This window comes from Colwellia sp. BRX8-5, from assembly GCF_014077325.1.
Taxonomy (GTDB): domain Bacteria; phylum Pseudomonadota; class Gammaproteobacteria; order Enterobacterales; family Alteromonadaceae; genus Colwellia_A.
The window spans coordinates 1-57,671 of the sequence record NZ_JACGVR010000022.1 but is presented as its reverse complement, the minus strand read 5'-3'; the positions used below and the strand labels follow the sequence as shown (position 1 = coordinate 57,671).

At 37.2% G+C, this 57,671-nt stretch carries 48 protein-coding genes (1 of these 48 running past the window's edge); 15 read left to right on the top strand and 33 right to left on the bottom strand.

Annotation, left to right across the window (positions count from 1 at the left end):
- The 5 genes from carB to H4J62_RS14075 all read right to left on the bottom strand — a co-directional run.
- A protein-coding gene (gene carB / locus H4J62_RS14095) for a carbamoyl-phosphate synthase large subunit (RefSeq protein ID WP_070376487.1) crosses the window boundary here: on the bottom strand, positions 1-1,986 show its 5' portion. It extends 1,233 nt beyond the left edge of the window; only the first 1,986 of its 3,219 coding nucleotides appear in the window; its start codon is at positions 1,984-1,986; its stop codon lies beyond the left edge, outside the window.
- A 31-nt stretch (positions 1,987-2,017) separates the two neighbouring features.
- Entirely contained in the window at positions 2,018-3,157 is a 1,140-nt protein-coding gene (carA, locus tag H4J62_RS14090; protein ID WP_070376486.1) for a glutamine-hydrolyzing carbamoyl-phosphate synthase small subunit, read from the bottom strand.
- Positions 3,158-3,424: 267 nt separating this feature from the next.
- The gene (dapB, locus tag H4J62_RS14085; protein WP_182216282.1) at positions 3,425-4,228 is read right to left on the bottom strand and encodes a 4-hydroxy-tetrahydrodipicolinate reductase; all 804 of its coding nucleotides are present in this window, start codon (positions 4,226-4,228) and stop codon (positions 3,425-3,427) included.
- Between the two features lie 38 nt (positions 4,229-4,266).
- Complete coding sequence (locus H4J62_RS14080; RefSeq protein WP_182216284.1) at positions 4,267-4,689, bottom strand: hypothetical protein; 423 nt, start codon at positions 4,687-4,689, stop codon at positions 4,267-4,269.
- Positions 4,690-4,832: 143 nt separating this feature from the next.
- The gene (locus tag H4J62_RS14075) at positions 4,833-5,456 is read right to left on the bottom strand and encodes an FKBP-type peptidyl-prolyl cis-trans isomerase (RefSeq protein WP_182216286.1); all 624 of its coding nucleotides are present in this window, start codon (positions 5,454-5,456) and stop codon (positions 4,833-4,835) included.
- A 220-nt stretch (positions 5,457-5,676) separates the two neighbouring features.
- On the opposite strand from H4J62_RS14075, the gene H4J62_RS14070 reads away from it, so the two are divergent.
- Positions 5,677-6,996 (top strand): Na+/H+ antiporter NhaC family protein, encoded by a 1,320-nt coding sequence (locus H4J62_RS14070; protein WP_182216288.1) that lies wholly within the window; start codon positions 5,677-5,679, stop codon positions 6,994-6,996.
- 786 nt (positions 6,997-7,782) lie between these two features.
- Entirely contained in the window at positions 7,783-8,793 is a 1,011-nt protein-coding gene (locus tag H4J62_RS14065) for a GGDEF domain-containing protein (protein WP_182216290.1), read from the top strand.
- A gap of 221 nt (positions 8,794-9,014) precedes the next feature.
- Here the strand turns inward: H4J62_RS14065 and H4J62_RS14060 are convergent, their stop codons facing one another.
- Complete coding sequence (locus tag H4J62_RS14060; RefSeq protein WP_182216292.1) at positions 9,015-9,473, bottom strand: Rap1a/Tai family immunity protein; 459 nt, start codon at positions 9,471-9,473, stop codon at positions 9,015-9,017.
- 261 nt (positions 9,474-9,734) lie between these two features.
- Here H4J62_RS14060 and nhaR point away from each other — a divergent pair, with 261 nt between their 5' ends.
- Positions 9,735-10,643 (top strand): transcriptional activator NhaR, encoded by a 909-nt coding sequence (gene nhaR, locus H4J62_RS14055; protein WP_182216294.1) that lies wholly within the window; start codon positions 9,735-9,737, stop codon positions 10,641-10,643.
- A gap of 107 nt (positions 10,644-10,750) precedes the next feature.
- Here the strand turns inward: nhaR and H4J62_RS14050 are convergent, their stop codons facing one another.
- The 6 genes from H4J62_RS14050 to H4J62_RS14025 form a co-directional block, all read right to left on the bottom strand.
- On the bottom strand, positions 10,751-11,947 hold the full coding sequence (locus H4J62_RS14050) for a GAF domain-containing sensor histidine kinase (RefSeq protein WP_182216296.1): 1,197 nt from the start codon (positions 11,945-11,947) through the stop codon (positions 10,751-10,753).
- Positions 11,948-12,201: 254 nt separating this feature from the next.
- Entirely contained in the window at positions 12,202-13,008 is an 807-nt protein-coding gene (locus H4J62_RS14045) for a M48 family metallopeptidase (RefSeq protein WP_310733548.1), read from the bottom strand.
- An 87-nt stretch (positions 13,009-13,095) separates the two neighbouring features.
- Positions 13,096-14,577 carry a HAMP domain-containing sensor histidine kinase gene (locus tag H4J62_RS14040; protein WP_182216297.1) on the bottom strand — a complete coding sequence of 494 codons (1,482 nt, stop codon included), beginning with the start codon at positions 14,575-14,577 and terminating at the stop codon, positions 13,096-13,098.
- Complete coding sequence (locus H4J62_RS14035) at positions 14,574-15,299, bottom strand: response regulator transcription factor (RefSeq protein ID WP_182216299.1); 726 nt, start codon at positions 15,297-15,299, stop codon at positions 14,574-14,576. The genes H4J62_RS14040 and H4J62_RS14035 overlap by 4 nt, the downstream gene beginning before the upstream one ends.
- A 374-nt stretch (positions 15,300-15,673) precedes the next feature.
- Complete coding sequence (locus H4J62_RS14030) at positions 15,674-16,525, bottom strand: spondin domain-containing protein (protein WP_182216301.1); 852 nt, start codon at positions 16,523-16,525, stop codon at positions 15,674-15,676.
- A 17-nt stretch (positions 16,526-16,542) separates the two neighbouring features.
- The gene (locus H4J62_RS14025; RefSeq protein ID WP_182216303.1) at positions 16,543-17,373 is read right to left on the bottom strand and encodes a spondin domain-containing protein; all 831 of its coding nucleotides are present in this window, start codon (positions 17,371-17,373) and stop codon (positions 16,543-16,545) included.
- 221 nt (positions 17,374-17,594) lie between these two features.
- On the opposite strand from H4J62_RS14025, the gene H4J62_RS14020 reads away from it, so the two are divergent.
- Complete coding sequence (locus H4J62_RS14020) at positions 17,595-17,957, top strand: hypothetical protein (RefSeq protein WP_182175749.1); 363 nt, start codon at positions 17,595-17,597, stop codon at positions 17,955-17,957.
- Positions 17,958-18,017: 60 nt separating this feature from the next.
- On the opposite strand, the gene ligA is transcribed toward H4J62_RS14020, so the two are convergent.
- The 3 genes from ligA to smc all read right to left on the bottom strand — a co-directional run bounded on the left by ligA (position 18,018) and on the right by smc (position 24,757).
- Positions 18,018-20,060 carry an NAD-dependent DNA ligase LigA gene (ligA, locus tag H4J62_RS14015; protein ID WP_182216305.1) on the bottom strand — a complete coding sequence of 681 codons (2,043 nt, stop codon included), beginning with the start codon at positions 20,058-20,060 and terminating at the stop codon, positions 18,018-18,020.
- 74 nt (positions 20,061-20,134) lie between these two features.
- Entirely contained in the window at positions 20,135-21,199 is a 1,065-nt protein-coding gene (gene zipA, locus H4J62_RS14010) for a cell division protein ZipA (RefSeq protein ID WP_182216306.1), read from the bottom strand.
- Between the two features lie 57 nt (positions 21,200-21,256).
- Positions 21,257-24,757, bottom strand: a complete 3,501-nt coding sequence (gene smc, locus H4J62_RS14005) for a chromosome segregation protein SMC (RefSeq protein ID WP_182216308.1) — start codon at positions 24,755-24,757, stop codon at positions 21,257-21,259.
- A gap of 156 nt (positions 24,758-24,913) precedes the next feature.
- Between smc and cysZ the strand changes: the two genes are divergently transcribed.
- Entirely contained in the window at positions 24,914-25,666 is a 753-nt protein-coding gene (gene cysZ / locus H4J62_RS14000) for a sulfate transporter CysZ (RefSeq protein ID WP_182216310.1), read from the top strand.
- A gap of 216 nt (positions 25,667-25,882) precedes the next feature.
- The gene (locus H4J62_RS13995; RefSeq protein ID WP_182216312.1) at positions 25,883-26,269 is read left to right on the top strand and encodes a hypothetical protein; all 387 of its coding nucleotides are present in this window, start codon (positions 25,883-25,885) and stop codon (positions 26,267-26,269) included.
- Between the two features lie 84 nt (positions 26,270-26,353).
- Here the strand turns inward: H4J62_RS13995 and H4J62_RS13990 are convergent, their stop codons facing one another.
- Both H4J62_RS13990 and H4J62_RS13985 read right to left on the bottom strand, forming a co-directional pair.
- Positions 26,354-28,204, bottom strand: coding sequence for a M1 family metallopeptidase (locus H4J62_RS13990; protein WP_182216313.1), 1,851 nt, complete (start codon positions 28,202-28,204; stop codon positions 26,354-26,356).
- 101 nt (positions 28,205-28,305) lie between these two features.
- A complete protein-coding gene (locus H4J62_RS13985; RefSeq protein WP_182216315.1) occupies positions 28,306-29,172 on the bottom strand; it encodes an OmpA family protein in 867 nt (288 codons plus the stop codon).
- Positions 29,173-29,355: 183 nt separating this feature from the next.
- On the opposite strand from H4J62_RS13985, the gene rnt reads away from it, so the two are divergent.
- Entirely contained in the window at positions 29,356-30,069 is a 714-nt protein-coding gene (gene rnt / locus H4J62_RS13980) for a ribonuclease T (protein ID WP_182216316.1), read from the top strand.
- Here rnt and H4J62_RS13975 read toward each other — a convergent pair.
- The 3 genes from H4J62_RS13975 to H4J62_RS13965 form a co-directional block, all read right to left on the bottom strand.
- The gene (locus H4J62_RS13975; protein ID WP_070376461.1) at positions 30,066-30,440 is read right to left on the bottom strand and encodes a hypothetical protein; all 375 of its coding nucleotides are present in this window, start codon (positions 30,438-30,440) and stop codon (positions 30,066-30,068) included. The genes rnt and H4J62_RS13975 overlap by 4 nt on opposite strands.
- A gap of 971 nt (positions 30,441-31,411) precedes the next feature.
- Positions 31,412-32,017, bottom strand: a complete 606-nt coding sequence (locus tag H4J62_RS13970; RefSeq protein ID WP_070376460.1) for a peroxiredoxin — start codon at positions 32,015-32,017, stop codon at positions 31,412-31,414.
- Positions 32,018-32,157: 140 nt separating this feature from the next.
- Positions 32,158-32,496, bottom strand: coding sequence for a Grx4 family monothiol glutaredoxin (locus H4J62_RS13965; protein WP_070376459.1), 339 nt, complete (start codon positions 32,494-32,496; stop codon positions 32,158-32,160).
- 311 nt (positions 32,497-32,807) lie between these two features.
- On the opposite strand from H4J62_RS13965, the gene sodB reads away from it, so the two are divergent.
- The 4 genes from sodB (at position 32,808) to H4J62_RS13945 (ending at position 38,528) form a co-directional block, all read left to right on the top strand.
- A complete protein-coding gene (gene sodB / locus H4J62_RS13960; RefSeq protein ID WP_182216319.1) occupies positions 32,808-33,389 on the top strand; it encodes a superoxide dismutase [Fe] in 582 nt (193 codons plus the stop codon).
- A gap of 361 nt (positions 33,390-33,750) precedes the next feature.
- Entirely contained in the window at positions 33,751-35,685 is a 1,935-nt protein-coding gene (locus tag H4J62_RS13955; RefSeq protein ID WP_182216320.1) for a PrkA family serine protein kinase, read from the top strand.
- Between the two features lie 45 nt (positions 35,686-35,730).
- A complete protein-coding gene (locus H4J62_RS13950; RefSeq protein WP_182216322.1) occupies positions 35,731-37,008 on the top strand; it encodes a YeaH/YhbH family protein in 1,278 nt (425 codons plus the stop codon).
- Positions 37,009-37,034: 26 nt separating this feature from the next.
- Complete coding sequence (locus H4J62_RS13945; RefSeq protein WP_182216324.1) at positions 37,035-38,528, top strand: SpoVR family protein; 1,494 nt, start codon at positions 37,035-37,037, stop codon at positions 38,526-38,528.
- Between the two features lie 61 nt (positions 38,529-38,589).
- Here H4J62_RS13945 and fadR read toward each other — a convergent pair whose 3' ends face one another.
- Positions 38,590-39,300, bottom strand: a complete 711-nt coding sequence (gene fadR / locus H4J62_RS13940; RefSeq protein ID WP_182216326.1) for a fatty acid metabolism transcriptional regulator FadR — start codon at positions 39,298-39,300, stop codon at positions 38,590-38,592.
- 817 nt (positions 39,301-40,117) lie between these two features.
- Here fadR and nhaB point away from each other — a divergent pair.
- The 3 genes from nhaB to H4J62_RS13925 all read left to right on the top strand — a co-directional run bounded on the left by nhaB (position 40,118) and on the right by H4J62_RS13925 (position 43,301).
- A complete protein-coding gene (nhaB, locus tag H4J62_RS13935; protein ID WP_182216328.1) occupies positions 40,118-41,692 on the top strand; it encodes a sodium/proton antiporter NhaB in 1,575 nt (524 codons plus the stop codon).
- 225 nt (positions 41,693-41,917) lie between these two features.
- Positions 41,918-42,436: a disulfide bond formation protein DsbB gene (dsbB, locus tag H4J62_RS13930; RefSeq protein ID WP_182216330.1), complete on the top strand. Its 519-nt coding sequence runs from the start codon at positions 41,918-41,920 to the stop codon at positions 42,434-42,436.
- 148 nt (positions 42,437-42,584) lie between these two features.
- Positions 42,585-43,301: a ZIP family metal transporter gene (locus H4J62_RS13925; protein WP_182216331.1), complete on the top strand. Its 717-nt coding sequence runs from the start codon at positions 42,585-42,587 to the stop codon at positions 43,299-43,301.
- A gap of 93 nt (positions 43,302-43,394) precedes the next feature.
- Here H4J62_RS13925 and H4J62_RS13920 read toward each other — a convergent pair whose 3' ends face one another.
- From H4J62_RS13920 to H4J62_RS13910, 3 genes are all read right to left on the bottom strand, one after another.
- Positions 43,395-44,771, bottom strand: coding sequence for a DASS family sodium-coupled anion symporter (locus H4J62_RS13920; protein ID WP_182216333.1), 1,377 nt, complete (start codon positions 44,769-44,771; stop codon positions 43,395-43,397).
- 45 nt (positions 44,772-44,816) lie between these two features.
- A complete protein-coding gene (gene nagZ, locus H4J62_RS13915; protein WP_182216335.1) occupies positions 44,817-45,830 on the bottom strand; it encodes a beta-N-acetylhexosaminidase in 1,014 nt (337 codons plus the stop codon).
- Positions 45,831-45,991: 161 nt separating this feature from the next.
- Positions 45,992-46,612, bottom strand: coding sequence for a TetR/AcrR family transcriptional regulator (locus H4J62_RS13910; protein ID WP_070376448.1), 621 nt, complete (start codon positions 46,610-46,612; stop codon positions 45,992-45,994).
- Positions 46,613-47,353: 741 nt separating this feature from the next.
- Between H4J62_RS13910 and H4J62_RS13905 the strand changes: the two genes are divergently transcribed.
- Positions 47,354-49,195 (top strand): M2 family metallopeptidase, encoded by a 1,842-nt coding sequence (locus tag H4J62_RS13905; protein ID WP_182216336.1) that lies wholly within the window; start codon positions 47,354-47,356, stop codon positions 49,193-49,195.
- A gap of 89 nt (positions 49,196-49,284) precedes the next feature.
- Here the strand turns inward: H4J62_RS13905 and H4J62_RS13900 are convergent, their stop codons facing one another.
- The 9 genes from H4J62_RS13900 to H4J62_RS13860 all read right to left on the bottom strand — a co-directional run bounded on the left by H4J62_RS13900 (position 49,285) and on the right by H4J62_RS13860 (position 57,219).
- On the bottom strand, positions 49,285-50,007 hold the full coding sequence (locus H4J62_RS13900) for a hypothetical protein (RefSeq protein WP_182216338.1): 723 nt from the start codon (positions 50,005-50,007) through the stop codon (positions 49,285-49,287).
- A 311-nt stretch (positions 50,008-50,318) separates the two neighbouring features.
- Positions 50,319-51,239, bottom strand: coding sequence for a hypothetical protein (locus tag H4J62_RS13895; RefSeq protein WP_182216340.1), 921 nt, complete (start codon positions 51,237-51,239; stop codon positions 50,319-50,321).
- Positions 51,240-51,302: 63 nt separating this feature from the next.
- The gene (locus tag H4J62_RS13890) at positions 51,303-51,950 is read right to left on the bottom strand and encodes a hypothetical protein (protein WP_070376444.1); all 648 of its coding nucleotides are present in this window, start codon (positions 51,948-51,950) and stop codon (positions 51,303-51,305) included.
- A gap of 87 nt (positions 51,951-52,037) precedes the next feature.
- Positions 52,038-52,502, bottom strand: a complete 465-nt coding sequence (locus H4J62_RS13885) for a hypothetical protein (RefSeq protein ID WP_182216342.1) — start codon at positions 52,500-52,502, stop codon at positions 52,038-52,040.
- Positions 52,503-52,523: 21 nt separating this feature from the next.
- Positions 52,524-52,796, bottom strand: coding sequence for a DnaJ domain-containing protein (locus H4J62_RS13880; protein WP_070376442.1), 273 nt, complete (start codon positions 52,794-52,796; stop codon positions 52,524-52,526).
- Positions 52,797-53,000: 204 nt separating this feature from the next.
- The gene (locus H4J62_RS13875; protein ID WP_182216343.1) at positions 53,001-53,438 is read right to left on the bottom strand and encodes a group 1 truncated hemoglobin; all 438 of its coding nucleotides are present in this window, start codon (positions 53,436-53,438) and stop codon (positions 53,001-53,003) included.
- On the bottom strand, positions 53,438-54,259 hold the full coding sequence (locus tag H4J62_RS13870; protein ID WP_182216345.1) for a DUF3034 family protein: 822 nt from the start codon (positions 54,257-54,259) through the stop codon (positions 53,438-53,440). The genes H4J62_RS13875 and H4J62_RS13870 overlap by 1 nt, the downstream gene beginning before the upstream one ends.
- The gene (locus H4J62_RS13865; RefSeq protein ID WP_182216347.1) at positions 54,243-56,570 is read right to left on the bottom strand and encodes an EAL domain-containing protein; all 2,328 of its coding nucleotides are present in this window, start codon (positions 56,568-56,570) and stop codon (positions 54,243-54,245) included. The genes H4J62_RS13870 and H4J62_RS13865 overlap by 17 nt, the downstream gene beginning before the upstream one ends.
- Complete coding sequence (locus H4J62_RS13860; RefSeq protein ID WP_182216349.1) at positions 56,560-57,219, bottom strand: methylamine utilization protein; 660 nt, start codon at positions 57,217-57,219, stop codon at positions 56,560-56,562. The genes H4J62_RS13865 and H4J62_RS13860 overlap by 11 nt, the downstream gene beginning before the upstream one ends.
- Positions 57,220-57,671: the final 452 nt, after the last annotated feature.

Below are 57,671 nucleotides of genomic sequence, written 5' to 3'. Positions count from 1 at the left end.
ACCAATAATAGGCACTCCGGCTGCTTCTAAAGCACGCGCTAATTTAAGCGGTGTTTGACCACCGTATTGCACAATAACGCCTTTAGGTTTTTCGATACGAACAATTTCAAGAACATCTTCAAAAGTGATAGATTCAAAATATAAACGGTCTGATGTGTCGTAATCGGTTGAAACAGTTTCAGGGTTACAATTGACCATGATAGTTTCATAACCGTCTTCGCGTAATGCTAATGCCGCATGTACACAACAGTAATCAAATTCAATACCTTGACCGATACGGTTTGGGCCGCCACCTAAGATCATAATTGATTCTTTATCGGTTGGGTTTGCTTCACACTCTTCATCGTAGGTTGAATACATGTAAGCTGTATCTGAACTAAATTCAGCCGCACAGGTATCAACACGTTTGTATACCGGGAAAATATTAGCTTTATGACGTTTTTTACGCACTTCAGCTTCGGCTATACCAATTAAATCGGCAAGGCGAGAATCAGCAAAACCTTTACGTTTAAGTTTACGTAAATAGTCGGCGGTTAATATTTTTAAACCGCCGGCAGCAACTTTAGCTTCTTCTAAAACGATATCTTCGATTTGAATAAGGAACCAACGGTCGACCATAGTTAAGCGATAAATATCATCAACTGATAAACCTAAGCGAAACGCATCAGCGATATACCAAATACGGTCAGCGCCAGCTTCTTGAAGTTCGTGCATAATTTTAGTTTTAGCGCCCGGCTGAGTAACATCAACCATAGAGTCAAAACCATTTACGCCAACTTCTAAGCCACGTAACGCTTTTTGTAATGATTCTTGTTGGTTACGGCCAATGGCCATTACTTCGCCAACAGATTTCATTTGCGTGGTTAGACGGTCTTCACAGCCAGCAAATTTTTCAAAATTAAAACGTGGAATCTTAGTAACAACATAATCAATAGTCGGTTCAAATGACGCTGGAGTTGCGCCGCCGGTAATATCGTTAGTTAATTCGTCAAGCGTATAACCGACCGCTAATTTTGCAGCAATCTTAGCTATTGGGAAACCTGTTGCTTTTGAAGCAAGTGCTGATGAACGTGAAACACGTGGGTTCATCTCGATAATAACCATGCGGCCAGTGTTAGGACAAATACCAAACTGTACGTTAGATCCGCCTGTTTCTACGCCAATTTCACGTAAAACCGCAATCGATGCATTACGCATGATTTGGTATTCTTTATCAGTTAACGTCTGTGCTGGAGCAACCGTAATAGAATCACCGGTATGAATACCCATAGGGTCAAAGTTTTCAATCGAACAAATAATAATACAGTTATCATTTTTGTCGCGAACCACTTCCATCTCATACTCTTTCCAACCAATTAATGATTCATCAATCAATAATTCAGAGGTTGGCGAGAGATCTAATCCACGAGTACAAATTTCATGGAACTCTTCGCGGTTATAAGCGATACCACCACCGGTCCCCCCCATAGTAAATGAAGGTCGAATGATACAAGGAAAGCCTAAGATTTTACTAGCGGCGTGCGCTTCTTCAATCGTATGAACAATTTCAGCATTTGGCGTATCTAAGCCGATTGCTTTCATAGCTTTATCGAAACGAGAACGATCTTCAGCTTTATCAATCGCATCAGCTGTTGCGCCGATCATTTCAACATTAAATTCTTTTAATACGCCTTTTGCTTCAAGTTCTAAAGCACAGTTTAAAGCGGTTTGCCCACCCATAGTCGGTAAAACCGCACAAGGACGTTCTTTTTCAATGATCTTGCGCACAACTTCCCAGTGAATAGGCTCAATGTAAGTTGCATCGGCCATTTCAGGGTCTGTCATGATAGTTGCAGGGTTTGAGTTAACTAAAATAACTCGGTAGCCTTCTTCACGAAGTGCTTTACAGGCTTGTGCGCCTGAATAATCGAATTCACATGCTTGACCAATAACAATTGGGCCAGCGCCTAAGATCAAGATACTTTTTAAATCGGTACGTTTTGGCATTTTTCAGTTCTCTCTATATCTTGTTTAAGGGCTAAGCTTTGGCTTCGTTCATTAAATCGATAAAATGATCAAATAATGGTGCCGCATCTGCAGGACCAGGACTTGCTTCAGGATGACCTTGAAAACTAAATGCAGGCTTATCGGTGCGATGTACACCTTGAATTGATTGGTCAAATAATGACACATGCGTTACTTTCAAATTCGCGGGCATTTTATTTTCATCAATCGCAAAACCATGGTTCTGCGCAGTTATCATCACGACATTACGTTCAAAGTCTTTCACGGGGTGATTGCCACCGTGATGACCAAATTTCATTTTAATGGTACCCGCTCCACTGGCTAAGCCAAGAAGTTGATGACCTAAACAAATACCAAAGATTGGCGTTTGTGTTTCTAAAAATGATTGAATAGCAGAAATCGCATAATCACAAGGCTCTGGATCGCCTGGGCCATTTGATAAGAATATGCCATCTGGATTCATTGCTAAAACATCAGCGGCTGGTGTTTGTGCTGGCACTACTGTTACCTTACAACCACGGTCGACTAACATGCGCAAAATATTGCGTTTGGCACCAAAATCGTAAGCAACTACATGAAACTTCGAGTTTTCAGGGGTAATGTGACCTTTTCCTAATTCCCAGCTACCTTCTGTCCATTGATATTGTTCTTTGGTTGAAACAACTTTGGCTAAATCCATGCCTTTAAGACCTGGAAATGCTTTTGCTTGAGCTAAAGCGTCTGTTTCTGCAGCCTCAGACATTGTGTCTAGGGTCATGATACAACCGTTTTGAGCACCTTTCTCCCGAAGAATACGTGTTAGTTTACGCGTATCAATATCAGCAATACCTAAAACATTACGTGCCTTTAGGTAGTCGCTTAAATTCTGTTCATTTCGAAAATTACTCGCTAATAGCGGTAAGTCACGAATAACTAAACCTTTTGCCCAAATAGTGTTTGATTCTTCATCTTCACTGTTGGTACCTGTATTACCAATATGCGGGTAAGTTAGGGTAATAATTTGCTCTGCATATGATGGGTCGGTAAGAATTTCTTGGTAACCGGTCATTGAAGTATTGAATACTACTTCACCAACAGCCGCTCCGTCTGCACCAATAGCGGTGCCTTTAAATACAGTGCCGTCTTCAAGCACTAAAATGGCAGATTTAGTCAATTTAACCTCCGTAAAGAAGAAAGAAGCTTAACGATGCAACTAAAAAACATCATTAAGTACAAATTACGTGTCGGCTGTTTCCTAATGAAACACCCATAAAAAATGCCAAAAATTTCGTTATTACTAACAGAACCACTAAATTTTTGACAAAATCCACTTATTTTACGCTTGTATCACATGTTCGTCTAGCGATAATTGTAAAAACTAAGCGTTTAATTGAATATTCAGTTAAAACAGCCAAAAGTAACTGTTTTCTCTAAAAATAAATTACTTCAAGCCTAAAACATCTTGCATATCATAAAAGCCATTATCTGCTTCACTTAACCAGAATGCGGCTCTCATAGCACCTAATGCGAAAGTCATTCTTGAACTTGCGCGATGGGTGATTTCTAACCGTTCACCAATATCAGCAAAAAAAGCGGTGTGCTCTCCAACGATATCTCCAGCTCTTACTGTCGCAAAACCTATGGTTTCTTTATCACGTTCTCCTGTGATACCTTCGCGACCATAAACAGCCACTTTATTTAAGTCTCTACCTAAAGTGTCTGCTATAACTTGCCCCATTTTTACTGCTGTACCTGATGGAGCATCTTTCTTAAATCTATGGTGTGCTTCAAATATTTCTATATCAGTATAGTCACCAATTGCTTTTGCGGTAACTTCTAGTAGTTTAAACATTAAATTAACACCGACACTAGTATTTGGCGCTAAAATCACCGGCATAAGTTCGCCTGCTTTTTCAATAATACTCACTTGCTCGTCACTGAAGCCCGTGGTACCAATAACGAGAGCTTTATGATGTTGTTGACACCATTTTAGGTTGTCTAAAGTGGTTTGAATAGCCGTAAAGTCAATAAAAACATCAGCATCGAGTAAGTCGTTTAAGTTAGTTGCTGTTTTTTGGCCAATAGCACCAATACCGGCGAGTTCGCCTAAGTCAAAATTAACAAACGATGAAGACGCTCGAACCGTACCACCAACAAGTTCAATAGACTTATGCTCTACGGCTGCTTGAATTAAGTTACGGCCCATACGGCCGCTGCATCCTAAAATGGCTACTTTTACTTTCATTTTAATCTCTATAAAATTATTTTATCTACTAGATTACTTTAGCGTACTAACGCTAATGGCAATGCTAATTCAATACTATTGGATAAGTCGTGTGAAACCACACTCATTATTTTAAACTGCTCATCTATCTTAACTACATGGAAAAATGCGGAAAAATCAGCAAAAACTTGATCTTTGTCATCAAAGAAAGCCCAATCAACACATATATCGATAGACGAATTATCTGCATAATTATAACTTGCTGTAATTGGTATTATCTTTCGGGTTTTTGCATGCGTTAAAACAGTAAAGATATCTTTAAACTCTTGATTGAAACTTTCACTATTCACTAAATAAGCAATTTTATCTGGGGTATGTAATGTACAAGGTAAATGATAACAAGCGCGGGCTGCCTCTAAATCACAATGTTCAAAGGCAGTAATATAATCTTTAAATAATTTGATCAATGCTTGCTCTAACATACATCCCTACTTGATTGCTTTGTTATGGTTAATCACTATGGGTTTATATTTTATTATTTTAGCGTATTCGTCGTTCTTTGCCATCTATGGCATCACGACATACAGGCATAAAAAAGCCCTCAACGGAGGGCTTTAAAAACTAATTAGCTAACAATTGCTAATAATTCAACGTCAAATACTAACGTTGAATAAGGTGGTATAGCACCTTGTGAGCCTTGCTCACCGTATGCCAAATGGTAAGGAACGTATAAACGCCACTTAGAACCTTCGGTCATCAACTGTAATGCTTCAGTCCAACCTGGGATAACACCACCAATTGGGAATTCAGCAGGTTGACCGCGATCTACAGAACTATCAAAAATGTCGCCATTGATGAAAGTACCATGATAATGAGTACGAACTGTGCTTGCTGCTGTTGGCTTCTCGCCATCGCCTGTTGCTAAAACTTCATATTGAAGGCCAGATTCAGTAACAGTTACTTCATCACGCTTAGCATTTTCAGCTAAGAATTTTTCGCCTTCAGCTGACATTTCTTTAGCTGCGGCTTGCTCTAACTCTTGCATTTTTTTAGAAACAACAGAAAACGCGGCATTTAAATCTTCGTCTGATACTTGGCTTGCTGAATTAGCAATAGCATCGGCCAAACCTGCTTGTACAGCAGATACGTCAAACTCTTTAAAAGGGTTATTACGTAATTGATCACCTAATTGACGACCTACGCCGTAACTTACACGTTGCTCAATTGTTTCAAATGTATTCTCTGACATGATATTCCTTATGTTTTCGCCGACACAGTTATTGTGTAAAAATGGCAATTAGATAAAAATTCGCGATAGGATAACATAAACAGCTACTGGTCTGTAGCTTGAACTTAAGACATTTGGTTATTTTATATAATTTCCGGTTATGGCTATGCTTTCGTTATTATTTTGCTATCGATTTAGTTTACGATAGACTAGCGTTAACTTAATGTTAAAGATAAATTTTATGAATAAAGATATCGTTATTTCTTCTCCAGAGAAGCGTTTACTTAGCCTGTTACCTTTTGGGGTTTTTCTTGGTTTATTTCTGGGCACCGGTATTGTCCTTACCCTACAAGGCGTTGAGTTTGCTTTTTATCAACTCCCCGCCAGCATCGCTATTATTCCAGCCATCTTAGTGGCTATATATTTAGGTAAAGACAGTATTAATGATCAAGTAAGCCAATTTATTTCTGGAGCTGGCCATGCAAACATTATTACTATGTGTGTTATTTATCTACTCGCCGGTGCTTTTGCAACAGTTGCCAAAACAACCGGGAGTGTTGATGCGAGCGTTCAGCTAGGTTTATCTTTTTTCCCTGATTACTTATTACTGCCAGGCTTATTTTTAGTTGCGGCTTTTATTGCTACCGCCATGGGTACTTCAATGGGCACCATCGCTGCGATTGCGCCGGTGGCATTAGGCTTTATAGAGTCTGCCGATTTAGACGCTTCAATTGTTGCTGGCTGTATTATTTCAGGCGCTATTTTTGGCGATAATTTATCAATAATATCTGACACCACCATAGCATCGACGCGCAGTCAGGGTGCGCACATGAAAGATAAATTTAAAGTCAATTTTAAATTTGCCGTACCTGCGGCAATTTTATGTATCATTATTTATGCTTCAATGGGAATTAGTATTCCGCATGAACAAACCCAAGATATTAACGTACTTGGCTTATTACCCTATTTGGTCATACTAACGTTAGCGTTAATGGGTCTTAATGTGTTTGTCGTATTAATTGTTGGTATTATCCTCGCGGCTGCAATAGGCATGTACGACAATGGCTATCAATTATCGGCATGGGTCAGTGATATCAATGCTGGCTTTGCTAGTATGCAAGACATTTTCATTCTTTCGCTGTTTATTGGTGGTTTAAGCGAACTGATCAAACGCCAAGGAGGCTTAGCCGCGCTAACCCATGCAATTGAGCACTTTGCGCGAAAGCTCAACCCCAACAATAAAAAACGTGCCGCCGGTTTAGGTATCGCTTCGTTAGCATTTACTTGTAACTTTTTTACCGCAAATAATACCGTATCAATTATTGTTACTGGTGAAACAGCGAAAGAGTTAGCAGAAGATGGACAAGTCAGCCCAGCACACTCGGCAAGCTTATTAGATATTTACGCTTGTATTAACCAAGGTTTACTGCCTTATGGTGCGCAAGCTTTACTGCTAGGAGCAACCTTGAAAATATCACCTATTGAAGTGGTATCAAGTGCTTTTTATCCGATGATCTTGCTAGTTGTCGCCAGCATAGCTTTTTGGCGCATCACTAAGTAGCTTACCAATATTAGGCTTTCGTTACTCTATTCTAGATTCTTGCGTGATTGACTCGTTTAGGCTATAAATTTAAACGAGTACGAAGTTAATCGTAAAAATAAAATATAATCAGATAAGAAGATAAATTGAATGAAAGGGTCAAACGTTAATTATCAGTGAAGATGCGTTAAACAAATTAGGTTACAGCTTTGCACGCAATGCTCAATTAAATAATGCCATCGCTATTATGAAGCTAAATACCGAACTTTACGCTAACTCTGCTAATACTTATGACAGTTATGCTGAGTTACTGGTGCAGACTAAACAATACAAATAAGCGCTACCGGTTATTCAGCCAGAGCTTAAGTTAGCTAAGATGGATAAAAACACCGAGTTAACTAAACTACTCTTGGATCATTTAACCCCGTAAATGATGACCTATAACAGGGTTTTTTATAGCTGGCTATAAAAGATAAGGTTGGTTTCCCCTCTTCAACCTAGTCGTCATTAACTGGCAAAACATACCATTATTTTTAACTAAGAGGAGTTAAGACTTGTTAAGCTATTTGAAGCATAATAGGTGCAAAAGCCGTAAAAAATTAGCTGCTGAGAGACCTTAATTAAACAATTAGCAGAATAAGTTATGCTCAGGTACAGTCATATACCAAATTAAAAGGACAGTGAGTTTTGTCACCATAACCACGGATAAAGTTAAGCCGGCTACAAAATATTAATATTGTGTACTAAGATTAAGCTATTATTTTTAAGTCCCTAGGTCTACATTTGCACTTTCATTTAAGAACTGGCTTGTCTAAACGTATAATAGTACTTCTGCATTGTGCCGCACTCTTTATTATATTAGTTTATGGTCTTTATCATGTTATAAATGAAATAGAACTACTCGGCTATCTACTTTTAACCTCCTCTTGCTTACTGTCAATTTCTCTTTATTGCGTCTATAAAAATAATTTCTCTACGTTGCTGTTAAAAACATTAACTTTAATGACCACCTTAGTTATTGTTGTTACTTGTTATTTTTTAGGTATGCGCGGCATAATATTTGTCTTTCCTTTGGTAACCGCTTTTTTTTATAGCTTCCCATATAAAGTTGCTGTTATTACAGCCATCATTGTATCAGCCTGCTCACTACTAGCTTCGTTAAATACTGTCGAAATTCAGACGGTGCTGAGGCTGTCAATCGCGTTAGCCATTAATATACTTTTTATTACTTGTATTGCTCATTTAGTTTATAAACAACAAATGGGCTTGGTAAAAGAGGCCCGAGAAGACCAATTAACCGGTATTGCTAATAGAAGATATTTTAATGAGTTATTATCGCTAGCTCTAACAGAGGCTAAAATATCAGATACCCTTGTTGTCTTACTGTACTTAGATTTAGATGACTTTAAAGCGGTCAATGATACTTACGGTCATTGTATTGGCGATGGTGTTTTAAAAGAAGCCAGTACTAGGTTGCAATCTTGTATTCGAGAAGCAGATGCCGTATGTCAGCTTGATCATTTAGAAACTAAAGAGCACGTTGCACGTTTAGGGGGTGATGAATTTGCCATTATATTAAAAGACGTTGTTTGTATTAGTGAAATTAATGAGGTAACCGAGCGTATTTTAGCTAAAATGAACGAACCCTATATTATTGATAAGTTATCTTTATATTGCCACGCAAGTGTTGGAATGGCATGGAATAAAGATAAAACTAGCTCACCGGAATTACTGATGCAACAAGCTGATTCGGCTATGTACCAAGCGAAGGAAAAAGGTAAGCAGAGTTGTCATACTTTTAATTACACAACTCACTAAATATTAGCTAACTGCTAATATAACAGCCCTTTAAGCATTACGGGTTATTGAGCAATAATTCAAGTTTGTTGGCAACAATAAAAATGCCAAGTTAACGACATAGCTCTATCGGCACTAAACAACAGTAAATAAGACGTTATAACGTGATTATCGATAAGTGAAACACTAAAGTAGCGAAGTGCTCTACATGCCGCTAGACAGCGATTTATCTGCCTTGATGATCAACATGGAAATTCTGAAACTAACGCTTCAAATAATACCTCTTTCAAAGATTTCGTCTGTAAGTCATCTATTTTCATCGACTTGGCTACTTTAGAGACCACTTTCCTTCGGTCTTCTTCAAGAGGAATGCAAAACTCATGTTCACCGCCTTTCTCTGTCAATGATGACCTCGCTGTAACACGAGTATTGTAGGCTCTTTTGACAAAATCACTGACTGGCGCTCGAGGATTATCAATTAACGCCTCTGGTTTTACTACCGCACTTTCTGAAAGCAAAGATGAATCGATAAACCCATCGATATAAAGTTTGCATGGATTAATTTCACTACGGTCTATACCCTGTTGGTATGCTTTACACGATTTAATAATATCAGACTTAAAGTCGGCAAATACTGAGCCACTTGCTAATAAAAAACCAACGAAAATAAATTTAGCTATAAAATTTTTAGTGAACTTCATTGTTAAAATCCCTTAATTCAATTAATTTTCCAGATAACCACTCGTATTAATATTCTGCAAGTAATGGCAAAAACTACAATAATAGCCAACTTTAGTGCTTAACCATCCTAACCTAAGCAGTTTTATCTTTCTAGATATTTTACAACCCGAAAGTAAAACAATAAAAGCTGTTTGTTGTTACTTCTTTATTAGAAAAAAGTTGACAAAAAATCTAAGGATTATTATTTTTAATAGCTATAGGTAAATCATTAAGAGAACATTATGGCCAAACTAAACTATCACCACCTACAGTATTTTAATGCGATAGTAAAACATGGCAGTATTGCCCAAGCATCAAAAATTATTCATATAACTCCGCAAACGTTGAGTGCCCAACTCAGTACTTTTGAAGATCAATTAGGCTACCTGTTATTTGAACGAAAAGGGAAACGTTTAGTGCTGAACGAAATGGGACGCTTGACATATAGTTATAGCGAAGAAATCTTTAGTTTAGGAGACGAATTACTTTATTCACTTAAAAATCACTCAGCAGATTTTGCTTCCCGCTTTTCAATAGGTGTTACAGATGTGATAGCAAAAGTATTTTCTTTTCATTTCCTAAAGCAAATTTATACCATGGATAGTTCGATAAAATTAATCTGTAAGGAAACGAGTTTAGAGGTATTACTTGGAGAGTTGGCGATAAATAAATTAGACGCGATATTAACTGATACTCCCCTGCCTACGACTTCCCCGTTAAAGGCATATAGCCATGCTATCGGAAAAAGTGGTTTTAGCTTTTTTGCTCACCATAATTTGGCTGATAAATTACAGGCTAACTTTCCTTACTCACTCGATGGACAATCATTTTTCATTGCTGGTGAAGGTACAAATCAACGTTTAAGTGTACTTTCTTGGTTTAATCAATTGAGTATCTCGCCATTAATTATTGGAGAGTTTGATGATTCGATATTAACTAAGTATTTTGGTCAGGCGGGTTATGGTGTTTTTTGTGCCCCAACAATTATTGAAGATCACGTTATGGAACAGTTTAACGTGAGCATTATCGGAAAAACCAATGATATAACCGAACATTACTACTTGATCTCACCCGAACGTAAAGTCAAACATCCAGCGGTTCAACATTTATTAACCGAAGGCAAAAAACTATTTAAACAACCAATGGCTTAAACTTATTAAATAGTTAGCAAAATAAAGCCCCTAGATGGGGCCTTAGTAAACGTCTTTATTTTTCAATATTTATACGATTCTAAAGCCGTCATTCATTTAGTTAATTATTATTCAGCAGTTTTTGGAAAATTAAGGGTTAATTTAGCACCACCAGTATAGGTTTTATCTAGAGAGAGATAACCTTGCTGCTTGCGGGCAAAATCACCACATAAACTTAATCCTAAGCCATGACCTGATTCACCTTGAGTACCGCACTGACTAGCAACACAATCACTAAATAGTTGGTCTTGTATATTTTGAGGAACACCTTCACCAGTATCTGTTATAACCAGTTTAACCTGGCCATCACTAGATTTAGCTTCAATGTCGATACTGCCATGCTCTGGCGTATATTTAATGGCGTTTGCTAATAAATTACGAATAATAGTTTTTGTTAAATTAACGTCCGCCATCACAGTAGTATTTTCATTGATGTTGTGTTTAATACTGATTTTTTTTAAATTGAAACTTTCTGTCATCAAGTCGAGCGTTTCTATTAACAGTGGCTTTAACGCTATCGTTTTTAATTCCGCATGAACGGCGCCTAATTGATTACGCGACCATTGCAAGATTTCGTCTAGTAGCTGATAAAAAGTCAGTGACGACTCTAAAATCCCATCGGCCATTTCAGCAATAAGCTCAGGCTCAAGAGTGTCTGCATTTTCATGCAAAACTTTTGATAATCCTAAAATACCATTAAAAGGAGAGCGTAAATCATGAGACAAAATGGCAAATATTTTTTCTTGATCTGCTTGCATACGCTCTAACTGACGGTTACGTAGTCTTAGTTCTAATTGGCTAACCACTTGTTTTGCTAAAGTGTTTAATGCTAGCTGTTGTTTTTCATCCAGTTTATGGGGAACTGTATCAATAACACATAAGGTGCCGATAGGCATGCCGTTTGTACTGACCAGTGGTGCTCCCGCATAAAAACGAATATCTGGAGCACCTGTTACCAAAGGATTATCGACAAAACGTTCATCCGTTAAGGTATCAGATACTTCAAAGATGTCATCTTGTAAAATAGCATGTGAACAAAAAGCGATATTCCTTGGCGTTTCCTGAGCATTAAGTCCTACTCGAGATTTAAACCACTGGCGGTCTTTGTCGACAAGAGAGATGAGAGAAATAGAAGTACCACAAATGGCGCTAGCCAACTGAGTAAGTTCATCGAGCACCTTTTCATCTTCAGTGTCTAATACTTCATATCTGAGTAATTCATCAATACGTTGTAATTCTTCGGGGTGCAGCTCAGCACTTATCATAATACGCAAATCCTTAGGGTGCATTAACTACGTTTATAGCAAAAAAAGAAGATTAAATTAAACTATATTCCAATGATTATAGCGTATTTTACAATGTTAAGTTCTGATATGTAACAGTTTAAACAAAAATCAATCACATTTGTAGCTGTGTTACTAAAACCAGCCATCAATATAATTAAAATAACGTCTCTACAATTAGGGAGCAGAAGAATCAATTACTGCTGTATTTGAGCCTAAAGACTCTATACAAGTCTTTAAATATTCTGTGGTTTTTTACAACGGGGTGCGTTACTGGCCCTATAATAAGCTTGGGACTTCGGCAAATGTTCTGTTAACTGATTAATACGGGTTTCATTTGATGGATGTGTTGACATAAATTCTGGTGGTGAACCATTTGAAAGTTTAGCCATGTTCTGCCACAAACTAATAGCTGCCGATGGTTCAAATCCTGATTTTGCCATTAAGTCTTGCCCAACTATATCAGCTTCACTTTCATGGGTGCGTCCGTAGGGCATTAATATACCGTATTGTAACCCTAAGCCTAAACCAGACATCCACAAGTTGCGGTTTTCAACATTTCCAACTGATAGGGCCGTATCGACAACAGCCATACCTGTTTGAGAAATTTTACTAGATGACATCCTCTCATTAGAGTGACTTTCAATAACATGCCCTACTTCGTGACCAATAATTGCCCCAAGTTGATTTTGATTTTCGGCAACTTTTAAAATACCCGTATAAACGCCAATTTTCCCGCCGGGTAAAGCGAATGCATTGACTTGTTCGGAGTCAAAAACAACAACTTCCCACTCTCCTTTATGAGCAGATTTAGGCACGTTTTTAGTGATGGCTTTCGCGACACATTGTACGTAATTATTTACTGCAATATCGGTACTGATTTTTTCTTTTTCTTTCATTTGTTCAAACGAACTGGCACCCATTTTATTGAGATCTGAACTTGAGAAAAGCGTTATTTGATTACGTCCAGTCGAAGATTTTGCACAGCTTGCTAAAACGATAAGCGCAGCAAGTGTTAATAAGAGGGTAGCTTTGTTATTCACGATATTTCCTTAGGTGAAATTTTTAAATGAAATCCTACTAGGTATTCTAAGGAATGTTGCCAAACAATTCGACTGTTAAAATTCAATTTATAACGAAACTTTACTTAAATTAATAGAAAATGTTGTCCCTTCGCCTAACGTACTCGTTACCTTTATATCAGATTTTAATAATTCCAATAGTTTTTTAGTGATAGCAAGCCCAAGTCCAGTATGCTTCTGCTTGTCTTGCACTGCATTACTTGCGCGATAACGCGTATCAAAAATATAGGGGAGCTCATCTTCTTTAATACCGGTGCCCGTATCCGTAATATTTAATTGACAGTGGTTTTTATCCACCTCAGAAATAGATAAGGTAATTTTTCCTAACTCAGCAGTATGACGAATAGCATTTTCTAGTAAATTACTTAATACCCGCTCTAATTTTCCAATATCACTATGAACTTGGGTGTAAGAACACTCAGGTACGATATTAATTTCTATATGCTTTGCTGAGGTTTGCAAACTAAATTTAGCAACAACATCATATAAAAGTTCAGCTAAATTAAACGCTTCAAGATTCAAAGAAACTTGACCACTTTCAAGATGGGCTAACTCAAATATTTGATCAATAAGCCCTTTCAATTGTTGAGCGTTTTTCAATGCTATTTCGATATATTTTTGTCGTTGTTCTTTAGTGACCTGATCATTTTTTAATTCAAGGGTTTCAATATAACCTTGCAGAGACGACAGTGGTGTTCGTAAATCATGAGATATATCAGCCAACAGCTCTCGTCGATGCTCATCATTTTTTTGTAACATGCCAAACTGTTGATTAATTTGTTTAACCATTTGCTCAAACGCTTCGCCCAGTTGGTGTACTTCATTACGACTGTTAGGCATCCATTTAGCGAGATTCACTTTACTTTTGTCAAAACCAACAGCTCTTAGTGCTTTAATATCTCTACTCAAGCGTCTTAATGGGCGAGTAAAATAAGCAAATATTCCTAACATTACTACAAAAAAGAATAGCATAGCACCAAACATTGCCAGAATAGAAAGTTCGGCTTGCCTGCTTGGCTGCAATCGCTTAAAAGCAGATTCATAACGTTCTCCTGTAACAATGACATATAAGTAACCTTGCAAACTACTGCCATTAAAAACAGGCGCGGCAGAAAATATTTTTTTACGAGAAATGTGTTGCGGATCATCGCCATAAATAGGTAACGCAGCTTGATTTTGTGTTAGTTGAATAAGTGGGAGTAAATCAATTTTTGTACGTTTAATTAATGTTGGAGTAATCGAATGGGTTATAATTTTACCTGCGGGGTCAACAAAATAAAATTCAAAGGCGGGGCCTAAAACCATTAAGGTATGAAATAAATTTTTCAACGCTTGGTGATCATAAACACCTTGTTGTAATAATGGGTTGTCTCTGGCTAGATTAGCAGCTAAAGATAAGTGTAAATTTTGCTCTGATTCATATCTTGTTTTTTGCTCAAGCTGTTGCGCCCAAATATAAAAAACACTAATAATTGCAATAAATACCACCAATAAAGAAAGAGACAAACGGTGATATAAAGACAGTTTCATGCGGCAACACCTTTTTTATTAAATTTATAACCCACCCCCCAAACTGTTTGCACAATTTCAGGTTTAGTGGCATTTCTTTCAACTTTGTTACGTAAGCGATTGATATGAGAATTTACAGTATGCTCATAACCGCTATGGTGGTATCCCCAGACATTACTAAGTAGCTGTTCTCGAGAAAACACTTGCTCAGGATGAGAAGCCAAAAATAAGAGTAAGTCAAATTCAGTGGAGGTTAGCTCTAGTTCTTTTCCAGCCAATAGCGTTCGATGAGTGGTATTATTAATTTGCAATTCACCTATTGTTAAATGCTGTTCTGGTTGCTGTTGTTGTGAGTGTTGTTGCTCTCTCTGAGCCGCTAAGTGTAAACGTCGCAGCTGACTTCTTACCCTAGCTTGTAATTCACGCACACTAAAAGGCTTACTCATATAATCGTCTGCGCCCAATTCAAGCCCTAATACACGATCAATTTCACTATCACGAGAGGTTATCATTAAGATCACTTGTTCTGGTTTTTGTTCGCGTAGTTGTCGGCAAACATCTAAACCTGAAATTCCTGGTAGCATCACATCCAGTAAAACGAGAGCATAGTTATTATCAACAAGTTTCTGCAACGCTAGCTCTCCGGTTAAGCAGTGTTCAACCGTTAATGACAGTTCTTGTAAATTTAAAATCATTAAATCTGCAATATCTTGATCATCTTCAACCACTAAAATAGTATCCATGCTTTGCTCCGTTTTATTCTATTTATTATTAAGAATTACAGCACAAAGAAAAAAAGTTCATCAACTATTGATTGAATATACTTTATGGGACAATTTTAATGCTCATCAATATTATTAGGTAGCCAAGCAGGAGTTATAAAGCTCATCGATTCAAGTTAAGCTATTATTAAGCTAACTCTCCATCGATACACCTAAGCCAATACCAACAACATCAATATGTTCTGCATTATTTTTCTTTATGCCTGAGCATAAGAACTTGCTCGGGCATAAATACTTTCGAAACATTTATTATTTTATTTTTTATCAACTCTTTGACTTTATTATCTATCACTAGCAATGTAGAAATAGCGACGCCTGTAAGGACGCCAGCCAATTTATCGAGTTCGAGTTACTATGATACGTGACGTTGGATTATCCCAGCGATCCGCTTCTGTTAATACCGACGTGCTTAAACCTTCCTTACTCTCATCATTAGCATTGGCATTAGTGACAACACCGCGATGGAAATGAACTAAGTCAAAAAGATCATCACGTGCTGCATCAAAACCAGCACTTGCTCCACCGCCACCTGCAGCACCTGCTGCTGGACCAGGCATAGTCGTTGCCGTTTCAGTATTAGCTTCAGTGCCAGAGTCCCATGTAGGAGCCATAAAGCTCATTGATTGTCCGACGGTCATATTACTTATGTCTGCCGCATTAAGACCGGTAAACGCATCATTAGTGTCAACTAACATTGTTGTGAAACTAAGTCTTAAATTATCTACGTCAAGTAATGGAACAACGAGTGTCGACATTGTACCAACAGAGCGAGGTCCCGTTGCACCATCTGTAGTGGTAGCATCTAAATACTGCGTTGCAGCTAAAGCTTCAGCAAGAAGTTCAGTAGGGTCACCACCTTCAGCGAGCTGCTCTAAACCAAGGCTGGCGGCTTCACCATCGATAAAGGCATGGTAGCCAGGTTCATGTAGAATAATCGCCGCAGGTGAAAATGGCTGACTGTAGGTTAAATTAGTTAACTGAACAGTGAAAACAGCTAGATTACCATTAGTACCATTAGTACCATCAGCACCGTTAGTACCATCAGTTCCATCAACACCCGCAGTACCGGCAGTACCGGCAGCACCGGCTTGACCAGCTGTACCATTACTTCCATCATCACCGCCACAACCCGTTGCTAATACAGCAATAAGAGGCAATAACACTAAACTTATTTTATTAATATTCATGTTCTATTCTCCCTAAATTAAGATGCTGGGATAGTAATGGTTACTCGGGCAACAGGGTTCAACCAACGATGCTCTGTCGATTGCAAATCACTTGCTCCATCGGTAAGACTTGTATCGCCTAGAATATTTCTATGAATATGTACGGGACCATCGGTACCATCAACAACTTCATTAGCACCAATTGCACTACCATCTTCAGCAAAACCAACTTTTACTGCAACACCTGTTCCGCCAACACCTAATGGCACTGGAGAAGCACCTGCACCTGCAACACCTGGAACACCGTAACCACCAAGTGCAGCACCACCTTGTTCAACAATATCAGTACGCATACTGTTTAATTCATCATTTAATTCTGTACCTGCATCATATGCGTGCAACATATAAGTATAAGTACCTGGCGTAGTTGGAATTTTAATACTGTCTAAGCCAACAAATGCATCATTCGTTGGGATCAACATAGATAAAATTGAAAGATAAGGCTTATCCATCGTATCAAAGGCATAACTTAAAGACGTTGATGGCGCGACTAAACCACCAAAACGGTGCCATGTATTCGTTGTATTATCGGTATCTGTAGGGCCTAAAAGTGCTTCAAAGTTTTGACCTGCTGATGCAGCATTTTGCGCATCATCAATGACACCCGCTTCTGCAAGCCATGCTAATGCTGATGTAGCTTCAACACCGGGTTCAAAAGCATCAACAGAATTATCATGGGCTATAACTAAGCGTGGCGTAAAATGTTGTGCATGGGTGAGGTTAGTAATTTGAATATCAATGGTTTGTGCCATTAATGCTGAACTTGAACAAGCTAATGCGATAGCTGATGCGACTTTAAAAAATTTCATAACTTTCCTTTGATGACTAAATGATTTCACATTCAGTATGCGCAGCAAATATTACGAAGGTTTCACGAAGTTATCACGAATTCATCACAAGAGTTAATTATAAAAGTAATGAAATTTATTTAGAGAAAGAGGTTCTATGTATTGATAATATTTATTAAATCTTGCAAGTCCCGCAGCAAGCGTGACAAAATTATTAATCATTATCATTTTTTAGAATTTATATGAAATATCGGTTAACACCAGCACTATTCAATAATATCGCCATTACTTGTTCTTCATATCGCTGGAAACTATTAGCGTGGAGCGGTTTCTCGTTTGCACTATTTTTTATGTTAAGTAAGCAAATTGAACAAAGCACCCCTATTGTCTTGGTGTGGTTCGCTATATTTATTTTATTTGCGGCTTTACAGACCTTAGTGGTAGCAAGTTTTATTTTCTTCTTTGTGACTTTACAATCAAATAAACAAGAAAATAAACCGTGGCGAAAGTTTTATTCAACAATCGAATGGTGTGAGGCCATTATTTTTACCGTTATATTACCTTTACCTATGCTTTTGTTTGTTTACGCACTGATCGTTATTTAACCGGTTGTTTATTGTTTAACCGGCTATTTATTATTTAACACCTAGGGATCAGTAATAACCTTATTTATGTTTTGCAAGTAAGGTTACCAGCTCATCTTCGGTCAATATATCTACCCCTAGGTCTTGCGCTTTTGTTAGCTTTGACCCAGCCTTTTCACCAGCGACCAAAAAGTCAGTTTTTACTGAGATACTGCCTGAGACTTTAGCGCCCAGTGCTTGTAATTCTGCTTTAGCTTCGTTGCGCCCCATTTGTGTCAAAGTGCCTGTTAAGACAAATATTTTATCTTTTAAGGGCTGTTGTTCTGCAGATTTCACTTCAATATCTGACCACGACATTATGCTTTCAAGCTCACTGACCACTTCAATGTTATGGTCTTGCTGAAAAAATTGTATAATATTTTTAGCAACAACCGCCCCAACATCAGGCACTTTTTGCAAAGTCTCTTCATTCGCTACTTTGATTGCAGGGAAGTTAAGAAAATAATTGGCTAAATTGGTTGCCGTGGTTTCACCTACTTCGCGAATACCGAGTGCATAAATAAATTTAGGCAATGTAGTAGTTCTTGCTTTTACTAGACCTGAAATTAAATTATCTGCCGATTTTTTACCCATACGAGCCATGGTACTCACGTCTAGTTCTGTTAACTTAAATAAGTCAGCAGGGGTTTTAATCAAGTTTTCGTCGACTAATTGCTCAACTAATTTATCGCCTAAACCATCTATATCGAGGGCTTTTCGTGACGAAAAATGTTTAATCGCTTCTTTACGTTGTGCGCCACAATATAAGCCCCCCGTACAACGTAGCACGGCTTCGCCTTCAGCCTTAACCACAGCAGAATCACATACTGGACAAGTTGTAGGAAAAACGATGTCACGAGAATTTTCAGGACGCTTTTGCAATTGAACACTGACAATTTGTGGAATGACATCACCCGCTCTTCTTATCGTAACAAAATCATTAATTTTGATACCTAAACGCTCAATCTCATCCTGATTATGTAAGGTCGCATTGCTGACGGTTACACCACCAACAAAAATAGGATTTAAACGCGCAACCGGAGTAATAGCCCCTGTTCGGCCAACTTGAAAATCAACATCAAGTAATTGTGTTGTCTCTTCCTGTGCCGGAAATTTATAAGCGGTTGCCCAGCGCGGCGCTCGAGCAACAAAGCCTAATTTTTTTTGCAGGGCTATATCATCAACTTTAAAAACCGTGCCATCTATTTCATAGCTTAAATTGTCACGTTCTTGCATGATATATTGATAAAAACTGGCGACTTCTGACGAATCACTCAGCAACTTAACTTCTGGGCACATAGGTAAACCCAATGTTTTTAACTGACAAAGACGTTGATAGTGTGAATTTTCTAACCACTGTTCGCCTAATGTTTGACTTGATGCTTGTTCAACATAACCAATACCATAGACATAAAAAGCTAAGTTGCGTTTAGCGGCTATTTTTGAGTCTAATTGGCGTAAACTACCTGCAGCTGCATTTCTTGGGTTTGCGAAAATCTTTTCACCTTTTTTTAGCGCACTAGCATTTAACGCATTAAAGCTGGCTTTGGGCATAAAAACTTCGCCGCGAACCTCTAATATGTCAGGGTAATTATCACCGGTTAATTTTAAAGGTATCGATTTGATCGTGCGAACATTTACCGTGATATTTTCACCAACAGCGCCATCCCCGCGCGTAGCTGCTTGCACTAAAACACCATTTTCGTAGCGTAAACTCACCGCTAAACCATCAAGTTTTGGCTCAGCACAGTATTTAATAGTTTCTTTAGAAAGCAAACGGTCTTTTACACGCTTAGCAAAAGCTTGCCATTCATCGCCAGAAAACACGTTATCAAGCGATAACATCGGTACTTGGTGTGTCACTTGACTGAAAGATTTTAACGCTTGCCCACCGACTTTTTGACTCGGTGAATCAAGTAATTTTAATTCTGGCTCTGCTGTTTCAATTGAAATAAGTTCTCGCATTAAGCGATCATATTCTGCATCAGGAACACTGGGTTCATCTAGGTCGTAATATTGATGATTTAATTGATTGATAAGTTGATGAAGCTCTTGTACTCGAGTCGCATTAGCAGGTGATGACATAAGAATGAATTACTTTTGAAAGAGTTTAAATTACAGGTTAATCAATAAATTAACCTGTCAGAGTTTGCTTAGTTTTAAGATGAGGCGATTAAATTTCTTCGCGTAAATTCGCGAATTTTACCCACATAATGTTGTTCTGTTTGTTTGGTCATAACATTACGTTTGTCATCTAATAATTGACCATTAAATTCTAAAGCGAGTTGCTTTGCTGCGTTGAGCATTTGCTCAAAGACAACGGAAGCATCACCCGCATTAGGTAACATCATAAAAAGGCTAATACCTTGTGTAGTAAAGCTTTCCATATTGTCGAGGTCAAATGTTCCTGGTTTCATGATGTTTGCTAAACTAAAAGTAACTTTACCATTTCCAGCATTATCTTGATGGCGATGAAAGATGTTCATCTCTCCGTATTTCATACCCAAGGTTAATAATGTCGGTAAAAGTGCGGCACCTGACATTTGCTGTTTTTCAGGCATAACCACTGAAATAACAAGTACTTCAGGTTCAACTTCCACTTTTTTATGCTGAGGGATTATCGATTCTTTTTTGGCTGCGCTTTTACTTTCCTTGCTTTCGCTGCCAAAATTTATCTCTATTTGGTCTCGCTTAACAGGCGCTTTTTCAGTAAAACGCGCCGACGTTTTCAATGGTTGTTTAGCTGATGTTATCGGTGTTTGATAGACAGGTGTTTCAATTCTCTCAATAACAGCCGCTTCTTTGGCGGTAACCGAGCCAAATAATGATGCATCATGATCACGTAAATCAGCACTGTTATTATCTTTTTTAGCAGAAGTTTCATCAAAAGAAGACATGTCCCCCAAACTTGGTTCATCATCTTCGGCACTAAATTCGCGATATGATGTAGCTTGTTCTTCATATTCAGCTGTCGATGGCATAGGCATCTCTTCATCATATGATTGAGCACCAAGTGAGTTTTCAACAACTCTTGGTTTACTAACACCATCTTGATCAAAGCCTGAGCCATCAAAACCTCGGTTATTAGGCTCAACTTTTTCAGCTTTTGCTTTAAGCTTATAAGGGTTTTTATTTTTTCTTATGGTCCAAAAACCATGAACAAATATTGCCGTGATAACCACAGCACTGATAACAATCAATGCAGTTCTGAAATTATATTCCATCGGATAGCCTTTTATTATTCTATTTTCAGCTTTGTTTAGCTTTACTTAATTTTGTACTTATTCTAATTCAGCCATAGCGATTGCTTCATCAATATCTACAGCTACCATTTTTGATACGCCCGGTTCAAACATAGTAACACCGGTTAACTGACTCGCCATTTCCATCGCTATTTTATTATGGCTGATATAAATAAACTGTACAGTTTGCGACATCTCTCGCACCAAGTTACAAAAACGACTAACGTTAGCATCATCAAGAGGCGCATCGACTTCATCAAGCATACAAAATGGTGCAGGATTTAACCTAAAAATTGCGAACACTAATGATAATGCGGTCAGCGCTTTTTCGCCACCAGATAATAAGTGAATAGTGCTATTTTTTTTACCTGGCGGTCTAGCCATAATAGTAACACCCGTTTCAAGCATATCATCATCTGTTAAGGCTAAATAGGCACTACCACCACCAAACACCTTAGGAAATAATGCTTTAAGATCACTATTAATTTTTTCAAAGGTATTTTTAAATTTGTGACGGCTTTCTTTATCTATCTTAGCAATGGCTAATTCTAACGTATTAATCGCTTGGGTTAAATCTTCATCTTGTTGATCAAGATAGGTCTTTCGCTCAAATTGTATTTGATATTCATTAATAGCTGCAAGATTTATTGCCCCTAAACGATTAATATCTTTACCTAAGTTAACAATATGAGCCTGCCATAAAGGCTCTTTTGCCTGATCTGGCATAGCGGTTTGCACCGCCAATAAATTCTGTTGCATTTCATTAAGTTGCTCGAGTGCCGCATCAGCACGTAAACGATAACTTTCTGCGGTTAAATGAACAGCATTAATTTGCTCTTTCTTACTATTAATATTTCTAGTTAGTTGCTGAACTTTTGATTCTGCATCACTAATCAGTGTTTTAGAGTCTGTTGTATCATGCTGTATCTTTGCTATTTTTCCATCAAGTTCCGCAACGTCTATTAACCATGCTTGTAACTTTTGTTCATCAACTTGCAACGGCGATGCGCACTCTTCAACGATTTCTTGATGCATGCGTTGTTGTTTGGTGAGTTGTTGAATACTTTCTTGCGCACGAACTAATGATAATTGGCCTTGAGTTTGCTCATGATTCAATTTTTCAATCATTAACGCTTGCTGATGTTTTTGTTGATGGAACCTTTGGCTACTTTCTTGACTGTCTTGAATTTTTCTTTGTAAACTCTCTTGTGCACTGCTGATATGCATAAGCTGTTCGGCATCATGCTTTGGTAATTTTGTAAGCGCATCTTCTTGTACTGATAATAATTTTTTGTTTTGGCTCAGTAAACTTTCTAGCGTTGTTAGCTCTTGTTGATAAAGGGTACTTTGTTTATCGCGTTGCTCTGCCGCTTGTTTAGCCAAAGCAATTTTTTGCTGTAAAGCCTGAACTTGATAAGTAGATTGTTCGATTGCCGTTTTAAGTGCCTTAGCGTCACTCACAAATTGTTCTTTGCTTTTTATCAGCTGACTTTCTTTATCTTGGCATTCTTGAATACTGAGTGTTAATCCAGTCACTTTTTCTGAGGTCTGGCTGATATTATCCGTTAACTGTAGCAAGGCATCAAAATTTTCAGCGCTTCCTTTTCGCAGAAAATACCGACTTAACCAAGTACCATCTTTACAAATAACTGACTGATGATCAGCAAGCGTTAACATTATCTGTTGCGCTTGTTGGTAATCTCGGGCAATAAAAATATTATTTAGCAAGGCCGTTATTGCCGGTAAGCCTTTAACTTGTTCGGCCAATGTGCCGCTTGTTACTTTCACTGAACGAGTCGCGCTAGTCTTGTTTATTTGTTGATCAAGTACTAAAAATAGTGGTTCAATGGTGACTTCTGTGGGGAAATATTCAACCAACTCGCCTTGTAACCAATGATGTAATACTAATTCGACACTTGCCTGCCAGGCTGTTTCTACGGTTAATAATTGAAAAACAGCGCCAAGAACTTTTTGCCCGCGCACACTTAACCATTCTTTTTGCTTAATGCGCCAACCTGCTTGTTGATTTTGTTGTGTCAGTAACTGCTGTAAATAAAGCTTTAATGCTGCTATTTCACCACTGTACTGTGCTTGCTGCTTCGAGGCTAGGCTGATTTGGGTAACGAGTACGAGTTGGTTTGATTCATTATCTTTATATTGTTTTAGTAAAGATTGCTGGTGTTTTTCTTGCTTAAGTAGCTTATTTCCAAGCTCAGCAGTACTCTCGACATTTTCGCTGAAGCTCTCTTTGGTTAAATTCGCCAATAAATGTGTTAATGATTGTTGGCGCTGCTGCTGCTGACTTATCTGCTCGCTTAACTGAGAGATTCGCTGATTAACACTCAGCTGTTGATCATTTGTATCTTGATGTTGGCGTTGTAAAGCTTGCCATTGCTGATGCTCATTTCGCTGCTGTTCAATATAGCCTTCTAACTGAATTTGACTCTCAAGCAGTTGCTGCTCTATGAGTTCAAGTTCAGGTACGTGTTCGGTAATTTTTAAAGTGCTTTTTTGGAGCTGTTCTTGCTCGGCTAGCACCAATTGTTGCGCATTAATCAGCTGTTGCTGGGTAACACTGTTATCGTGTTGGGCTTTCTGTTTTTGTTGCTTTAAATGTTTGATGTTTTGTTCTGCACGAGCAATATCATTACTTAATAGTAATTTTTGTTGATGTAGCTCACCGCTAGACTCTCCGCCTATGGTCACTTTTTGTTTAGCATCAAACAACTGGATATCGATTTTTTTCTGTTCAACAATCAAAGCTTCTATTTCTGTTTGATATTGACTTACTTGTTGTTTTTGCTCGTTAGCTTGTTGATCAAATTTTTGCCATTTTAAAACAGTCAACTCAGCTCTATATTTACGCTCTCTAGTTTTTAACGTTTTAAAACGCTTAGCGGCTTCTGCCTGTTGATGCAGTTTGTCGATTTGTAAACCAAGCTCTACACGTATATCGTTTAAACGTTCAAGGTTTTCTCGCGTATGTCTGATTCTATTTTCAGTGTCTCTGCGGCGTTCTTTATATTTAGAAATACCCGCGGCTTCTTCAATAAAAACACGTAACTCTTGCGGCTTAGATTCAATAAGTTTTGAGATAGTACCTTGCTCAATAATCGCATAACTGCGAGGACCAAGACCGGTACCCAGGAAAATATCGGTGATATCTCGACGGCGGCATTTACTACCGTTTAAATAATATGTATTTTGACTATCTCGATTTATAACGCGTCGAATAGAAACTTGATTACGATCGGCCATATTGCCTTGTATGCGACCATCAATATTATCGAATAACAATTCAACAGATGCTTGTCCGACCGGCTTGCGTGTTGCTGCGCCATTAAAAATCACATCGGTCATGGCATCACCACGCAAATTTTTCGCTGAACTTTCACCAAGTACCCAACGAACAGCGTCAATGATATTCGATTTTCCACAACCGTTTGGCCCAACAATAGCTGTCATTCTTTGTTCAAATGGCACTTTAGTCGGGTCAACAAATGATTTAAAACCAGCAAGTTTTATATGCTTTAAACGCATAAAACACAGAAACCTTTTATTGTTATACTTTGATAATACTCAGCAATAAAATTTTACCAGAGTTATCTATATTTTGTAACATGAAACATCTGTTCAATTTATCAATTTATTTTATAATCACAGTTAAAGAAAGCATGTAAGGATAAAAATCAGCCAATGAATACAATTATTAATCAACCGTTAGCTAACAGTGGTGCCGGATATTTTATTAAGGGCTTTGAATTAATCAGAGAAAAAGGTATTCGCCGTTTTGTGTTTATACCTCTACTGGTTAATTTAGTATTATTTAGTGTCGCCTTTTATGGTCTATTTTTAGAACTTGATACCTATATGACTATGCTCGATAACTGGCTTCCTGATTGGCTGTCTTGGTTAAGTGCTTTCTTATGGCCAGTCGCTTTATTATTTTTGTTAGTGATGTTTTCTTTTATATTTAGCTCAGTCGCCAACTGGATTGCCGCACCTTTTAATGGTTTGCTATCAGAAAAGATGGAATTATTGCTCTGTGGTAAAACAATACCACCCGCTTCAACCCTCGATGTTATAAAAGATGTACCACGAACGTTATCAAGGGAATGGTGTAAATTACGTTACTATTTACCGCGCGCTATTGGTTTTTTTATTCTTTATTGGATACTGCCGGTTATAGGACAAATATTTTGGTTTTTATTTTTAGCTTGGATGATGGCCGTTCAATATAAAGACTATCCTTTTGATAATCATAAAATTGACTTTAATGAAATGCGTTACGCACTCAAACAAAAGCAAGGATTAAGTTATAGCTTTGGTATCACAACGGCAGTATTTTCAATGATCCCTATTATTAATCTAGTGGTCATGCCTGTCGCTATATGTGGTGCAACCGCGCTATGGGTTGATCATTACAGAAATGACTTTGTTGATACCTAATGAACTTTCGAGATGATTTTGTTGACCGTTCATGTTAATTAATTATTAATCAGTTAGTTAGCGTTATTTATACGATTAGGTACTTATTACCGCTATTATTATTTGTTATTTAAACAATGCCTTATATAGCGGTAATGATTAGATTATTAACAATATTCTTGATAATTACCTAGCAACACACTAGATTTAGCTAAGCCCGTTAAAGGATCAAATATTATGTTTAACCTAAGTACCGTAAATTTATCAAGTCGATTAGCTTGTTCCTTGAAAACACTATTAGTCGCTTTTATGTTGATAAACGTCAACCTTGCTATCGCAGAAGAAACAGCAATGGTGACCATACCGGCCATGAGTGATGCGCGAGTTTTTGCTGAATTTACCGATGAGACACCTGCGGTTATAAACTATTTTACAAGAAGTACCGAAGAGGAAGTTATCCAGTTTTATCAAAAAGAATATGGGCAAGCGTTAAACCAAGAAAGGAAACGTGGCCGTTTAACGCTAAACTTTAACCAAAAACAACATAGCATCCGAGTTGTTATTTCACAGCAAAACAAGCTACGACAAGTTGATGTGATCGTTGAAGAAAACAGCAATAAATAATATATACATCACAAAATCACATAAAAAAACGCCACGTTAATAAATGTTAACGTGGCGTTTTTATTTTATCATTTTAGTTGAATGTTATTTAGCTTTTAAGACACCGTCAATAGTGCCTTGCGCTAAACCATGATAACCAGGACGCGCTTTTTCATAGACATTAAGTGCCCAAGCTTTACCTGCAGGTGTCTCAGCTAACGCTTTATAAAGCGGTACAATTAACTTACGACGACCGATAGCAATTAGATATTTTGACATCGCAGGGTAAACAGTATCGTAACCGGTTCTTAATGCTAATAAGTACCAAGCATGTGCAATTTCAGCATTAGTACTGGCGGTAAGGTTAAACGCTTTATCGAGTGCGCTCATCCGCTCAGTCGGTAATGTTACCGGCAAGTTATTAATAAAATGCAGCCATTCATGCAAGGTCCATGCTTTAGTTGGTAATTGCGCTAACGTTATTTTATCACTTAACAGACTATTAATTTGACCGTCGATAGTGGTAAATGCACTTGATGTAGGCTGCGGCGCATAACTAGGTAGTCCTTGTTCATAAATCCATTCATTAACTTCTTTATCGCTGACAATATTTGGATATTTATCAGTAAGATTTTTTTTCAAATAAATAACAAAATTGGCAGTACCTAAACTTTCAAAGGCATGGCTGTTGAAGTAATCTAAAATAAAAGTATCAAATTTATCTCGACCAAATTTAGCCTCTAAAAACATTAAAAACAACTGACCTTTCACATAGGGAACACCTGAGAATGCGTCATCAGGATCACGTCCTTTAAGGTCGATATAAAGTTGAGTATCACCCGGCGCTAATTCAGCAATTTCATAATTTAAACTTTGTGCACCAAGCGCTTGTTCCATAACAGCTCGGTCTTCACCAAATACCGCTTCCATAATACGATTTTCAACATAACTGGTAAAACCTTCGTTTAACCATAAGTCACGCCAACTTTCATTAGTCACTAAGTTACCCGACCAAGAATGAGCGAGTTCATGAGCAATTAAATTGACTAAGCTTTTATCACCAGCAATAACTGTTGGGGTAATAAAAGACAAACGTGGGTTTTCCATACCACCAAAAGGAAAACTAGGCGGTAATATCAGTAAGTCATAACGTCCCCAACGATAAGGACCAAAGATTTTTTCTGACTCATCAATCATCGCTTGTGTATCGTCAAACTCACTAACCGCTGCATCTAAAATGCTGGCTTCAGCATAAATACCCGTTTGCTTGCTCATCGCTTTAAATTCTAAATCGCCGACACTAATTGCAATTAAATATGGAGGGATTGCTTGCGGCATACTAAAAAAGTAATCGCCGTCACGAGCGGTATTAGGTTCGTTATTTGCACTCATTACCGCTAATAAATTATCAGGCGTAGTAATACGAGCGGTATAAGTTACGCGAACACTAGGTGTGTCTTGCACAGGTATCCATGAACGTGCGTGAATCGCTTGATTTTGACTAAATAGGAAAGGATACTTTTTCCCTGCCGTTTGTTCAGCTGACAACCATTGCAAACCTGATGCTTTTTCAGTTGATTGGTAATAAACACGAATTTTTTGTGCTTTAAAAGTATTGTTTATGGTGAGTTTTGAACCTAACACGTTATCACGATTAGCCAGTGTGAAACTTACCCCACGCCATTGTCCTGCTTCAGTTTGAGCCATTACACGGTCAATGATTAAATCTCGGGTATCGAGAATAATCGGCTGCGAAGTTTTACTTAACCACTCTAACGATAATTCTGCAAAACCAGCGAGTGATTTTTCATCAAAATTAACCGCTAGATCTAAATAGATGTGGGTTGTTTTTACTTGGTCGTAATTAGCATAGGTGTATGCGTCATTGGTTTTTGCCAAACTTGTAAAGCTCGATAAAACCAATAGTGCAAATAAAGACTTAAACAATGGTCGCATTATGGAAGATCCAATAAAAAAATAGGCTGATAGATTAAGATAACCTACCAGCCTATTCAACTGATTCTTTATAAAATAATTTTTTTGCAGTACATTCGTCTTTACGGTTGTTCCATTCTAATAACAACACGTCTGTTTTGTGCACGACCAATAACGGTATTGTTAGCAGCAATGTGACGCTTTTCGCCATAACCTTTTGCTTCAATTCGACTAGGGTCAATACCACTCTTAACAAAATGCTCTCGAATCGTGTTTGCTCGGCGGTTTGATATTTTCAAGTTATCATTTCTGCCACCATAACTGTCAGTATAACCGTCAATAAGCACCAACTCTAAGTTTTGATCTAAAGCAAGGTACTCTGCGATCATCGTTAAACGCTTTTTAGATGATTTGGTTAAGCTATCACCACCAAATTGATAATTTAATACCGTATAAGAAATATCATCAAAATTGTAATTAAGTAAGTTACTGACACAACCAATAAATTCTTGATAGGCACGGTTAAACTTAGCCGTTGATATACCAACAGAAATAAGATCGTTGTCGCTATACCAATCGTTATAGTAAAACGTGGGGTTCATGCCCTGCTCTAATTCATTAAGCATATTCCAAGCAACCTTTTTCGGTAGACTTGGCGCAAACTGCTTATGAAGTTTCATATTGGCAAGAGTTCGACCATTTTTTCCAGGGCGCCAATTAGGCGCAACAGAACGAACTTCTGCTAATGAATAAGTATCAGGTAAACGCATCATATCGAGTTCAAATTCCATATTCATTTTACGGTTTGCCGTACTGTAGAATTTTGCTTCACCATAATTAGGTATTTGGTGTGATAAGGTGCACTCTAGCCTTGAGTTATTAGTTAACTGCCAATTAGCGTGTTCTAAGTCAGCACCATACTGACGAATACCAGCATTAGCTTGGCTAACAAATACGCATAATAATAATGTGATGATAGTTTTTTTCATAAAATATTTATCTTTTATCCTGCCACGTATCTGTTATCGACCCAATATTCTATAACTTTAGCAGTTATCAGCAATATTTTCATAACTTTAAAGCTTCATCATAGCGTTCGCATAGAGTTTACATTTTTTTTCTGCGATAATTTACTCCTTGAAATTGAATGCTAACTTAAAAAAGATGTAAACATGAGTATAAATCCTGATACTAAAAATAAGAGTTCTGCTGATAAAAATATTAAAAGTGCTTTTGCACAGCGCTTTAGAGGTTATTTCCCAGTAGTCATCGATGTTGAAACAGCAGGTTTCAATTCACAAACTGATGCTTTACTGGAAATAGCAGCGACAACTTTATCGCTAGATGAAAGTACAGGTCAATTCTCTCTTGATGAAACAATTCACTTTAACGTAGAACCTTTTGAAGGCGCCAATTTAGAGCAAGCGGCATTAGAGTTCACCGGCATAGACCCAACAAACCCATTACGTGGTGCTGTTGATGAACACAAAGCGTTAACAGAGATTTTTAAGTTAATTAGAAAAAAGATGAAAATTGCCGGCTGCCAGCGTGCCGTTATGGTTGCTCATAATTCCGCTTTTGATTTGGGATTTGTCAATGCAGCCGTAGAACGTTGTTTGATAAAGCGATCACCCTTTCATCCTTTTGTTAGCTTTGATACCACAACATTATCTGGTTTAGCGCTTGGACAAACTGTTCTTGCAAAAGCCTGTTTAGCGGCAGGGTTAGACTTCAATAATAGTGAAGCTCATTCGGCATTATACGATACCGAAAAAACCGCTGAACTTTTTTGTTTTATCGTTAATAAATGGCAAAAAATGGGTGGTTGGCCCCTAGCAATAGTCGATGAAGAACAACAAGAGAGTGATACACCGGCAAGCGATTAAAATAATTTAGCTGAGCTACTGCGGTTATTATGTCGGCACAATAGATTTCTAACCGCTAAAACAATCAAAGTGAATGCAAAAAATTGAAAGAGTGAATTTTTGGTGACCATCAGGGTAAATACCCCAATAGCGTTGTAAATATAGGGTAAATATTCATAGAAGAGTTCAGGTATTTTATTTTTTATACCGAGTTTTTTTTGTTTATCGAGTCTTCGACAAGCCGAACGAGTAACTAATGTAACACAAGCAGCACTATAAAATAGCGCCGCAGAAATAAGCATAGGCCATGTCATATTAAAGGTAAGTAAATAACCACTTACAATAAAATACGCGAACGGTAAGTTCTCATAAAGCGTCTTAGGTACAAACAAAACGATTCCAGAAATCAATAAGGTGATAAATTAAGTGTAGGTTGATTTTCAACTTTTGATTGGCTTAATTTTAAACACTGTCACTTTCTATTATTTACCCTCTCAATGAAGCCACCGTCATCCTGATATTAAAATACAACGAGGAAAGACACCGTCATCCTGAACTTGTTTCAGGAGCTAGTGCTTAGATACTGAAATAAATTCAGCATGACGATCTCAAGAGCCAGTTCTTAAATACGTAAATACAACCCACAAAGACACCGTCATCCTGAACTTGTTTCAGGATCTAGTGCTTTAGATACTGAAATAAATTCAGCATGACGATCTCAAGGGCCAGTACTTATATACTTAAGTACTGAAATACTACTCACAAAGACAACGTCATCCTGATATTGAAATACAACTAGCAAAGACACCGTCATCCTGAATTTATTTCAGGATCTAGTGCTTTAGATACTGAAATAAATTCAGCATGACGATCTCAAGGGCCAGTACTTATATACTTAAGTACTGAAATACTACTCACAAAGACAACGTCATCCTGAACTTGTTTCAGGATCTCGTTGTTGACAAAACAAAAAACAGATACTGAAATAAATTCAGTATGACGATCTCAAGAGCCTGTATTTATATACTGAAATACAACTAACAAAGACACCGTCATCCTGAACTTGTTTCAGGATCTCGTTGTTGACAAAACAAAAACAGATACTGAAATAAATTCAGCATGACGGGATTGAACATCGTCACTCTTTGCCATCCTTGGCACCGTGACATACCGTTCTTCCTGAACATCGTCACTCTTTGCCATCCTTGGCACCGTGACATACCGTTCTTCCTGAACATCGTCACTCTTTGCCATCCTTGGCACCGTGACATACCGTTCTTCCTGAACATAAAAAAACCGCAATTAAGCGGTTTTTTATTACTTTTAATAATTACATCGGCTAACTAAAGCCTAAGTTATTATATTAAAGCTTGTCAGCATTGTTAGCTAAGTAAGATGCAACGCCTTCAGGAGAAGCAGTCATACCTTTATCACCTTTGTTCCAGCCAGCTGGACAAACTTCGCCGTGCTCTTGGTGGAATTGTAATGCGTCAACCATACGGATCATTTCGTCAACGTCACGACCTAATGGTAAATCATTAATTACTTGATGACGTACATTGCCTTCTTCATCAATTAAGAAAGAACCACGAAATGCAACACCCGCTTCAGGATGTTCAACATCGTACGCTTTACAGATTTCATGTTTTGTATCAGCAACTAAAGTATATTGTACTGGGCCAATACCGCCTTCGTTTACTGGAGTGTTACGCCATGCGTTATGAGAAAATTGTGAATCGATAGAAACACCAATAACTTCAACACCACGGCTTTTGAATTCTTCCATACGGTGATCAAAAGCTAATAACTCAGACGGACAAACAAAAGTAAAATCTAGAGGGTAGAAAAACACTACGGCTTTTTTACCTTTAATTGCTGTCGATAACGTAAAGCTATCAACAATTTCGCCACTACCTAAAACTGCTGCTGCAGTAAAATCTGGTGCTGCACGGCCAACTAATACACTCATTCTATTCTCCAATATTTTTATTAAATTGATTTAAATCATAAAACTGACGTACATCTATTATTGAGACGATAAGGTGATTTTCAACTTATTTTCATCTTTTTTAATAAAAAATTTAACTAACGTCAGTTTCAAAAATGATACTAAGCTTTTTCTTCAGAATTATTTTTTTCTGCAGCTTCTTTGATCAAGGTTTGTAATTCACCTTGTTGGAACATTTCCATAATAATGTCACAACCACCGACTAATTCACCGTCAACCCATAATTGTGGGAATGTTGGCCAATCAGCATACTTTGGTAATTCGGCACGAATATCAGGATTTTGTAAAATATCAACATAAGCAAATTTTTCACCACACTGCATTAGTGCTTGTGATGCTTGTGAAGAAAAGCCACAGCTAGGCAATTTAGGAGAACCTTTCATATAAAGCAAAATAGTGTTTTCAGAAAGTTGTTCTTTGATACGTTCAATAGTTTCCATGGGATACCTCTAATTACGACCGAAAAAACCTCGATCTTTACAATATAAAATTTAATGTTTATTACTTTGATTAATGGAGTCTGACACTAAAATAATCAAGGTAATAAAGACTAAAAAGCACTTATTTAGTAGAATAAACAATAACAGGCTTGATATTTACACTGGCAAAACCTATATAAATGGGTACACTAGTCAGGCTTTAATAATACTTGACTAGTTTACTAGGTTTTAACTGGTTTTTAAATAAAAGCACACAACTTCTTTATTTTTGCGCAAAAATAAATTTGTATAACCCATTTCTGGAGAAACTAATGGCTATTGAATTACCCGCATTACCCTATGCACAAGATGCACTTGTACCACATATTTCAGCTGAAACACTTGAGTTTCACTACGGTAAGCATCACAACACTTATGTTGTAAAGCTTAATGGATTAATTGAAGGTACTGATTTTGAAGGCAAGTCTTTAGAAGACATCGTAAAGACTTCATCAGCAGGCATTTTCAATAATGCAGCACAAATTTGGAATCACACATTCTACTGGAACAGCTTAAGCCCTAACGGCGGCGGTGAACCAACAGGCGCTTTGGCTGATGCAATCAATGCAAGCTTTGGTTCTTTCGCTGAATTTAAAACAAAATTTACTGATAGTGCAATCAACAACTTTGGTTCAAGCTGGACATGGTTAGTGAAAAAAGCAGATGGTAGCCTTGCTATCGTTAACACTTCAAATGCTGCAACACCATTAACTGATGAGAGCGTTACACCGTTATTAACAGTGGATTTATGGGAACATGCTTACTACATTGATTACCGTAATCTTCGTCCAAGCTACATGGCTGGTTTTTGGGCATTAGCTAACTGGGATTTTGCTACGGCAAACTTCGCTTAATTTATATTCATTAAAGATTAATTTATTAACCTTTAAGTAAGAATTTTATTGAAAACCAGAGTACCTACTCTGGTTTTTTTATGCTTAAAATTCAATAAAAGTGTCCTTTTTCTTTTTAATTCAATATAAAAGATTTTTATATTTTCCTCTTTGCTTACAAAAAAATCTCTAATTATTCTCAACCTTAAAAAATACCGTCTAGACTTAATGGTAGACATATTCGTTTCAATGCAAAGTTTAGTGTCTTGTTGGGGCGAATATCGATAGTTTCTCGGTCTTATTTGAATGAGTTAAACAATATCGACTTTGTACTACGGTAAGTTTTTACTCATCTGCAAATTTTTTCCTTATGGAGGCAGTTATGAGTATTTTTCAGCATTATCAATCACGTTACGATGAAGCTAAAGAAGAGAACTTTAGTATTCAAGCATTTTTAGCTATTTGTCAAAAAGACAAACTTGCTTACGCCACCGCTTCTGAGCGCTTATTGAAGGCCATTGGCGAGCCTGAAATGATAGACACCTCAAATGAACCTACCTTAAGCCGTATATTTTCTAATCGGGTAATTGCTCGCTATCCTGCCTTTAAGGAATTTTATGGCATGGAAGAAGCTATAGAGCAGATTGTTGCCTACCTTAAGCATGCTTCACAAGGACTGGAAGAACAGAAACAAATACTCTATTTATTAGGGCCTGTGGGTGGAGGAAAATCATCATTAGCTGAAAAATTAAAAGCATTAATGCAGCAAGAGCCTATCTATGTGCTCAGTGCTAATGGCATAAGAAGCCCGGTAAATGACCACCCTTTTTGTTTATTCGACGCAAATGCAGATGGTAAGATATTAAAAAAAGAATATAAAATACCAGAACGTTATTTAAAGACCATTATGTCGCCTTGGGTGGCTAAAAGGCTGCATGAATATCAAGGTGATATTGCAAAATTTGAGGTGGTTAAGTTATATCCTTCAATTCTTGATCAAATAGCCATTGCAAAAACAGAGCCTGGCGACGATAACAATCAAGATATTTCAGCCCTGGTTGGTAAAGTTGATATTCGACAGTTAGAGCACTTTTCACAAAATGATCCTGATGCCTATAGCTATTCAGGCGCATTGTGTCGAGCGAATCAAGGCATGATGGAATTTGTCGAAATGTTCAAAGCCCCCATTAAAGTATTACATCCGTTGTTAACAGCAACACAAGAAGGTAACTATAATCCAACAGAAGGATTATCAGCCCTGCCCTTTAATGGCATTTTGCTTGCGCATTCTAATGAGTCAGAATGGCAAACCTTTAGAAATAACAAAAACAACGAAGCCTTTTTAGACCGCGTTTATATGGTCAAAGTCCCTTACTGCATGCGTGTTTCTGAAGAAGTAAAAATTTATAAAAAATTACTCGAAAACAGTGAATTAAAAAATGCACATTGTGCCCCAGATACGTTAGAAACCTTAGCGCAGTTTTCTGTACTATCACGTTTAAAAGATCCCGAGAACTCTAGTATTTATTCTAAAATGCGCGTTTATGACGGCGAAAGCTTAAAAGACACCGACCCAAAAGCTAAGTCGTATCAAGAATACCGTGATTATGCGGGCATGGATGAAGGTATGTCTGGGCTATCAACACGTTTTGCTTTTAAAATATTATCACGCGTTTTTAATTTTGATCATTTAGAAGTTGCCGCAAATCCAGTACATTTATTTTATGTACTCGAGCAACAAATTGAACGAGAGCAATTACCCCAAGAAACAGCCGAGCGATATTTAGAGTTCATTAAAGGTTACTTGTCAGCTCAATACATAGAATTTATTGGCAAGGAAATTCAAACGGCTTATTTAGAGTCTTATTCTGAATATGGACAAAATATCTTTGATCGCTATGTCACTTATGCTGATTTTTGGATACAAGACCAAGAGTATCGCGATGCTGAAACTGGACAGCTTTTCGACCGAGAAGCCTTAAATAATGAATTAGAAAAAGTAGAAAAGCCTGCTGGCATTAGTAACCCTAAAGATTTTCGTAATGAAATTGTCAATTTTGTATTACGTGCTAAAGCCAATAACAACGGTAAGAACCCCAACTGGACAAGTTACGAAAAACTGCGCACGGTTATTGAGAAAAAAATGTTCTCGAATACTGAAGATTTATTACCCGTTATTTCGTTTAACACTAAAACATCAAATGACGACCAGCAAAAACATGACGATTTTATAGAACGCATGATGAGTAAAGGTTATACAAAAAAACAAGTGCGGTTACTGTCAGAGTGGTATTTACGGGTAAGAAAGTCTTCTTAACTTGTACTTTATTGTTTTAAAAAGCCAATAAAGTAGGAGGATAATATGGCGAATTTTATTGATAGACGTTTAAATAGCAAAAACAAAAGCACGGTTAATCGCCAGCGCTTTATTAAACGCTATAAAAGCCAAATAAAGAAATCCGTTGAACAAGCGATTAATAAACGCAGTGTTACTGATGTTGATCGTGGTGAAGACATTACCATCACCAAAAAAGATTTATCTGAACCTGTTTTTCATCAGGGCAAAGGGGGTGTTAAAGATAGAGTTCACCCGGGTAATGACCAATTTTCAACCGGCGATCAAATCAAACGCCCTCCACAACAGCAAGGACAAGGTAGCGGTAAAGGTGATGCCAGTAACACTGGTGAGGGAGATGATGATTTTATTTTTTCTATTTCTAAAGATGAATATTTGAACTTACTTTTTGAAGATCTTGAATTGCCAAATTTAGAAAAGAACCAATTGGATACGTTAATTGATTATAAAACTGTTCGCTCGGGTTATTGTGCTGAAGGCGTCCCCTCAAATATAGATATTGTAAAATCGCTACAGGGATCAATAGCAAGACGTATTGCTATGACATCAACCAAGCGTAAAGAGTTAAAACTCCTTGAACTCGCCTTAGCGGCATTAATGGCTGATAAACATGATCATGTCCAAAAAATTAAAGACCTAAACAATCAGATCGACATGCTTAAAGGTAAAATCAGTAAAGTCCCTTTCATTGACACCTTTGATTTACGTTTTAGAAACTATGCAAAACAAGCCCTACCTACATCAAAGGCGGTGATGTTCTGTTTAATGGATGTTTCTGGCTCTATGGACCAAGCCACTAAAGATATTGCCAAACGATTTTATCTCTTATTGTATTTATTTCTCACCCGCACCTATAAAACGATTGATGTGGTCTATATTCGACACCACACGCAAGCAAAAGAGGTTGATGAAGAAGAGTTTTTTTATTCGCAAGAAACCGGCGGCACTATTGCTTCAAGTGCATTAGATTTAATGATTAAAATAATGGATGAGCGTTATAAGGAAAGCGAATGGAATATTTACGCCGCGCAGGCCTCTGATGGAGATAACTGGGCCGATGATTCTCCTCGTTGTCAAAAATTACTCACAGAGCATATTCTACCTAAAGCACGCTACTTTAGTTACATTGAAATATCACAACGACCTCATCAAACACTTTGGCAGCAATATCAAGAAATTGCAGCATATACAGAACATTTTGCAATACAACATATTAAAAGCATTGAAGATATTTATCCTGTTTTTAGAAAGCTTTTCAAGAAAAATCAGAGTAAAGCAGCCTAAGTTAATAACGGCAAAGGAGGCAAATAATGGACAAACGTAAACCCTTAAGTGACCAGTGTGACTGGAACTTTGATTTACTTGATCAATATCAAACTGAAATTGCACGGGTTGCAAAGCATTATCGATTGGAGACTTACGCCAACCAAATTGAAGTGATCACCGCAGAGCAAATGATGGATGCATACGCTAGTGTCGGTATGCCTATTGGATATAACCATTGGACATTTGGTAAAAAATTTATTCAAACAGAGCAAAACTATAAACGTGGTCAAATGGGATTAGCCTACGAAATTGTTATCAATTCTGATCCTTGTATTTCATATTTAATGGAAGAGAATTCTATGACCATGCAAGCACTCGTTATGGCACATGCTTGTTACGGACATAATTCTTTTTTTAAAGGTAATTATTTATTCCAAACCTGGACTGATGCGAGCTCAATAATTGACTACTTATTGTTTGCTAAAAACTACATTAGCGAATGTGAACAAAAATTTGGCATTAGTGAGGTTGAATCATGCTTAGATGCTTGTCATGCATTAATGAATCACGGTGTTGACCGCTACAAACGTCCACAAAAGATATCATTAGAGGAAGAGTTACAACGTCAAAATGACCGTGAAGCATATTTACAATCGCAGGTGAATACATTATGGCGAACATTACCGAAAAACAAAGATGATGCTAAGGATAAGAAACCGACATTTCCAAATGAACCGCAAGAAAACATTTTATATTTCATTGAAAAATATGCGCCCTTACTAAAACCATGGCAAAGAGAAATTGTACGCATTGTTCGAAAAATCTCGCAATACTTTTATCCGCAAAAACAAACACAAGTCATGAACGAGGGCTGGGCCTGCTTTTGGCATTACACACTGCTAAACCATTTATATGATGAAGGTCTAGTCACCGATAAGTTCATGATGGAATTTTTACATAACCATACCAATGTTGTCGCACAACCCAATTACAACAGTCCTCATTATTCTGGTATTAATCCTTATGCGTTAGGCTTTAATATGTTTATAGATATTAGAAGAATATGTGAACACCCAACAGAAGAAGATAAACGATGGTTTCCAGAAATAGCCAATAGTAATTGGTTAGATACTTTACATTTTGCCATGAAAAATTTCAAAGATGAAAGCTTCATTAGTCAATATTTATCACCAAAACTAATGCGCGATTTCAAGTTATTTTATTTACACGATGATGAAAAAGAAAATTTTATTGACGTGGCAGCTATTCACAATGAAAGTGGCTACAAAAAAGTAAGAAGCGCGTTATCTGAACAGTATAATTTGAGTAATCTAGAGGTTAATATTCAGGTAACAAATGCTGATGTTGATGGTGACCGATCGCTAACATTGAAATATACACCACACCAAAATGTTCCGCTAGACGATTCAAAAGATGAAGTGATGAAACATTTATATACCTTATGGCAATTTGACGTGCGGTTAGTACAGAACAATGAAGAGGAGGATGAAGAAGTTATTGCACAATATCCAGAATGAGAGAGCAGTGAAGATAATTAAAAGGCAAGTTAACCCTTGCCTTTTAATCACTATAGATAATTTATTCAGATAGCTCTTTTAATACGTCATCTTTAAGTTCTAGCCAAAGCTTACCTGACTCGATACCATATTTACGTACGGCAAATATAGACTCATCAAACTTATCTTCGCTAGCTAATTCAATTAATTTCTTATAATAGACTCGAGATATCTCACGACCTTTAGGATGAGAAAAATATAAAGTACCTAGACGAGAATATAAGCCTCTAAAGCCATTTAAGATTAATAAATAGATAGAATTTCCAGAGGCAACCACCAACTCTTTATTTAATCGATAATCAAACTCGGCAAAGGCTTCTCCGTTATCTTCTACATCTTCATAAGCTTTAATGAGCTCAATCACTTTTTCAGCATTATTTTTAATCGCGCCACGAATATAAATGGCGCTAATATTTGTCCGAGCTGACATTAAATTGTCAACCAGATCAGGTATGCCTTCTTGATCGAGTTGAGCCAAGGTTTCAAGAATATTTAAACTAGAGGTTTCCCAAAAGTTATTCACTTTGGTGGGTTTACCGTGCTTAATAGTCAACCAGCCATCTCGTGCTAAGCGCTGTAAAACTTCACGTAATGTTGTACGCGTAACACCAATGAGTTCAGATAACTCTCGTTCAGCCGGAAGTATAGAACCGGGGGGGAAACCACCGTTCCAAATAGACTCAACAATATATTGCTCTGCAAACCCTGCTGGGCTATGTGCTTTGATAACCATACTGCTCCACACAATATCTTAATCTTAAAATTTTAACTGATTGTACCAGAACATCTATTTGGCACAAGCGGATAAATTCGACGTTACTGTCAACGTTGGTCACTTATGTGGATACTCAGTGGCAACCTCACACTATATTTTGTGAAAAACAACAGAGTTAACCCCTGTTTATTAGCGGCTGTAGAGAGATAAGCCTTTAATTTATGAATAATAAATAATTTTATTTGTAGATAAAGTCAGTAAGTCAAAATGAAATTTACTATTTTATTTTTAAGTCAATACTGAACTAGCGTCTAAAAAACTATTAATATTTAAAGCTAATGCCTAATAAGAAGCGATGAGTTAAGTCACGAAAGCACCCCCTAATAAATTTTTATCTTATTAAAGTACTTATTATGCATAAACATCGATTAACTCAATAATTTAGCAATATTAACATGCTATATTCTGCGAAATAGCATGACAAATCTAGAATTAGCTTACTCATTGTGAATTTATAGCTCAATCGATGGTGTTTAACGCGGGGCTAAAGTGTGTATTTATAAAGGCAATATTTAATTTAATACTGCAGAGTCGAAGCATTTCAAGCAAAACGGCAATTCAATAAATATCACTGCGGCTAAGTTATTAAATAATATAAAGGACTCATGCCTTATATTCTCAGAAGAAAAGGCCACGATTACGCTATAAAGATAGATTATTTACAAGCTTTTCAATGGTACTTAAACTACTATGCATTTTTTATCAAAATAACAGAAACAAGATCCATTCAAGGCGAGACACAATTCGTCATATACTTAAAATAAACAGGTCAATTATGCAACAATCCTTCATGAGTGCATTTTATAAAAACTTTCTTGGCAACTCGCCTGAGTGGTACAAGCTGGCAATTATCTCATTCTTAGTGATTAACCCTATCCTCTTTTTCTATGTTGACCCCTATATTGCAGGTTGGGCATTAGTCATAGAGTTTATATTCACTTTAGCAATGGCATTAAAATGTTACCCGCTGCAACCCGGCGGTTTATTAACGATTGAAGCTATTGCCATAGGGATGACTTCACCCGCTCATGTAAAACATGAATTAATGATTAACTTCGAAGTACTTCTGCTGCTGATTTTTATGGTTGCTGGAATATATTTCATGAAGAGTTTGTTGCTCTTTTTGTTCACGAAAATAGTCACTAAGATCCGTTCAAAAATAGTGGTGTCATTATTATTCTGTTTTTCAGGGGCATTTTTATCAGCATTTTTAGATGCATTAACCGTCATTGCGGTAATAATCAGCGTTGGCCTAGGTTTTTATTCTGTCTATCATAAAGCTGCCTCTATAGGTGAAGACCATCCCCATGACAATCCCGATGATGATGATATAAAAAGCGATTTACAAAGCTTTAGAGGATATTTACGTAACCTATTGATGCACGCAGGTGTTGGTACAGCTTTAGGTGGTGTATGCACTATCGTGGGCGAACCACAAAATTTGATTATTGGTCAGCAAGCCGGTTGGGATTTCATTGAATTCACCATTCGGATGTCACCCGTTACTATTCCTGTATTTGTTTCAGGTTTAATCACATGTGCTTTATTAGAAAAGTTCAAATGGTTTGGTTATGGTTTTGCCCTGCCAGAAAATGTTTATCAAATATTACGTGACTTCGACATTGAAGAAAGTAAAAAACGCAATAAAAGTGATAATGTAAAATTAGTCGTGCAAGGATTAATCGCCGTTTGGTTGATTGTTGGTTTAGCATTACATTTAGCGCCAGTTGGCTTAATTGGTTTATCCGTTATTATACTTGCAACGGTTTTCACAGGTGTAACTGAAGAACATCAAATTGGTCATGCTTTTGAAGAAGCATTACCTTTTACCGCGCTATTAGTGGTTTTTTTGTCCATCGTTGCCGTTATTGTTGACCAACAATTATTTACGCCCGTCATCACTTGGGTATTAACTTTTGAAGGTAACATGCAATTAGTCATGTTTTATTTAGCTAATGGCCTATTATCTATGGTCAGTGACAACGTATTTGTTGGCACGGTATACATTACTGAAATTGAAAAAGCACTTTCTTCAGGAATAATAAGCCGTGACCAATTTGATTTACTTGCTGTTGCTATTAACACAGGCACTAACTTGCCGAGTGTTGCTACGCCAAATGGCCAAGCTGCGTTTTTATTCCTATTAACTTCAGCGCTTGCTCCCTTAGTTAGATTGTCATATGGCCGTATGGTTATTATGGCTTTCCCTTATACTATCGTATTGACCATTATTGGTTTACTTGCTATTTCTTCAGGTCATTTGGAGCAATCGACACAAGATTTTTATGAATCGGGTTTAATTCAGCATCACATGACTGAAGGTGGGGCGTCATCTTCACAAGAACACTAAAGTTAACATATAGTAGTTTTACTGTTAACTTGTATCAATAAAGCGCCCTTATGGCGCTTTATTTATACTAATGATAAAAGTCATTTTTGTGCAACAAACTAAGTGCTAGCAACTATCACGCTAATGTCACTATCACATCAATTTAAGTGTCAATATGTGATGATGTCTATAGTTAACTAGATAACAATCTAAAATAACAACATTGAACATGATTAAGGAAAACTTTTGAAATTTTTAAGTGATTTATCGGTAAACACTCGCGCTTGGCAATTACTTAGCCTAACCGTTTTTGGTTTAGAATTATCGGCTCTTTATTTTCAATACGTAATGGGCTTAGCTCCTTGCATTATGTGTATTTACCAACGTACAGCACTATGGGGAATATTCTTTGCTGGCATAGTTGGCAGCATGGGCAATAAAAATACTCTCTTACGCTCAGTCGCATTGACACTCTGGGGTGTTAGCGCTATATGGGGGTTATTGATTGCCATTGAGCACGTTGAAATTCAATCAGCTACATTATCATTTCTCTATAGTTGTGAGTTTGTACCTAACTTCCCAAGTTGGGCCCCTTTACACAAATGGTTACCTTCTTTGTTTGAAGCAACAGGAGATTGTGGTGACATAAATTGGCAATTCTTCGGTTATACTATGCCACAAATGATGATTGTTGTTTTTGGTGGTTTTACTGCTGCGCTAGTGGTAATTGTATTAGCTCAACTGATCAATAAAAAATCACTGTGATCATTTAAAATGTCGATTTACTCGCTGCTTTTAATAAAGGGTCACAGAACACAGTAGTCAAATTATAAGGCCTTTAATGGCCTAACTAATCTCATTGTATTAAACAATAGCCTCACAATGGGGCACTTACTGCTTAAGTGATAAAATCATGTCTATATTACTCACTGTTATCGTATCAACATTTCTTGCTGGTTTGGCTATGCCACTTGGTGCTGCCCTTGCCTGCTTCGAAAAAATTGGCAATGACTGGCTTGAACAAGAGCTCAGACATAGCGTTATGGCTTTTGGTGGCGGAGCGCTGTTGTCGGCAGTTGCCTTAGTATTAGTACCTGAAGGAATGGGAAATCTTGATATATTACCCGCATGCATTTGGTTTATTGTTGGCGGGCTTAGCTTTATGGCACTAGATATTTATCTTAAAAAAATAGATACACCTGCCAGTCAACTAGCAGCAATGCTTGCTGATTTCATTCCAGAATCAATAGCACTTGGAGCAGCATTCGCAACAGGAAGTAGTAGTGCATATTTGCTAGCTGGTTTAATTGCCTTACAAAACTTACCTGAAGGATTTAGCGCTTATCGTGAGTTAAGTGCATCTTCAAGTTATAAACCGCAAAAAATTATCATGGTCTTTGCTTTAATGGCAATACTTGGGCCTATCGCCGCAGTTTCTGGCTATTTATGGCTATCTGAGTCCCCCAAGATTATTGGCGCGGTTATGCTTTTCGCTTCAGGCGGAATTCTTTATTCAATATTTCAAGATTTGGCACCACAAGTAAAATTAGAAAATCATTGGGCTCCACCGATGGGCGCTGTGTTAGGCTTTACTCTTGGCATGTTGGGGCTAATGTTAACGGCAGCATAAATCATAATGGCGTTATAATAGAAGCATAATTTGCCATTACATTTATGCTAGGTAATTAAGATAAAGGGGCTAAAATTTAGCCCCTTATTTTTGTTATAACAAAAATAAATAGCAAACAATTGCTATTAAACAAGACAAGATAAAACTTAATATTGCCCCTTCTTTCACCATATCTTTAATTTCAAGTTCACCAGTACCATAAGCAATTGCATTAGGCGCAGTAGCAACAGGCAGCATAAAAGCGCAACTCGCGCACATAGCGGCGGGCACCATTAATACCATAGGATCGTAACCAGCAGAGGTGGCAACGACAGCCAAAATAGGCATAAGTAAGGTTGCTGTCGCGGTGTTACTGGTAATTTCTGTGAGGTAAGTAACCACTAAACAAATTGTCAGTATCATCACAATTACCGGTAAATTAGCCAACGAAGACAGCCATTCGCCTAGTATCTGGCTTAAACCTGATTCAACAAACCCTTTAGCAATGGCAATACCGCCAGCAAATAACAGCAACATTCCCCAGGGTATTGATTTAGCAGTGTCCCAATCAAGCAGGCGCGAGCCCTTACCATTAGGGATTAAAAACATTAACACCACGGCAAATAAAGCGACGGTGCTGTCACCCGCAATTTGAACATTTAATAGGTCACTCCAGCCACCAAAGGGCTCTGAGCGAGTGATCCATGCGAGTGCTGTAAGGCCAAAAACCCACAGTGTTCTTTTTTCTTCACTTCGCCATTCGCCTTGCGCGGGTAACTTTATTTCATGGTCGAGTTTTACCTTTCTTGTTAGCCAGAATGCCATAATAGGTAAAGCGATTAACACTATCGGGACGCCTATTTTCATCCATGATAAAAACCCAAATTCTCGGCCAGTATTTTCTTCATATATGCCCATAAAAATAACATTGGGTGGTGTACCAATAGGGGTACCAATACCGCCAACCGACGCAGCATAGGCAATACCTAAAATTAAAGCGACTTTAAGTTCTTTGTTATCTACATGAGTAAGTATAGCTAATGCAATCGGCAGCATAATTAACGTCGTTGCGGTATTTGAAATCCACATACTTAATAAAGCAGACGCTAACATAAAACCAAAGACTAATCGCCGCCCACTTGATACGCCAACTAACTTAACCATGTAAACAGCAAGTCTTTGGTGTGCTCCACTTTTCTCTATCGCTTTAGAGAGCATAAATGCCCCCATTAACAATAAAATAACGTGACTACCTAATGATGAAGCTACTGTTTTATGATCAACAACCCCCAATAATGGCAGCAAAGCGAAAGGGACTAAAGATGTAGCAGGAATGGGGATCGCTTCACTAACCCACCAAATAACGGTGAGTAATGTTATTGCCGCCGCAGTTGCGGGTTTTTCTGCTAACCCTAACCAAAGTAGCAAAAAGTAAAAACCAAAGGCTAGTGCGGGTGCTAAGACAATAAAACTTTGTTTAGTTAACTTCATTTAACTCTCTATTTTTATTATTTTTAAGAGGACGATAAAATTATTTTATAAGTATTCGGCTAATGCTTGTCGAGCATGTTGCCAATGAGTATTCGCCTTTAACTCACTGAGCCCACTCGTAGACGTTTTCAATAAACGTAATAAGCGCTGATTACTTTTTTCATCAATAGTGATATTGGCATGGTCAATGACATCTATACAGCTATCTCGGTTATTACACAGTAATAGCATGTCGCAACCTGCTTGTTGGGCTGCTTCAGCACGTTCAACATAACCACCAACACATGCAGCACCTTCCATCGATAAATCATCACTGAAAATAACGCCACTAAAACCAAGTTGCTTACGCAAAATATCTTTGAGCCAGTAAGGAGAAAAACCGACAGCTTCGCGGTCAACGTCAGGGAAAATAACGTGGGCAGGCATTAATGCATCGACCTTATTGCTATTAATTAACGTTTTAAAAGGTAACATATCAACAGCGAATATTTCATCACGTGAACGAGAGTCAATAGGTAAAGCAAGGTGAGAATCAGCTTCAACACTGCCATGACCAGGAAAATGCTTACCCGTAGCTTTCATACCAACCAAATGTAAGCCATCGACAAAAGCACTAGCGAGTTGACAAACAATTTCTGGATTTTTATGAAAAGCTCTATCGCCAATAACAGCACTAATATCGTTAATATCAAGAATAGGTGCAAAACTGATATCAATACCGACGGCTTGAACTTCTAATGCCATTAATATCGCACTTTGTTTAGCCAGCTCTTGCGCCACACTAATATTTTCTTCGGCAAAGTGCCAAATCTTACCCATTGCCGGAATAAGAGAGAAGCCATCACGAAATCGCTGAACTCGACCACCTTCATGGTCAACGGCAATAATCAATGGCTTTTTAGCGGCACGGCGGATATCAGCAGTCAATTCTGCTATTTGTTCAGGGGATTCATAATTACGAGTAAATAAAATTAACCCGCCAACAAGAGGATGTTGCAGAAGCTCTTTGTCTTCTGCCGTTAAAGATGTGCCAAGCACATCTAGCATAATAGGACCCATATACACACTTTGAAGATGATAAGTTTTTGATGTTGCTACTTTACCTAAATCAATAGTAATTACAAAGGCTGATATTGATATATAACGGTGATACCTGAAAATTATCGCTGACAGATTGAAGTATCACGGATATATCATATAAAAATGATAAAAGAGTAAGATTAAAGTAAAGGAGCAGCAACACCTGCGGCGACATAAGGGATAACTTGTTTAATCACGCCGGCAATGTCCATATTACGATCAAAATCACTTTTAGCGATATCAATTAAAGCATCACTCGAAGACATGGTAAAAACCACTGTGCCCATAGTGAAGTGCAAACGCCAAAACATTTCTTCAGCAGTAAGCTCTGGATAAGCTTTTTGCACCGCTTTAACAAAGTTATTAATAACGCCTGGGTATTGTGTCGTTAAGAACCAACGCAAAAAGCCTTGGCTATCGCTATAACCTCGTCCTAATAATTGTAAAAAATTACTGGTACCATTTTCTTTAAATTCATTTAATGATAACAAGGGTTCAATAAAAGCTGAAAACACTTCAAGTAAGGTTAAATCATCTTGTTCGCATATATTCACTAGCGATAATTCTAAACGAGGTGAAAGCTCGTTCATATAACGAGACATTACTGATTTTATTAACTCTTTTTTAGAGCCAAAATGGTAATTTACTGCGGCTAAATTAACTTCTGCTTGGCTAGTAATTTCTCTTAATGACGTACCATTAAAACCTTGCGTTGCGAATAATTTTTCTGCTGCATCTAAAATTTTGTTTTTTGTACTCATGTGCCAACGGTACCTCTTACCTGCGCCCTAAATGAAAATATTCATCATTAATTAAGCCTAGTTTAAACAAGCGTTTGAAATAACGCAACAATGAATATACAAATCAATAAATTTACATTTAAATTCAACAAGATAGCCTTTGTTTTGGTATAGCCACCTCCTCTATTACCTATTCACAGCCAGATGAATATGGCAACGATCACAATACAGACCAAACGTTGTTATATTCGTAAAAAACGCAACGTAGGCCTTTACGTTTTATTGAAGAGAATATTGAAGCGCACAAAGTACTGGAGATGACGATCAGTTCAGTCCAAGAATAAAAGTTAAGCCCTAGCATTAAATTCTACGCTTATAAGCCTAATTTAACCTTAATCACATTCGCTAAGGTTAAGTTTTACACACTGAAAGTAAAGAGCATAATATGGCGATATAAAGCACTCAACGTAAAAGTGTTTAGTGCTTTTTATCGAAACAACTAAAACGTTTAGATACGTTGATACTTCCCTACTGGTTTATCTGATTTAATCTACATCGGTTATCTTTAATCTCGACTTTTATTTAACGTTAATCGCGTTAACGTTTGCCCGTTAATTACCTAGTAAGATAATGGTCAAACTTACTTAATCACAGAGTATTGTAAAAGTTTGATCAGTTTTTGCGGTCAAAGCTTTAAGCTGACTAGACAATTTTATATACTGGCGATTCATTATCTATTAATAATAAAAATATAAGACTGTTATGATAAAACTATTCAAACAAACAAGCGTAGCCTTGTGTGTATTGGCCTCACTTACTGCATGTAATGATGAAAATTCTACACAAACTGAGCAAGCACAAACGCAAGTAGCTCCAGCATTAACAGCAAAAGATGCGAATGTATTTCTTAACGCTACCGAAAAAGAATTAATCGCTCTAGGTATTGAGGGGAGCCGCGCCGAATGGATTTATTCAAATTTTATTACCGATGATACAGCCGCCCTATCTGCGGCAGCAAACCAAAAATCAACAGAAGCTGGCGTTCGTTTCGCTATGGCAGCGGCTAAATTTGACGATGTCGATGTTACAGAGACACAACGTAGAAAATTAAATACCTTAAAGCAAAGCTTAGTTATGCCAGCGCCACAAGATTCTGAAAAGTCAGCTGAACTGGCAAAAATTGGCTCTGAACTTGGCGGCATGTACGGTAAAGGAACATACACAACCCAAGCTGGAAAAAAATTAAGCTTGGGTGAAATGACTTCGACGATGGCAACATCACGTGATTACGACGAATTGCTAGAAATGTGGCAAGGCTGGCGAACAATTAGTCCAGAGATGAAACCTTTATTTGTTCGTCAATCTGAATTAGGCAATGAGGGTGCACAAGGGCTAGGCTACAAAGACTTAGGCGCCATGTGGCGTTCAAACTACGATATGCCTGCTGACGATTTCGCTAAAGAACTTGACCGTTTATGGGGACAAGTAAAGCCTTTGTACGATGACCTTCACTGCTATGTTCGCAGCGAACTAGGCAAAACCTATGGAGAAGATAAGGTAGCACAAGACCAACCTATTCCCGCTCATTTGTTGGGTAATATGTGGGCACAATCATGGGGGAATATCTATGAGTTAGTTGCTCCTGAAAATGCAGATCCAGGTTATGATGTTACCGAGCAGTTAGCTGCAAATAACTATGACGAAATTAAAATGGTTGCAGGGGCTGAAACCTTTTTTACATCTTTAGGGTTCGAAGCATTACCTGAAACATTCTGGACGCGATCATTATTTACTAAACCAGCAGACCGCGATGTTGTTTGTCATGCTTCCGCTTGGGATCTTGATGCAAAAGATGATATTCGCATTAAAATGTGTATTCAAAAAACCGGCGAAGAGTTCAACGTTATTCACCACGAACTTGGTCATAATTTCTATCAGCGCGCTTACCAAGATCAACCCGTTTATTTTCAAAATAGTGCCAACGATGGTTTTCATGAAGCGATTGGTGACACCATTGCACTTTCAGTAACACCTAAATACTTGAAAGAAATTGGCTTAATCGACACTATCCCTGACGAATCAAAAGATATTGGTTTATTAATGAAAATGGCGTTAGAGAAAATAGCCTTTATCCCCTTTGGCTTAATGGTTGATCAATGGCGTTGGAAAGTCTATTCAGGAGAAATTACACCAGAGAATTACAATACAGCTTGGTGGGAATTACGTCAAAAGTATCAAGGTATTGCTGCACCCGTAGCTCGTGAAGTTGATGCATTTGACCCCGGTGCGAAATACCATGTGCCTGGTGGCGTACCTTACAGTCGATATTTCTTAGCGCATATTCAACAATTTGAGTTTCATAAAGCGCTTTGTGAAATATCAGGTAATACCGATCCCATTCATCGCTGTTCAATTTACAACTCTAAGGCTGCCGGTAAAGCACTTAATACCGTGTTAGAAATGGGCTCTAGTCAGCCTTGGCAAGAAGCTTATAAAGTGTTGACTGGGAGTAAACAAATGGACGCAACCGCAGTACTCGATTACTTTGCTCCTTTACAAGTCTGGTTAAAAGAGAAGAACAAAGGCAAGCAATGTGGTTTCTAATCTTTTAATGCCATTATAATTTTTTATGACAAAAGCCTGATAATTGACTTATCAGGCTTTTTTATTGGGGAGAATGGGAACTAAAATAATTACTTAAAGTATTGGATGACTTCATAGGTAACATTTAACAACGTCGCTTGCTTGATTTTTATTTCAGCGCCTTTGAAATTAAATAGGATATGCGCACCTTGTTTATTTTCTATAGAAAAATCTTGGCTAAAAGTCGCTTTAGCCATGTTTGCTGAGTATTCAGCATAGTTAAAGTTAATTTTACCGTTTGATAATCCTTTATAAGAGAGTGTTTTTCTGAAATAGCCTTTCTCAGGGGTCTTACTGTTATCGCTAAAAATATTATAAGGGATATTTAAAGTAACACCTTCATCGCCAGCAAAAGTTCCCAATTCAAAATACCCATCTTTGTTTTCATCAAATAAACAAAATTTAACCAAACCATCATCATATTCAGCGTCATTAAAACAAGCGGCATTGCCTCCTGAGCGACTCATGCCTAACAAGGTGGTTTTTCCTTTGCTTAATCCTGGGTGTTCATCGTAAATAAACTTAATATGAGTAAGTAAACTAACAGACTGCGTTTTTTTTTCTAAGTAGCTACCTGACACTTTAGTTAATAAGTTATCACCTATGTCTACTGTAAATTCATCGGCTAACTCAGGGCTGTTCTTTTTAGCATTAACCACTATCGCGTCACTAGACAAGTTCTGATAAACAGGTAAAGAAGAACAAGCACTCACTATTACACTACCAGCAACCCAACAAACAACAGGTAAAAAACGCCTCTTTATTCTATTCATCCATAACCCTTTATCCAAAAATAATAATATGATGAGTAAGGTAGCTTAAACCTAAACTTTACGTCAACCAATCTGTACAAGTAATTGCCTTAGATATATTTTATCAACACAGAAAGTAATATTTCAAACGACAGGTCTAAACTTAATAAAGGGAAGGTTTAATTGTATTAACAAAAACTAAAAAAAACGCTAATAATGAATAGCATTAAAAATTTTTATCTGGAGTTGAGTTATCACAAAGAAATAACCGCACTAGTGCACGATTATTTAACAAGTTATCGCTTACTTTTAAGTATTGGTTAATACTTTTATTATTGCCCTTCGGGTCTTAAATAAGCTAAATCATCTTCATCGTCAGCATGAAAGTCATAGCCACCGTCAAAGTCGCCATTGAGCTCATTAGCAACAGTGATAGGCAGTTCTAATATCTCCTGAATATAAATAGAGAGATTTTCCTGTTGATCAATAATGCCCTTAAGTTCAGTGAACGTTAATAACTTTATATCTTGCAGGTAACCTTTAGTTAAAACTGATAATTGTTCAGTAAAACTGGCAATACAAGTATCGACTTTAGTCAGTAGGGCCTGTTTATCTGTTTTGGTCAGGTAAGTATTCAACTGCTCGTACAAACTTGTAGTAAAAACTTTTTTATCACTATCAATAAGTAATAATGCAATGGCGGTGTTTAGAAATTTTTGTAATTCAAACAACAATACCTCTTCATCATCGTCAACAAGTAAACTGGTTGCACAATAATCTGCGGCAATGCTTTTATAAACTTGTAATAACTTGGCACTTTTATACCCTTCATTAACTAACGCTGTATGCATTACTCTGATATCAGTTGTATCATTGATGGCTAAAGCGTAACGGCGAATAGATATTTCTTCGAAGTATGAAGGGGATATTGTTTTTAGTTGAGCATACTTTGCCCAGCCTGCCCTAAAGCAATAAACAACACCTTGGCTTTTTAAAATTTCTTTTGCCTTATCTGTGTCGTTATCACAAAGGTCTAACAAACCTAAATTGCTCATTCCCAGAACAATTTCACAGCCTTTTTTAATTTGATCAGCATAAATTATTGATAGATTATCAGACGCTATTCTCAAAGACATATCAGATAACTGTTGCTTGGTTTTATGCATAAATTCAGGCGTAAAAAAACCTTCACTTTCGCCGTCTCTTAATACTAAAAGTAAAAACGGATAATTTCTTAACTCTGCAATGTTCATTGATGAATTCCAATCAATTAAAGCGGTTATTATAAGCTAAATAAATACGGTGGCAGTTTAGCGTTAAAGAGGCGCAAACATATCGTCGGTATCCATTTCTACAGCAGTCACTCTTTGTTTATTTGCATTTTGCTTTAATGCATTCTCTATATTATCGAGTGTGCCATTGGTACTAACCGTCATTACTTCACGATAAGCTTCTTCGCTTAAGGATTTTATTTTCATTAATAATTCTTCAATACTACCAGAGGTTTGCTCTTCATCTTCTTCAATTTCTGAAAAATCATGGCCGATGAATGGTAAAGACAAGTATAAAAGACCAAAGTCGTCTTCAACTATCGCCGTTAATACTTCTCGTTGTTTTTCTTCATCATCAGAAGAAAGAAATATTTGCGTTAACAAACTATGCGCTTCTGTTTGTGCACAAAAGACGTGGTCTTCATCAATATTTTGCCAGTAAGATGGTTCAACATTTAAGAGTTGTTTTATTGACTCAGCATCCATTAACCATGTGGCAATAGAGGGAATGGTGGCATCGTGCTCTCTGACAATTTTTGCTACCGTTAAAATATCCATCTCGGTTAACACTGCCAGCATTTTTTCGTCGCCGTGCTCAGAGGCAATAGCCTCTAATGAAGTGCCTGCACGTCTACCGCTGTGTTGTGCTTGTTCTATAATATCGCTAGCTAGAATTAATGCATTTTTTGTCAAGTTGATTCCTTAAAACTTATATTTATTTGTCGATTATTTCGGTTTTTAATGGTGAGTTAAACTTAATTACACTCTTATTGATTAAGCTTAGTAGTTCTCATCATAATCATTAGATTCATCGTCATCATCGACTTGAGCGTAATCATCTTCTTCGGCTTTTAAGGGCGTTGCATCATAACCATTATAGAAATGAATCAGCAAAACAGCTTTTTTCAAGTCGTCTTCAGCATGCGCCATTATTTCAGTAATACATGCTCGAGCATCAGCATGAACGCCGACAAAAGGCTTAACGTCAGCCCACTCTGGTTCATCATTAAGCTCGATTGCCGATAAATTTTTACTATCGATTCTTACCTTAGTTGAGATAGCCATCGCCAACTGATCAACCATGCCATTAAATAATAAAGGCATTTGCTTTAATTGTTCAAACAAATTTGATAAATAATTTGATAATAGATCAGGATTTTCTGGATCCGATAATGAATTCATATTCTCTAAATACATAGAGAAATCATCCGTTAAATATTCGGGTAAGTTAGTTTGGGATTGCATACAAATCTCCTAGTAAAAAGGCTAATTCTGCGCTTGATTAAAAGCACTTTGCCAAAAAGAATCAGCAATTTCTCGCGGATCGGTTATTACCGTATAGTTACTTTTTAAATATAATGACCGTTTTTTTGGATCAGAAATAACATCATATGCTTTTTGAATAAGTTGAAACTTTTCTTTGGCTTCAACATTATCATTTCTATCTGGGTGATATTTATTGGCAAGTTTTCGATAAGCTTTTTTAATTTCGATGGTGGTTGACACCCTACTCACGCCTAACTGTTCAAAATAATCCATAAAATTTCAACTACCTTTAGCAAGACAACATAAAAATGACTGTTGACACAATTGGCGCAATTTTACCTTCGCTATTACATAATTAACATCATTATGTTTGCTTATTTTTCTTTTATATTAAGGTATAGAGGTAATCGATTAAAACTAAATGCAAATAATGTTGTTAGGGCTAGCTTAAGCAACAGATAGAAACAGTTGCCGACTTTACATTTTTATTATCTCTGGTCTCAAAACAGCTAATTTAACCAATATTTTATTTTGGGACTGATAAGAGATATCAACATCTTCCATCGCCTCTATTAACAACTCTACCACACGATTAAAATCAGCTTCATTGATATTCATACCGGTATGAATATCAATCATGCTATCGCCATTATACTTACAGGGACCATTAACCACACCACACAGATGGTTGATAAAACCGTGCTTGAAATGTTTGACGCTCGATTTGGCAAAATAAGGCAGTATTGCTTTATCCTTGACAATTCTTTTTACAAAAGCATCAACAAGTTGTTCTATCCCTTGATGACCGCCAATATCTTGATAAAGTTCATCACTTGGTATTAAATTCTTACTACTACAGCCAAGGCAAAGTTGCAGGACTAGGACAATAAAAAAACCGTTAACATATTTAATCATTAATAAGATCCCGACAAAGATAAATACCAACCCTTTTGATCGGCTAATGCAGCTATAGTGCCTAAATTAAGATAGGCGAGAGTAACGTTCAAATGTTTGTTTGGGAACCAAGCAACAAAAACATCTTGCCAGTCGTCTTCTCCAAGACCTAAATTGTCTGGTTTATGGCGATATTCAGTGCCAATCGCCAAGTGTTTATTCATTAATACGGCTACTGACATTTCGGTTTGTAATGCACCATTACCTTTTGGGCCACTAAAACCGAGTAACCCCATTTCATTTGCTTTTGTGTAACGAGCAGTGGCATTCCATAACACGTTATAGCCGGCCAACAAACCTAAATGAAGCTTGCTCGCTGCTAAATAAATATCGGTACCTGTGTCATCTTTCGCGCCTAATGAAAAAGCAACATCGGCAGTTGATAGTGATTTATGCTGTATACCTACTGATAATTGTGGCCAAGTGCTATAAACCAAGTCACCGTACAAACGTACTTTAAGACCTAAAATTTTTTGAGATAAGGTTAATGATAATGGGTCGACCTGAAAATTTTGCTTAGCAAATGAAAACTCGACACGGTCATAAAAATTAATTTGCCCTCCGCAGCTATTTAATTGAAAGTCTTTCACGTTAGCCTGCGAACAAAAGGCAGAAAAGGCTATTTCGTCTTCCGTTGCATAACCCGCTAATTGCGCCCAAGGCACTAGACCACCGCCTCCTGAGCCCTCGACTTGAGAAACACCAGGGGTTGCTAATATTTTACCATTAGCGAAGCTAGTCAAAGGTAAAAGGAGTAATATAAGGCTAAAGAGGCGATTCATAAGTTTTATACCATTCTATAAATTTTTCAGCGCTAACAGGTCTTGATAAATAGTAACCTTGTGCATAGTCACACTGAAAGTCATTTAATAACATTAAGCTTTCTTTGTTTTCAACACCTTCAGCGACCACACTCAGCCCAAGTTTATGACCAAGAGAGATAGTTGAGGCAACAATATCTTGATCTTTCTGGCATTGTTCTAACTTTAAAATGAAGGTTTTGTCAATTTTCAATTCATCGACGGGTAAACTTTTTAACTTAGCTAATGAAGATTGACCAATACCATAATCGTCGACTGAAATCAGAAAACCTAATGATTTTAGGTGAGATAAACGCGCAACGACTAATGCTTCGTTTTCGGCAATATCTCTCTCTGTTAATTCCAAAGTGATTTGCGATGTTGACACTTCGTGATTATTTACTGTGTTAAGTAAATAATCAACAAATTGCTCATTTTGAATATCTTGTGCGGATAAGTTAATCGCTACCTTAAAACGGTAGCCCATCTTATTCCATTGTTCAGTTTGTTGAATAACTTGGAGGATCACCCAGCGTGTTAAGGATACAATCAAACCGGCCTTTTCAGCTAAATCAATAAACAATTCTGGGTTTACAAAGTTACCTTCTTTATTTATCCAACGAATTAACGCTTCAAGTTTATCAATTTTACCGGTATTCATATTTAATTTTGGCTGATAATTCATGAAAAGTGGACTTACTTCACACTCAAGTGCCTCTTTTAACTCTTCTATTAAGCGCAACTTATAAAGGTAAGCCTCATCTTCTCCATCTTGATAAAATCGCAATAAGACCTGGTCTTGATAAGCTGAAGCAACTGCCATGGTTGATCGCCTGATCAATCGCTCCGCATCGACGCCATGCTCTATAGAGTTGGCGACACCAAAATAAAGTGATAAATTAATTTTAATATCATCAAGCCAAAAAGGACGATTAAGTTCACTCTGCAGCAATTCGATAAAATGTTTTATTTCATTGGTTTTCTGTATAGGAACAGCCAATAAAAATTCATCTGAATTAGTGCGCGCAGCAATAATATCGTGCTCTAAGTTATGATTTGATTTTTCAATATAGACTAAAATACGGGCAGCAATTTCTTTTAAAATATTATCACCATTAGTCAATCCTATGGTGTCATTAAGTGCTTTAAAGGCTTTAATATTAAAAGTAATCACCACTAAGTGAATATCTTTATTAAAGTAGTCAGCTACTTTCGTTAATGTTTTATGGCGGTTGTATAAGCCAGTTAATATATCGCGCTCTGCCTGATAAACAATTGACTGCTCACGATTCTCAATAGCCGCGCCCATCAATGAAAATCCTTGATAAAGTTCGCTAAATTCAACAGGCAAACGGTTGGCCAATTTAGGCACATTAAGTTCACCGCGGCCAATTTTTTTCGTGACTTCCATTAAAATATGTAACGGCGTAGATAAGCCTCGAGATAACAGGCGAGAAAAGGTGATAGCAATAACGATGACAATCACCGCTATTATCAACATAGAAAAAATCAGCCGATTAAAATCACTTTGAATTTGTGTTAAAGGCGCAGACAAGGTTGCTTTTATATCTTTAGAACCACCGAAGTTGATGGTTTTGTGGAAGTAATCTGCTCGTGTTAGCAATAAGTTTGGCGACTGTTGTTTAGTGCCTTGTAACAATTGTTTTATAATGTCTTCACGTTCGATACTTGACTCAATCAGTTGATTGTTTTGCACTAATGTTAAGTCTAAAGCGATGAGGTCTTTCAGTTTTAATAGTGCAACTTGGTCAAATTCAAAGCCAATCACGGTGTAAGCAATAACTCTTGGCGCCTTAACCGGGACAACAATAACTTGGTAAACTTTATTTTCGATACTTAGAATTTGAGCATGAACCTCCCTAAAAGGAAGTTTAGTAATATTTGCTTGAATTGTTTTTTCATCGAATGAGTGTAATGAACTGGTCGTCGATAACTTACCTTCTAAGTCTAGAATCAACATCAAATCAGCATTGATACGTTTACCGTGATTAAAGAGAACACTCTCCACAGTGTTTTTGTCGCGAGTCGCTACCGCTTGTTTAAAACCAAAGTCTGCGGCTAAAACACTGGCGGTAGTCGTTAACACTCGCTCTTGCGACCTTAATGTTTGGTCGAGTACGTTTTGAGCAAAATACATTTGGCGTTCGATTTGGTTTTCGGCATAATCAGCAAACCTAAACCAATTACTCCCCGTTAAAATAATTACGGTTAATAAAATTAAACTGGTTAATAGCCAAGTAATTTGTGCTTTAAAACTAAATCTAGTGTTCATGGAAAGCTAACTCTTCAAAACTGCCTCTTGCTTGAGGTGCATTTACGCTTATGGTGATAAAAATTTCATTGTTATCAATCATTTTTTGATCAACGGTTAACAGGTTATGTTTTGTTAAACCTACAGTGCTATTAGGATGCCAAATTTTTAACTGGGTATCTAACGCTAATGGTTGCGTTAACAAGACCTCTCCGTTGGTATCACTTAAGTAGGCATTATTTTCATCTGAAACATAAATATAGCCGACCATAGCATCATGGATATTGCAGCCCATGACGACAAGACCTTTATCTTCGAAACGAACCGGGCTTTTAGGCTTACCTGAATACAATTTTAATTCAAATGTTTTAGCTAGCGAAAAAGAATAAACATGATGTCTAATATCATCTTTATTGGGAAAGCTAACCTGACTGTTAACCGGCACAACTAAAACATGAGGGGAAAATTGTTTGTTTATTTGATCCATCACGTAGATACGATCATCGATTGATTGATTTATAACGGGTTGAGGTATGACATATTCAATAACAGCATCGGGCAGAGGATCATTATTTTGATCAACAACTTTTATAAGTGTTTGGCTAAAAGCAGTTTCAAGGAATACCACTGAACAGAAAGATATAACCATAAACAATCGAAACGTAAACATTATCATGATGACCTTAAATGATTTTTTTTCGGTTTTAAATAATACCTGTACATATGACAAGAGTCTAATTTTATTAAAGTAATATTCAATCCCACTCCATTGTTAACGGTGTAATAACTTATATTTAACGATAATAGTAAAGTTAAAAGACTTAGCGCTTTACCTGCTAAGCATCAGTAAAAAGAATCGTTGCCAATAGTTTAATGAGTCGATGTAAAAATGAACAATATCCTTTGCACAAGTATAAATATAAATATAAATAAAAGAGCATTAGGGGATCACTTGGGAAATAATCATAAGCTATAGCAAATAAGCTACAGTAAAATAAGGGGATCACTTGGGGAGTAATCATAAGCTATAGCAAAATAAGCGAGTTACTTAGCTATAGCTTGTCTGGTGATTTTTACTTACACAGTTGCAACACAAACGTCTAAAGATTATTGGCCGTTTAA

Excerpts from the sequence above, each read along its gene's own strand:
- dapB (WP_182216282.1), bottom strand. The coding sequence starts at position 4,228 with ATGAAAGTAAAAGTAGCCATTTTAGGATGCAGCGGCCGTATGGGCCGT.
- H4J62_RS14080 (WP_182216284.1), bottom strand. The coding sequence starts at position 4,689 with ATGTTAGAGCAAGCATTGATCAAATTATTTAAAGATTATATTACTGCC.
- H4J62_RS14075 (WP_182216286.1), bottom strand. The coding sequence starts at position 5,456 with ATGTCAGAGAATACATTTGAAACAATTGAGCAACGTGTAAGTTACGGC.
- H4J62_RS14070 (WP_182216288.1), top strand. The coding sequence starts at position 5,677 with ATGAATAAAGATATCGTTATTTCTTCTCCAGAGAAGCGTTTACTTAGC.
- H4J62_RS14060 (WP_182216292.1), bottom strand. The coding sequence starts at position 9,473 with ATGAAGTTCACTAAAAATTTTATAGCTAAATTTATTTTCGTTGGTTTT.
- nhaR (WP_182216294.1), top strand. The coding sequence starts at position 9,735 with ATGGCCAAACTAAACTATCACCACCTACAGTATTTTAATGCGATAGTA.
- H4J62_RS14050 (WP_182216296.1), bottom strand. The coding sequence starts at position 11,947 with ATGATAAGTGCTGAGCTGCACCCCGAAGAATTACAACGTATTGATGAA.
- H4J62_RS14040 (WP_182216297.1), bottom strand. The coding sequence starts at position 14,577 with ATGAAACTGTCTTTATATCACCGTTTGTCTCTTTCTTTATTGGTGGTA.
- H4J62_RS14035 (WP_182216299.1), bottom strand. The coding sequence starts at position 15,299 with ATGGATACTATTTTAGTGGTTGAAGATGATCAAGATATTGCAGATTTA.
- H4J62_RS14030 (WP_182216301.1), bottom strand. The coding sequence starts at position 16,525 with ATGAATATTAATAAAATAAGTTTAGTGTTATTGCCTCTTATTGCTGTA.
- H4J62_RS14025 (WP_182216303.1), bottom strand. The coding sequence starts at position 17,373 with ATGAAATTTTTTAAAGTCGCATCAGCTATCGCATTAGCTTGTTCAAGT.
- H4J62_RS14020 (WP_182175749.1), top strand. The coding sequence starts at position 17,595 with ATGAAATATCGGTTAACACCAGCACTATTCAATAATATCGCCATTACT.
- ligA (WP_182216305.1), bottom strand. The coding sequence starts at position 20,060 with ATGTCATCACCTGCTAATGCGACTCGAGTACAAGAGCTTCATCAACTT.
- zipA (WP_182216306.1), bottom strand. The coding sequence starts at position 21,199 with ATGGAATATAATTTCAGAACTGCATTGATTGTTATCAGTGCTGTGGTT.
- smc (WP_182216308.1), bottom strand. The coding sequence starts at position 24,757 with ATGCGTTTAAAGCATATAAAACTTGCTGGTTTTAAATCATTTGTTGAC.
- cysZ (WP_182216310.1), top strand. The coding sequence starts at position 24,914 with ATGAATACAATTATTAATCAACCGTTAGCTAACAGTGGTGCCGGATAT.
- H4J62_RS13995 (WP_182216312.1), top strand. The coding sequence starts at position 25,883 with ATGTTTAACCTAAGTACCGTAAATTTATCAAGTCGATTAGCTTGTTCC.
- H4J62_RS13990 (WP_182216313.1), bottom strand. The coding sequence starts at position 28,204 with ATGCGACCATTGTTTAAGTCTTTATTTGCACTATTGGTTTTATCGAGC.
- H4J62_RS13985 (WP_182216315.1), bottom strand. The coding sequence starts at position 29,172 with ATGAAAAAAACTATCATCACATTATTATTATGCGTATTTGTTAGCCAA.
- rnt (WP_182216316.1), top strand. The coding sequence starts at position 29,356 with ATGAGTATAAATCCTGATACTAAAAATAAGAGTTCTGCTGATAAAAAT.
- H4J62_RS13970 (WP_070376460.1), bottom strand. The coding sequence starts at position 32,017 with ATGAGTGTATTAGTTGGCCGTGCAGCACCAGATTTTACTGCAGCAGCA.
- H4J62_RS13965 (WP_070376459.1), bottom strand. The coding sequence starts at position 32,496 with ATGGAAACTATTGAACGTATCAAAGAACAACTTTCTGAAAACACTATT.
- sodB (WP_182216319.1), top strand. The coding sequence starts at position 32,808 with ATGGCTATTGAATTACCCGCATTACCCTATGCACAAGATGCACTTGTA.
- H4J62_RS13955 (WP_182216320.1), top strand. The coding sequence starts at position 33,751 with ATGAGTATTTTTCAGCATTATCAATCACGTTACGATGAAGCTAAAGAA.
- H4J62_RS13950 (WP_182216322.1), top strand. The coding sequence starts at position 35,731 with ATGGCGAATTTTATTGATAGACGTTTAAATAGCAAAAACAAAAGCACG.
- H4J62_RS13945 (WP_182216324.1), top strand. The coding sequence starts at position 37,035 with ATGGACAAACGTAAACCCTTAAGTGACCAGTGTGACTGGAACTTTGAT.
- fadR (WP_182216326.1), bottom strand. The coding sequence starts at position 39,300 with ATGGTTATCAAAGCACATAGCCCAGCAGGGTTTGCAGAGCAATATATT.
- nhaB (WP_182216328.1), top strand. The coding sequence starts at position 40,118 with ATGCAACAATCCTTCATGAGTGCATTTTATAAAAACTTTCTTGGCAAC.
- H4J62_RS13925 (WP_182216331.1), top strand. The coding sequence starts at position 42,585 with ATGTCTATATTACTCACTGTTATCGTATCAACATTTCTTGCTGGTTTG.
- H4J62_RS13920 (WP_182216333.1), bottom strand. The coding sequence starts at position 44,771 with ATGAAGTTAACTAAACAAAGTTTTATTGTCTTAGCACCCGCACTAGCC.
- nagZ (WP_182216335.1), bottom strand. The coding sequence starts at position 45,830 with ATGGGTCCTATTATGCTAGATGTGCTTGGCACATCTTTAACGGCAGAA.
- H4J62_RS13910 (WP_070376448.1), bottom strand. The coding sequence starts at position 46,612 with ATGAGTACAAAAAACAAAATTTTAGATGCAGCAGAAAAATTATTCGCA.
- H4J62_RS13905 (WP_182216336.1), top strand. The coding sequence starts at position 47,354 with ATGATAAAACTATTCAAACAAACAAGCGTAGCCTTGTGTGTATTGGCC.
- H4J62_RS13900 (WP_182216338.1), bottom strand. The coding sequence starts at position 50,007 with ATGAATAGAATAAAGAGGCGTTTTTTACCTGTTGTTTGTTGGGTTGCT.
- H4J62_RS13895 (WP_182216340.1), bottom strand. The coding sequence starts at position 51,239 with ATGAACATTGCAGAGTTAAGAAATTATCCGTTTTTACTTTTAGTATTA.
- H4J62_RS13885 (WP_182216342.1), bottom strand. The coding sequence starts at position 52,502 with ATGCAATCCCAAACTAACTTACCCGAATATTTAACGGATGATTTCTCT.
- H4J62_RS13880 (WP_070376442.1), bottom strand. The coding sequence starts at position 52,796 with ATGGATTATTTTGAACAGTTAGGCGTGAGTAGGGTGTCAACCACCATC.
- H4J62_RS13875 (WP_182216343.1), bottom strand. The coding sequence starts at position 53,438 with ATGATTAAATATGTTAACGGTTTTTTTATTGTCCTAGTCCTGCAACTT.
- H4J62_RS13870 (WP_182216345.1), bottom strand. The coding sequence starts at position 54,259 with ATGAATCGCCTCTTTAGCCTTATATTACTCCTTTTACCTTTGACTAGC.
- H4J62_RS13865 (WP_182216347.1), bottom strand. The coding sequence starts at position 56,570 with ATGAACACTAGATTTAGTTTTAAAGCACAAATTACTTGGCTATTAACC.
- H4J62_RS13860 (WP_182216349.1), bottom strand. The coding sequence starts at position 57,219 with ATGTTTACGTTTCGATTGTTTATGGTTATATCTTTCTGTTCAGTGGTA.